Genomic DNA, 56,499 nt, shown 5'->3' with positions numbered 1-56,499 from the left:
CTGGTTGGCGCCCATGACAACATGGCGCCGACCCGATGCCACGACGTCGAACACCTTGCGGAACGGCATCCACCCCTCGATCGGCCCGGTCTTCCCGATCGGCGGGGTGTCGGCGAGGATCAGCGCCTCGCCGTCGGTGATCAGCAGGTCGGGTTCGGTGGTGAGACGCGCGAGCCGGGCGCCGAGCAGGGGAGTGGGCGCCATCGGCGAGGCCATGATCTCGCCGGCGCCGGCGAAGATGTCGGCGCAGGAGATCACACAGTACTCGGCTCGGGTGGGTTCATCCGTACCGGACGATTCACCGGGCGTGGTCGCGGTTTCGGCGGTGCTCACTGTCCGGTCTCCTTCTGCTCGTCCTGCCAGGCGGTCACTTCTCGCTGGTAGGTCTGTTCGTCGACCTGGAGGAATCGGCGCGAGAACGCGTCCCAGGTCTCGGGCTCCTTCGCCGACGCCACATAGAACTGCTGGAACTTCTCGTCGCGCCCGTAGTCACCGGCGAACGTGAAGTGCGCACCGTTGGGCGCGTGGACGACCCGGTCCACGGCCATGCGGTTGAGCAGAAGGCGCTGGTGCGGAACGGTTTTGACGAGCACCTCGGTGGAGACGATCTGATCGGCCTCGAGATAGCGTCGTTCGGCAGCCGCGCAGTAGAGGTCGTCGAAGTACGGGTCGACCCCGGTGTAGGCGGCATTGCCGTGGGCATCGGCCAGATCCAGGTGCACGAATGCGGCGTCGAGCTTCAGTGCCGGCATGGCCACCAGCGTCTGCGTCCGGCCGTCGGCGTCGGGATAGGGCGAGGTGACGGTCTTCAGCTCACCCTCCCAGAAGTTGAGGACGTCCGAGCCGAGGCCGGCACGAATGGGCAGGAACGGCACGCGTGCGGCGGCCGCTTCGAGGCCGCATTTCACCATGCCCTCGTCCATCTCGCGTACCTCGATCTCGCCGTTGGTGCGCGCCTTGGCGAACCACGGATCGTAGAACGGAGCCGAGTCGAGGGAAACGAAGCCGTAGTACGCGCGGCGCACCTTCCCTGCCGCGCAGAGCAATCCGAGGTCGGGGCCACCGTAGGTCACCACGGTGAGGTCCTTGACGTCGGAGCGGGCGAGCGCACGGACCAACGCCATCGGCTTGCGGCGCGAACCCCATCCGCCGATGCCGATGGTCATGCCGTCGCGTAGCTCGGCGATGACGTCGTCGAAAGTGCTTGTCTTGTCGGTGGGCATGTCAGGCACGTCCTCCATCCGAGGCGGAATTCGCGGCAAGTGGCTTGCCGGTCGACACGAACGCGTCGCGGTGCTCATCGGCGACGCCGGCCAGGTTCAACTCGAAGGTGTACCCCTGCTCGAGGCGGTAACTCGCCTTGACATCGACGGGGTCGATGTTGTTGATCGCCTCCTTCGCCGCGCGGATCACGCGAGTGTCTTTGGCGGCGATGGCCTCTGCGACCTCGAGTGCCGCGTCGAGCAGGTCCTCGCGGGGCACGACCCGGTAGACCGAACCGAAGTGCTCGAGTTGCTGGGCGGTGACGTTCTTGGCGGTGAAGTAGAGGGTGCGCATCATGTGCTGTGGCACGAGCCGCGCGAGATGGGTTGCGGCGCCGAGTGCTCCGCGGTCCACCTCGGGTAGTCCGAAGACGGCGTCGTCGGAGGCCACGATGACGTCGGCGTTCCCGACGAGGCCGATGCCGCCGCCCACGCAGAACCCGTTGACGGCGACGACGACGGGCACGGCGCAGTCGTAGACGGCGCTGAAGGCGGCGGCGCATCCGCGGTTGGCGCCGATCAGGGCGTCGAAGCCGTCGGTCGCCTGCATCTCCTTGATGTCGACGCCCGCGTTGAAGCCCCGACCCTCTGCGCGGAGCACCACCACGTGGGTGGAGGGGTCCCGGCCGGCGGCGGTGATGGCGTCGCCGAGTTCGAACCATGCGGCCGATGGCAGCGCGTTGACCGGCGGATAGTCGACGGTGACGGTCACGATCCCGGTATCGGAACGTGTCGTGGTGATCGGCACGCGGGCTCCTCTCATGGGGCGGTCCGGACAGTCCGAGGGGACTGCGGAAGCGCACCAAGCAAGTGCTTGGTTGTTTGGTAGGGTAGCACCCATGCAGACGCAGTCACAGGTCGAGCTGGGCCTGGTCGGGAAGGTCATCCTGGTCACGGGCGGGGCGCGCGGGGTGGGTGCCGGGATCACCCGCGTCCTGGGTTCGCTCGGCGCCCGTCCGGTGATCTGTGGTCGCAACGCCGACAATCTCGCCGACGACCTCCGCGATCTCGACTTCGTGTCCTGCGATGTCCGCGACGCGGATGCGGTCGTGGCGATGATGGACGACATCATCGGGCGGGCCGGACGCATCGACGGTGTCGTGAACAATGCCGGCGGCTCCCCGTTCGCGTTGGCCGCCGACGCGTCGGCCCGGTTCGCGAGCAAGATCGTCGACCTCAATCTGCTGGCCCCGCTGGCCGTGGCCCGCGCGGCCAACGCGGTGATGCAGACGCAGTCCGATGGTGGTGCCATCGTGAACATCTCGAGCGTGAGCGGCCACCGGCCGTCACCCGGCACCTCGGCCTACGGTGCGGCGAAGGCCGGACTCGACAACCTGATGAGCTCGCTCGCCGTCGAGTGGGCGCCGCGGGTTCGGGTGAACTCGGTCGTGGCCGGCCCGGTCGTCACCGAACAGTCCCACCTGCACTACGGGGACGACGCCGGTGTGGCAGCCGTCGGCGAGACCATCCCGATGGGGCGGATGGCCACGCCCGCCGATGTCGGCAACGCAGTCGCCTTTCTCTTGTCACCGCTTGCCGGTTACATCACCGGGTCGACGCTGACCGTCCACGGCGGTGGCGAGAAGCCGGCATTCCTCGACGCCGCCACGGCCGGTAACGCAGTCTGAGACCCGGTGTGCGGTTCGGGGCCGCAGACACTTCGGAAAGGAAGAACATCAGTGACCAGCAAGTTGAATGAGGGTCGTGTCGTCATCGTGACCGGTGCCGGCCAGGGCATCGGACGCGCCCACGCCCTCGCGTTCGCCGCCGACGGCGCGAAGGTCGTCGTCAACGACTACGCCGAGGACCCCGCGAGTGAGGTCGTCGACGAAATCGTCGCCGCCGGCGGGCAGGCAGTCGCGTCGGTGGGCGACGTCGCGGACTGGGATTCGGGTGCGGCCATGGTCGAGACCGCACTCTCCGCGTTCGGACGCCTCGACGTCCTGGTCAACAACGCGGGTTTCGTGCGCGACCGGATGCTGGTCTCGCTGTCGGAGGACGAGTGGGATGCGGTCGTCCGCGTACATCTCAAAGGGCACTTCGTCGGTCTGCGGCACGCGGCCGCGCACTGGCGCGCCCAGGCGAAGGCCGGCGACGTTCCGCAGGCGCGCATCATCAACACGAGTTCCGGTGCGGGACTGTACGGTTCGGTGGGCCAGGGCAACTACGTCGCGGCAAAGGCCGGCATCGCGGCCCTGACGATCCAGGCGGCCGCGGAACTGGGGTCGTATGGTGTGACCGTGAACGCGATCGCTCCGGCCGCCCGTACCCAGATGACCATGGGTGCCGGCGAGGCGATGGCCGCTCAGATGGCGGCGCCCGCCGACGGTTCCTTCGACACGATGGATCCGGCGAACGTCTCGCCCCTCGTGGTCTGGCTGGGTTCGCCCGCGGCGGGCTCGGTGACCGGCCGGGTGTTCGAAGTCGAGGGCGGCAAGATCTCGGTCACCGATGGATGGCAGCGAAGCATCGAGCGGGACAAGGGTTCTCGGTGGGAGGCCGGCGAGCTCGGCCCGGTGATCGAGGAGATCCTGGCCAAGGCGCCGGTACCGATGCCGGTGTACGGCGCGCGATGACCTCGTCCCGAGATCCCTCGGCCGAGCGGATCGCCGCGGCGCGCGCTTATGTGGACGCCTTGGTGAGTCACGATCCGTCCGCGGTCGCCCTGCACCCGGACTGCACCCGCGTGGAGTTCGGTGTGCGGACCGGGCGCGACGGCGACCACATCGCCCGCAGCCTCGCGCGTGGCCCGCAATTCCGCCTCATCCACCGGATCTCGGACTTCACCGCCACGGTGGACGGGCACAGCGTCACCACGCGCTACGTCGTCCACGTCCGACCCAAGACCCTTCGGCTGGGTGCCACCGTGTCCGAGACCTTCGTGGTCGACGAGGACAACCGGATCCGCGCGATCGTCGCCCACTTCGGCCTCCCGCGGCCCCAACGGGCCTGACCGTCCGGCACGCCACCAACAGACGAACCCACCACCCCGAACGGGCGGTGGGTTCGTCGACTGTAGGTGGACCGTCAGGCGCTGGGCGCGCGCACGACCATCGGCACGCCGGGGAAGTACGCCGCCATCTCCGAACGGGACTTGCGTAGCGCTGCGGTGCCGTACCCCGACTTGCGGAACTGCGGGTGGATCCAGATGCGCAGGTCGATCTCGCCGTCCTTCAGTTCGCCGAACACGAAGCCGACCTTCGACTCACCTTCGACGGCGACCAGCCAGACGGCTTCCTCGGCGTCGACCCGGGCGGTGGCGGCATCGATCTCGGCCGCGACATCGCCGGCGGGAGCGCCCGAACCGTCGCCGGCGGTGCCGATCTCGTTGGTGCGCGCCGAGAACAGTTCGGCGTCGGCGGACGGGTCGAACGGACGGAGATCAAGGGTGTCCCCACTGCTGGCCGGACGTTCGGCGAGCGTGAAGGTGAGGGCGCTGTTGAGGTCGTCGAGTTCGGCCTGGTTCTTGCGGCGGTCGTCCTTGGTGAGCTGGTCGAGCTTCATGTCGAGGATGGCCTCGGCGCCGAGCTTGGATTTGCCGAGCAGGTCGACGATCGCGGTGACGGCCTCGTCGTGATTCTCGGCGTCGACGATGGCATCGAGGACCTCGTGGCGGCGTTCGAGGGCGGTCAGCAGGGCGTCGGCGATGTCACGCCGGGTGGTGGCGAGGTCGAGATCAGTCATGGTTCGATCCTAGGTCACCACCCCTCGCCGGTGGCGGACTTCAGGTTCGCGGAAGGCGCATCCGCGAGGGAATGTTAGAACACGTTCTCGTGCCTCATGGTGCGGTTTTGGTGGAGATTCTTCCCTAGAGCTGTAACACGTCCTAGTCTGGTGGTCATGACGAGCGAGGGTACGACGACAGCACCGGCCGACTTCGATCACCTGCGCGGGGGCACGCACATGGGCGACCTGATGGTCGCGGCGCTGCGGCGGCACGCCGACCGCACGGTGCTGTCTCTCGGCGACACCGAGATGACCGGCGGTGAGATGGCGGCGTCGATCAGCCGCTACATCCAGGCGTTCGAGGGGTTGGGTGCCGGTACGGGAACCGCGGTCGGCCTACTCGCGCTGAATCGGCCCGAGGTGCTGTTCGTGATCGGCGCCGGCCAGACGCAGGGATGGCGCCGCACCGCACTGCATCCCCTGGGCTCACTCGACGACCACGCGTACGTGCTCTCCGACGCCGGCGTGTCGACTCTCATCATCGACCCGGTGCCCATGTTCGTCGAGCGGGCCGCGGCACTGCTCGAACGGGTTCCCGGTCTCAAGCAGGTGCTGACGCTCGGGCCGGTGCCGGAGCAACTCGCCGCCCACGCGCGGGACGTGATCGCCGAAGCCGACAACTTCGAGCCGAAGCCCCTTGTCGCCGCGCATCTCTCACCCGACCACGTCGTCTCGATCACCTACACCGGCGGCACCACCGGCAAGCCGAAGGGCGTCATCGGGACGGCTCGCGCGATGTCGACGATGACGCAGATCCAGCTCGCCGAATGGGAATGGCCAGAACACCCGCGGTTCCTGCTCTGCACGCCCCTCTCGCACGCCGGCGCCGCCTTCTTCGTCCCGACCCTCATGAAGGGCGGGTCGATGGTGGTCCTGTCCAAATTCGACCCGGCCGAGGTGCTCCGCACGATCGAGGAGCAGAAGATCACCGCGACCATGCTGGTGCCCTCGATGCTGTACGCGCTGATGGATCACCCGGACTCCAAGACGCGCGATCTGTCCTCGCTGGAGACCGTGTATTACGGTGCGTCGCCGATCAATCCGGTGCGTCTCGCCGAGGCCATAGAACGCTTCGGTCCGATCTTCGCGCAGTACTACGGCCAGTCCGAGGCGCCGATGGCCATCAGTTACCTGGCCAAGGGCGATCATCCGGGTCCCGGTGAGGACCAGCGTCGGCTGAGCAGCTGCGGACGGCCGTCGGCCTTCCTGCGTACCGCCCTGCTGGGGCCCGACGACAAGCCCGTCCCGCAGGGCGAACCCGGCGAGATCTGCGTCGCGGGACCACTTCTCGCCGGCGGTTACCTGGGCCTCCCCGAACAGACCGCGGACACCTTCCGCGACGGCTGGCTGCGCACCGGCGACGTGGCCCGCGAGGACGAGGGCGGATTCTGGTTCATCGTCGACCGCACCAAGGACATGATCGTCACCGGTGGCTTCAATGTGTTCCCGCGCGAGGTCGAGGACGTCGTCGCCGAACACCCGGCAGTGGGTCAGGTCGGCGTGATCGGTGTCCCGGACGACAAGTGGGGCGAGGCGGTCACCGCGATCGTGGTGCTGCGCAACGATGCCGACGCCGACGACGCGGCGAAGGGCCGGATCACCACCGAGATCCAGCAGTCCGTGAAGGACCGCAAGGGCGCGGTGCAGTCACCCAAGCGGGTGATCTTCGCCGATGCCCTGCCACTGACCGCGCTCGGCAAGCCGGACAAGAAGGCGCTGCGGTCCCAGTACTGGGCCGACTCCGACCGCGGCGTCGGCTAGATCCCCTCTGCTCCCTAATCCGAAAGAACGACATAACCATTGCCCCCTGAGGTGCGAGGAGCGTTGGCGCTTCGCTCGCACCTCAGGGAGCACAGGGGGAGCGCATCGCTCGCTCCTCAACCGACCCGCCCGCCCGGGCGGGTCACAGGTCGCAGCAGTCGCAACAATCGCAGCAGTCGCAGTCGTCGCAGACCGCGTCCTTGTACTTGTCGGTGAAGTGATTCCAGTGGTCGACGCAGCAGGCCTTGCCGAAGCACGAGACGCCGATGAACGGCAGAATCCGTTCGTGGAACGATCGATTCGGTTTGAAGGGTGGCGGGTACGGCCACTCGGTCGGATAGCCGAACGGCCGGTGCGGCGGCCACTGGGTGCGCGAGTCGGCGACCACCGAAGGGGCCTCCGCGTGCGGGTGCATGCGCTTGTGGATCGCGTGGCGCAGTCCGTCGAGCAACACCACTCGTAGGAGTCGGTCGTCGACGAGTTCGAGGTCGGCGTAGCGAGTCCGGATCGCGGAGGCGAGTCGCCGGCACTGCTCGAGCGCGGTCTCCGGCGACGTTCCGGTGGACCGGAGTGGGTTGTACCGTCCCTGCTCGGCGTCGGAGTCATAGTCGTCGACCGCGTCCAAGAGGTGCGCTATCCGGCCGAAATCGGCACCGATGTCGGAGAGCGCTGCCTCGTTGCGGGGTGCGTCGGCGAGTATCGCCGACGCGGAGAAGACCTGTGCCGCAGCCACTGCCGACGCCCGGGTGAGGTCGTCGAGGACGACGCTCGTCGACTCGATCTCGGCTTGACGAGAGAGCGTCGTCATCATCCCGTCGACATCGAGACGTCGGGCGACCTCGGTGTCGGCCGCGGCATTCCGGCGCAGGTGGCTCCCGGCATAGTCGGCGAGCTTCGCGCGTACCGGCCGACGGGGCGCCAGCGCGTGTCGCTGCTCGTTGCCGACGTCGGCCGCCTTCGCGGCGGCGAGGGTGAGGGAGGCGGTCGCGGCGAGGCGGACACCCGGTTCGTCGGCGGACACGACTGTCGCCGTGCGCATTCCGCGTAGGGGACACCGACCGGCCTCGGTGGAGGCGCACTCCGACGTCGACTGGGCTGCGGTGAGGATCGACACCATCACCGCATCGGTGTTGACCGTCAACCTGCTCGACTGGCCGTGGTTGTCGCGCAGCGACAGACAGACCCCGCACAGGTGGGAGCGCCACTGGTCCATCAGGTCGTCGTCGAGTGCGTGCCGACATGGAGTGAGAACCCCGAACATTCGAGAATCAGACCACAGGCAGGGGGGCCTCGCGAGAGGATTCATTCGTTCGGTGCAGGCGGCCCGCTGTGCTCGCCTCAGTCGCCGCCGACAACGCGGGCGCGGGCCGTGAGCGTGGTTCGGAGCCATTCCGGCTCGCAGACCACGAAGTCGTGGTCGAACATCGACGCCCACAACGCGCGCGTGGCGTGGCGACGGTCGGCGAACCGGAGTCCGAGCCGGCATCGTCCTTCTGGTGAGCGGTCGAGATATGTTGCGGCGGCGATCGACTCGATCTGCTCGGCATCGTCGGCCGAGCAGTCGATCACCACGTCGACGGGTTCGAAGGAGCGTCGGAACGCGTCACGATGCCGCTCCCAGATCTCGCCGAGGTCGACGTCATCGGACCGGCGCGCGGGTTCGTCGAGGACGTCCACGTCGCCCATCCGGGAGACGCGGTACATGCGTTCCGCCGAGCCGGCGCCGTCGTGCGACGTGCTGCCGCGCGACGAGGTGGCGACGAGGTACCAGGTCTCGCCCGCCACGATGAGTCCGATCGGGTCGAGGACGTGCTCGCGCGGGGTGGGCGCAGCCCGGCTCCGGTAGCTCAGACGGATCCGTCGGCCCTCGAACACGGCGAGTTGTACGGCCTGGAGGCCGTCGAGGATCTCCGGGGTTCTGACGAAACCCTCCGGACGGACCAGGATCCGCTGCGCGGCGCGCACGGCATGACTCCGATGCGCCTCGGGCAGGGCGGCGGTCACCTTGCGCATGGCGCTGGTGAACGCGGGGGAGTCGACCCGTCCGGTACCGGCGAGCAACGACGTGGCCTCGTCGACGGTCAGTCCGGTGAGATCGGTGCGATACCCCGGTAACAACGCGAAGCCGCCGTGCCGGCCGCGCTCGGCGTAGACCGGCACGCCGGACAGCGACAGCGCGTCGATGTCGCGGAGCACGGTTCGTTCGGAGACCCCGAGCTCGGCGGCCAACTCGGCGGCGGTCACCCGCTCGTGCTTCTTCAGCACCATCAGCAGGGCGATGAGACGTTCGGCGCGCACGAATGCGATTCTCTCCCGAATACATGACAGGAGATGTCGTGTATTGCGGATTCGCTGGTGTCAGACCGACCAACGACAAGGAGAGGACGTCATCATGACCGCAACCACACCAGAGGCCGTGCCCGCCCCGGCCGCACCCGCCGACCCCCGTCCCGCATTCCGAGTGGCAACTGCTTGGATGACGGCACTGCTGACCGGGATCACCGACGATCAACTGGAAGCGCCCACTCCCTGCGAGGACTTCGACGTCCGGACACTCTCGGCGCACGTCGTGGCGACCGCCGAGCGTGCCCGGGCCCTCGCCGACGGACTCGACGTCCGAACGATGTGGACGATCGCCGAGGAGCACGACGCTGCCACCTACTCTGCGCTGGTCGAGGCCGCCCTGGAGGGATGGGCCGATGATGCGTCGCTGACCCGCATGGTCCAGGTGCCGTGGGGTGAGGTACCCGGCGCAGGCGCGCTCTGGGGCTATGTCAGCGAGACCCTCGTGCACGGCTGGGACCTCGCCGTCGCGACGGGCCAACCCGCGGAGGCCGATCCCGAGACGGCCGAGGCGACGCTCGCGGTCGCGCAGCAGTTCATCCCGGCCGAGATCCGCACCGACCCGAACGTGCCGTTCGGCGTCGTCGTCGAACCCCGCCCCGGCGCCGGACCCACTGAGCGACTGGCCAACTGGACCGGCCGGGACCCCGAGGGCTGGTCCCCGGCTTCGTGAGGCGGGTGCCGACCCCCTGCTCCCTGAGGAGCGCCCGGAGCTTGCGGAGGGCGCGTCACGAAGGGTCTGGCGACCGAGGGTGCGAGCGTGACGGCCCCCTGCTCCCTGAGGTGCGAGCGAAGCGAGCCACGAAGGGTCTGGTGAGATGCCCTGCCGCCCTTCGTGGCTCGTCGCTATCGCTCCTCACACCTCAGGGAGCGGAGGATCTTGCGCTCCTCACACCTCAGGGAGCGGAAGATCTTGCGCTCCTCGCACCTCAGGGAGCGGAGGATGTTGCACCTCGGGAGAGCAGAAGGTGTTGAGCGGTCAGCGGGCCGGCTCGCAGATGACCACCGGGATCGTTCGTTCCGTCCAGGCGGCGTAGGTGTCGTAGTCCGCGTAGGTGTCGACGAGATCAGGCCAGAGTTCGGCGCGCTCGGCATCGGTGGCGGTGCGCGCCACGAGGTCGTGCTTCTCCTTGCCGATCTGGATGGTGACCTGCGGGTTGTCCCGGAGATTGAGGTACCAGGCGGGGTTCTTCGCCGAGCCGCCCTGGGAGGCGACGACGACGAAGGCGTCCCCGCGTCGTAGGTAGATCAGCGGCGCGGTGCGCGGCTGCCCCGACTTGCGGCCGATGGTGGTCAGCAAGCACACCGGCGCGGGCTTGCGCAGACCCGCACCGACCCGCCAAGTGCCCCCGACGCGACCACCGGTGGCCTTGTACAGCGCGGTGTTCGCCTTCGACCCCAGTTTGATGATCTTGCTGACGATCGGCGAATCGAGTTGCGCGGGCTTGTTGTTCGGGTCGAGTGCAGGCATCAGATGCGCTCGATGATGGTGCCGGTGGCCATGGCGCCGCCGGCGCACATCGTGACCAGCGCGGTCTGACCGTCCCGACGCTCCAGTTCGTGCAGGGCGGTGGTGATCAGGCGAGACCCGGTGCTGCCCACGGGGTGTCCCAGGGCGATGGCACCGCCGTTCACGTTGACCTTGTCCAGGTCGGCGCCGTGAACCTGGGCCCAGCTGAGCACCACGGACGCGAACGCCTCGTTGATCTCGACGATGTCGATGTCGGACAACGACATACCCGACTTCGCCAGGACTCGCTCGGTCGCCTGGACGGGGCCGTCGAGATGGAAGTGCGGCTCCGAGCCGACGAGCGCCTGCGCCTTGATGCGGGCACGGGGCGTCAGGCCGAGTTCGCGTGCGCGGGACTCGTCCATGATGAGCACGGCGGCCGCGCCGTCGGAGATCTGCGACGACGTGCCAGCGGTGTGGATACCGCCCTCGAGAACGGGTTTGAGCGCGGACAGGGATTCGAGCGTGGTGTCGCGCAGGCCCTGGTCACGGCTGACGTCGAGGATGTTCCCGGTCAGTTCGCCCTCTTTGGTGCGCTCGGGCGCCTTGAGGCTCAAGACCTCGCGGTCGAACCGACCCTCGTCCCATGCCTTGCGGGCGTTGCGTTGACTGCGCTCGCCGAGCGCGTCGATGTCGGCGCGCGTGATACCGCGGCGTTTGGCGATCCGTTCGGCGGCCTCGAACTGGTTCGGCATGTCGACCTCCCACGAATCCGCATGGTAGGGACCGGCATTGGTGCCGACGTTCGCACCGAGCGGAACGACCGACATCGTCTCCACCCCGCAGGCGACGCCGATGTCGATCGCGTCGGAGGCGATGAGCCCGGCGATCAGATGGTTGGCCTGCTGCGCCGAACCGCACTGTGCGTCGATGGTGGTGGCTCCGGTCGCCTCCGGCAGACCCGCGGACAGCCAGGCCTTACGCGTGATGTTGCCGGCCTGGGCGCCTGCCTGGGTCACGCAGCCGCCGATCGCCTGCTCGACGAGGGCGGGGTCGAGGCCCGCCTTCTCGAGGAGGCCGCGTTGGGTGATGCCGAGCAACTCCTCGGCGTGCAGGCCCGAGAGCCAACCGTTGCGCTTGCCGATCGGCGTGCGCGCCGCTTCCACGATGACGGGAACGCCCATCGCCACTCCTTCGTTCGTACCGGTGAACCCGGATGTCCACGGATGAGGCCACGACGGTCCGTCGAGGCCGCTGTGATCACGCTAGAACACGTTCTATGTTTGCGTCTACGCTGGGGTGGATGATGCGGGCAGGGCGGCCCACTCGGCGGGTGTTCGACGCAATGCGTCGACGCTGCACGACGACGAACGCAGACGAATCTGTGAGAGAAGATCGCAGGTCGGGATACCGGGTCGGGAACAAAACTAGAACAAGTTCTCGTCTGAGGGTGTCGTATGCGTCACAGTGTGCTTCAATGTGATTGAAACAGGTTCTAAATCTCACAGCGAGGTGGTGTGACGTGACCCAGGCCCAGAGCGCCCCGATCGGCAGCGAGCCGACCCCGGCGGATTCTGCGCGCACGAGCCCTTCCGACGTAGTCGCGAAGTGCCCGTTCATGGAGCAGGAGGGGTGGGATTTCACCAACCCCGATCTGCTCGAGCAGGGCATCCCCGTGAAGGAGTTCGCGCAACTGCGCAAGACCGCGCCGGTCTGGTGGAATGCCCAGGCGCCCGGCAAGGGCGGTGGTTTCCACGACGGCGGGTACTGGGTGATCTCCAAGCACGCCCATGTCCGCGAGATCTCCAAGAACAACGAGGACTGGGAAACCAACGCCAACGGCGTCATCATGCGTTTCGAAGACGACATGACCGCCGATCAGATCGAGATCACCAAGGCATTGCTGATCAACCACGATCCGCCGGAGCACACCCGCCTGCGCAAGCTGGTCTCCAAGTTGTTCACGCCGCGCGCCGTGCATTCACTCGAGGAGAAGCTCGACGACGCCGCGCGCGAGATCGTGACGCGGGCCGCGGAGAAGGGCAGTGGCGACTTCGTCAAGGACGTCGCCGTCGACCTGCCGCTGCTGGCCATCGCCGACCTCCTCGGCGTGCCGGAGGTGGATCGGGAGAAGCTGTTCGACTGGTCGAACTCGATGATGAACGCCGACGACCCGGATTACACGACGGATCCGCAGCAGGCCAACGCCGAGATCCTCGGCTACGGCTACACGATGGCCGAGGAGAAGCGTAAGAATCCCGGCGAGGACATCGTCACCACGCTGGTGAACGCCGACATCGACGGGCAGTCGCTCGACGAGACCGAGTTCGGGTTCTTCTTCATCCTGCTGACCGTCGCCGGCAACGAGACCACCCGCAACGCCATCAGCCACGGGATGAATGCCTTCCTGGACAACCCCGATCAGTGGGAACTGTTCAAGAAGGAGCGCCCGGCGACCGCGGTCGACGAGATCGTGCGGTGGGCGACCCCGGTCAACTGCTTCCAGCGGACGGCCAAGCGCGACACGCAGATCGGCGGCGTCGACATCGCCAAGGGTGAGCGCGTCGGCATGTTCTACGGTTCGGCGAACTACGACGAGGACGTTTTCGACGATCCGTTCTCGTTCAACATCATGCGCGATCCCAACCCGCACGTCGGGTTCGGCGGCAACGGTGCGCACTTCTGCGTCGGTGCGAACCTCGCGCGGATGGAGATCAACCTGATGTTCAACGCGCTCGCCGACATGGTGCCCGACATCACCAAACTCGACGCACCGCGCCGTCTGCGCCACGGCTGGATCAACGGCGTCAAGGAACTCCGCGTCGACTACGGCACCAAGTGACCGCAGCAGAGCAGACACCGGCCTACCTCGGCATCGACCGGGAGAACCATCCCGCAGTCGTGGCGGGGCGTCGTTCGCGTGAGTTCGTGGAATCCAGGGACAAACAGGCCTGGATCGACAACTTCGCGGCAGACGCCACGGTCGAGGACCCGGTCGGCCCGTCGATGTTCGACCCGGACGGCGTCGGATTCCGCGGGCACGAGCAGATCTCGGAGTTCTGGGACAAATCGATCGGGACGACCGAGAGCATCGAGTTCCGCTTCGACGAGGAGATCATCTGCGGGAACGAGGTAGCCTACATCGGCAGCATCGTCACCCACATCGCCGGCCATGTCTCCGAGGCGCGCGGGGTGTTCACCTATCGCGCCGACGCCGACGGCAAGCTGTCGGCACTGCGCGCCTTCTGGGAAGTCGAGAAGACGATCAACTCGGTGCGCAAGGCCGGATAGTCGCAACACGAGCCGCCACGGGCGGGACAGGGTGCTCACCCTGTCCCGCCCGCGGTCGTTTGTGGGCCGGGTTCTCCCATCCGTCGTTACAGCGCGTCGGCCGGGCCCGAAGATGGGGTGACAGGTTCACCGACGCCCCCACGGCGTCGTCGACGGAGGGGGAGCGACTCGGAGTCCGGCGCGGTCGATCAGTTCGACGCGGTGTACCGCGAACACGTTGCGGGGGTCTGGCGCTACGTGCGGACCCGTGTGCCCGGGGCCGCCGACGCCGACGACGTGACCGCGGAGGTCTTCGTGAAGGCGATGCGCTCGTGGGACCGGTTCGACGACCGGCGCGACAGCGTCGGCGCCTGGCTGATCGGGATCGCGCGGCATGTCGTCGCGGACTGGTGGGCCCGGCGATCCCGCGAGGTGCCGGTCGCCGAGGTCGACCTCGGCGACGCCGGGGTGTCCGTTTACGACGGCGATCCCGAGACCGCGATGCTGCGGGCCGCCGCGGCCGACGACGTGCGCAGCCGGTTGTGGGTTCTGACGGCGCGCGAGCGGGAAGCCGTGACCCTGCGATTCGCCACCGAACTCACCTCCGACGAGATCGGCGCGGCGATGGGGATCTCGGCGACGGCCGCGCGGATGCTCGTCTATCGCGGGGTGGCGAAGTTGAGGGAGGTGATGCCGAGGTGACGCCTCACGATCCGAGTGAACAGTTCGACCCCGTGGACATCGCTGCGGCCGAACGACTCGATGACGCGATATCGGCAGTTCTCGACGGGCGCGACGTCCCGAATGCTCCGGACCCGGAACTCGAGTTGCTCGCCGGTGGCTTGCGGCCCGACCCGCCCGCGTCGACCTACGTTTCGGTCGACCGGATACTGCATCCTGCGCCTGCCGGTCGTCGGAGAAGACGGTGGTCGGCGGCGCAGGTGGCCGCGGCCGCGCTCGGCGCGATCCTGATCATCCATGGCGTCGGGAACATGATTGCCGGCGAGTGGATCTCGGCGTCGCTCGGCGAGCCGTTCAACCAGCACGCGATGGTCGACGGCGGATTGGCGTTCATCGCCGTCGGCGCGGCGATCGCGGTCGCCTCGACGCGTCGCCGGTGGCTACCCGTCGCCGTCATCGCGGGCGTGCCGCTCGGACTGGTGATGGGCGGACGCGGTCTCCACGAGATCGGCGTCTTCGCCTGGGGTGCGGTCGCCCACGGTGCGGTCGGTGTGGCTGCCCTGGTGCTGCTGGTCACATATGCGCTGGGGCGGCGTTACAGTTTTCGGCCGGATCGGGAAGGACGGGTATGAGAGCACTGCATCGAATCCGGAATTATGTACGCGCGATGCGGCGGGCCCGGCGTCATCGCACCGAACTCGTCGGCCACCTCGCTCGTCGGCCGCTGGTGGCGGGCGGGATCGCCGGGATGGAGAGCGCGATGCTGCTGTCCAACCGGATGGACCCGAAACTCAAAGAACTGGCCGAACTCAAGGCCGCCGGCATGGTCAGTTGCGAGTTCTGCCTCGACATCGGCTCCGCGCTGGCGTCGGGCGCCGGAATCACCGAGCAGCAACTCCGCGATCTGCCGCGCTATGAGGAGTCGACGGCCTACACCGATCTGGAGAAACTCGTCATCGGCTACGCCGAGGCGATGACCCGTACGCCGGCTGTCGGCGACGATCTCGCGGACCTGCGCCGCCGGCTGGCCGAACACCTGTCGGAGACCCAGATCGTCGAACTCGCCATGACCGTGGCCTGGGAGAATCAGCGGGCACGTCTCAACCAGTCGCTGGGTGTGCGACCCACGGGAATGGCCGACGGCCTCGCCTGCGCTGTCCCCGAACGCACTTCGTAGCATTCATGCGCACATATGGCGCATGAATGCCACGAAGTTCCGCTCAGTGCAGGGGCTTGTCGGCGCCGACGAGCCACATCGAGAAGTACTGCGAGCCACCGCCATAGGCGTGGCCCAGTGCCTTCCGGGCGTCCGGGACCTGGTGGTCTCCGGCTTTGCCCATGACCTGGATGGCGGCCTCGGCGAACCGGATCATGCCCGACGCCCCGATCGGGTTCGACGACAACACACCGCCGGACGCGTTGAGCGGGATGCGCCCGCCGATCTCGGTGTCGCCGGATTCGGTGAGCTTCCACCCCTCGCCCTCGGCCACGAATCCCAGGTTCTCCAGCCACATCGGCTCGAACCAGGAGAAGGGCACGTAGATCTCGGCGGCGTCGATCTCCTCCAGCGGGTTGCTGATGCCGCCGGCCTTCCACAACGCGGCCGCGGCATCGCGACCGGCCTGCGGGCTGACGACGTTGCGGTGCGCGTAGGACAGCGGCTCGGTGCGCATCGCGGTGGCATGGATCCACGCCACCGGATCGCCTGCGGCGATCGCGGCATCGGCGACATCCTCGCTGCCGATGACGACCGCGCAGGCCCCGTCCGACGACGGGCAGGTCTCGTCGTAACGGATCGGGTCCCAGAGCATCTGCGAGCTCATGACCTTCTCGACCGTCTGATCCGGTTGGTGCAGGTGCGCAAGCGGATTCAGCGCGCCGTTACGGCGATCCTTGGCGGCGACCATCGCCCCGATGTGCTCGGGCGCGCCGGACTGCCGGATGTAGGCGCGCACGTGCGGGGCGAAGAAGCCACCCGCGCCGGCGCCCACCGGCTTGGTGAACGGCACCGGGATCGACAGCGCCCACATCGCGTTGGACTCGGACTGCTTCTCCCAGGCGACGGCCAGGACCCGCTTGTGCACGCCCGCGAAGACCAGCGACGCGGCCACATTGGCCGTCGAACCGCCGACCGAACCCGCGGTGTGTACGCGGATGAGGCGTTTGCCGACAGCGCCGATGGCCTCGGCCATCGCGAGCTCCGGCATCATCGACCCCTCGAAGAGGTCCGGGGCCTTGCCGATGACGATCGCGTCGATGTCGTCGAGCGAGACCTTGGAGTCGATCAGCGCGGCGTCGATGGCCTCGCGGACCATGCCCGCCATCGTGACGTCGGACCGCTTCGCGACGTACCGTGTCTGCCCGGTGCCCAGCACCGCGGCACGATTGTTGTGTCCCATCAGTTCTCAGGCCCCCTCGTTGTTCTGGGCACTCAGGGTGACCACCATGTTCTGTTGCAGCAGCGGGCCGCTCGAGGCGTGGGCGACCGCGGTGCCGGCGTTGCCGCCGAGGATCTCGTTGGCCGCGTACCCGATCCGCTGGAGACCTGCGGAGAACAGCGAGTTGCCGGCCAGCGAACCGCCGGACGGATTGATGCGCACCGAGTCGGGGAGTCCGAGCGCGTTGCGGACGATGATCTCCTGGTGCGTGTACGACGCGTTGATCTCGGCGACGTCGACCGCGCGGCTGCGGTCGCCGAAGGCGGTGTCGCCGGCCAGCTTCGTCGACGGTGAGACGGTGAGATCGCGTGCCCCGAAGTTGGGTGTGTCGATGCGGTGATCCCACCCGGTGACGAAGGCAGGGTTGGCCACCAGCTCGCGGGCCTTGCGCTCGCTGGCGATGACGACCGCTGCGGCGGCATCGGTGTACGGCGCGATGTCGTGCTGTCGCAGCGGGTTCGCGACGTACTCACGACCGAGCAGCTCGTCGACGGAACCGCCGAAGGTCCGCGCACCGACCGCGGCCATGTCGGCCTCGGTCCACACGCCCGCGTCGAGGCCGGCGCGAGCCTGCAGGGCGCCGAGCGACCGGGCATCCGGATGCAGCGGGGCGACGGTGTACGGATCGGTCTGCAGGGTGAGCGTCTGGTCGGCGTTGCCCGCGGTGGCCTTGCCGAATCCGTAGGCGAAGGCGAGATCGACCTCGCCCGTCGCGATCTTCACCCACGCCTCGTACAGCGCCCAGGCGCCGTCCATCTCGACGTGGGACTCGTTGATCGGCGGCATCGCACCGATCGAGTCGATCGCGGAGATGAACGAGAATGCCCGTCCGGCAAGGTAATCGGAGGAACCGCTGCACCAGAACTCGATGTCGGTGCGGGCGATGCCGAGTTCGGCGTAGAGCTTGTCGAAGCAGGGGATCAGCATCTCGACGCCGTTGGTGGTGCCGTGGGAGCCGGCGATGTTCGGGCTGTGCGCGAAGCCGATGATCGCGATCGGTGGCAGTGTCATCAGAGGTGGTCCTTATAGGTCTCGTACTCGGCGTCGGGCTCTCCGGTGGGCGCGAAGTGGCTGATGTTGCCGATCGAGTACTCCCATTCGTCCTCGGGGAGCCAGACGGCCTTGACGCGCATGCCCATCCGGACCTCAGAGGCCTCGCAGTCCAGGATCAGGTGCAGGAACGGGATGTTCGCCCCGTCGAGGAGCACGTAGGCCGCCACGTAGGGCGGCTTGATCCGCTGTCCCTGGAAGGGCACGTTGACGATGCAGAACGTGGTGACGATGCCGGTGTGGGCCAGCTCGACGCGCTCGGATGCGGGTGAACCGTCGGCGGGGCTGACGCCGCGGGGCGGGAAGTACACGCGCCCGGCATCGACTCCCGAACCGATGCGGGTGCCGATCAGCTTGCCCGCCTTCAGTCCTTCGAGGTACACGGACTCTTCCTCGTTGGCCGAGTGCGTGATCGCGGTGCTGACCGGGGTGGGGATGACGAGCAGCCCCGCCTCCGCGCCCTGGGGGGCGTCGGCGGTGTTGGCCGGAGCGGTGGCGGGTTTCTCGCCGGGGGCGAAGTACGCGATGTCGTCGATCCGGCCGATGCGCGCGGCGCCGAAGACGGCGTGGACCCGCAGGCCGGTCGACAGGTCGTCGGGCGAGTCGGTCGAAACCGCGTGCAGCAGTGTGGTGTCCGCGCCGTCGAGACGGATCAGCGCCCACGCGAACGGCGTGTCCAACGGTTGGCCCGGCACCGGCTCGGGGTTCCACGTCCACGTGGTCACCGTGCCGACGGTCGACACCTCGACGAACTCGGCGGACTGGGTGCCGGTGACGGGGTCGAACTCGACCGGGGGAACCGACACCTTGCCGTCGCTGCCCTTGGACCCGATGATCCGGCCATCGCGCAACGCGAGCGCGAACTGGCTCAGGACCGGGCCCAGCGACCGTGTGTAGTCGAAGGAGTTGGTCAGGGGAGCGGTCAGGATGGGGGACTTCGGCTCGGGCACCTCGGCGACGGGATTCGGGGCGGCCGGAGACGTTACGCTCATGCTCACATCTTGAGTAGAACACGTTCTAGTATTGGGCACAAGATGCATGTCAGGCCGTGGGAAGCGCGGCCCGGCGAGAAGGGGAGTGGTTGTGAAGCTCGGTCTGCAACTGGGGTACTGGGGTACCGATCCGATTCGCGAAGCGCCGGAGTTGATCGCCACCGCGGAGGAATGCGGGTTCGACGCGGTCTTCACCGCCGAGTCGTGGGGCTCCGACGCGTACACGCCGCTCGCCTGGTGGGGCGCGGCGACCTCGCGCATCCGTCTGGGCACGGCGGTGGCCCAGCTGTCGGCGCGGCCGCCGACCTCCCTCGCCATGCACGCGCTGACCCTCGACCATCTCTCCGGCGGCCGGCACATCGTCGGACTCGGGGTGTCGGGTCCGCAGGTGGTGGAGGGCTGGTACGGCGAACCGTTCGCAAAACCGTTGGCACGCACCCGCGAATACGTGCGCGTCGTGCGGGACGTGCTGGCCCGAGAGGACAAGGTGACCAGCGCGGGTCCGCACTATCCGCTGCCGTACCCGGGCGACGCACCCGGGGCGACCGGACTCGGAAAACCACTCAAGCCGATCACTCATCCGCTTCGCGCCGACGTCCCGATCTGGCTGGGTGCCGAGGGCCCGAAGAACGTCGCGCAGACCGCAGAGATCGCCGACGGCTGGCTGGCCATCTTCTTCAGTCTCGGTCTCGCCGACCAGTACAACGCGTGGCTCGATGAGGGTTTCGCGCGGCCGGGTGCGCGTCGTTCCCGGGAGGACTTCGAGGTGGCCGCGACGGTACAGGTGGTGATCACCGACGACGTGCCCGCGGCCATCGATCGCTACCGGCCGTCGACGGCGCTCTACGTCGGCGGAATGGGCGCCAAGGAGAAGAACTTCCATGCCGAGCTGTACAAGCGGATGGGTTACGCCGACGCCGTCGACGAGATCGTGAGCCTGTTCCTCAGCGGCAAGAAGGCCGAGGCGATCGCCGCAGTGCCCGACGAGATGGTCCGCGAGACGATGCTCGTCGGCACGGCCGACGAGGTGCGCTCTCAGATCAAGGAGTGGGAGGCGGCCGGCGTCACCATGCTCATGGTCACCGCCCGCGACACCGAGACGATCCGGGAACTCGCGACGTTGGTGTGACTACGCACCCGGTGTCGGCGTGTGCCCGACGGGACACGGTATCGGTGATCCGCCGCGTGCGACAGTCGTCGACGACTTCCTAACTGCAGAACCTGCGGCCGTGCATGCCGATCGAACATAGAATTTCTCGCGTGCAGCCAAGTGATCACGGCCCCGTTGCGGAGACGCCGACCACGGACGGGATGGCCTCCCGGCGGGTCGGCAGACCGACCGGTCCGGCCGGATGCCGTCGGGCATGCAACGTATCGGCGACTTCCGCTTCTTCTACGAGGGCGAGAAGTGGGAATGGTCCGATGAGGTCGCCGCCCTGCACGGTTATGCGCCGGGGGAGGTCGAACCGACCACCGAACTCATGCGCCGCCACAAGCACCCCGACGATCGAGCCCACTTCGACGCCGTGCTGGCCGAGATGCTCACCAATCACGCGCCGTTCTCGAGTCGGCACCGCATCGTCGACACGTCCGGGCGGGTCCGACCGGTCGCGGTCATCGCGCATTCCATCACCGACGCCACGCGGCGCGCCATCGGCACCGAGGGCTTCTACCTCGACCTGACCGACGCCGAGATGGCCGTGTGGCAACGGCGGGTCGACGACCAGGTACGAGCCTTCCGCGACAGCAGCGGCGTGATCGAGCAGGCCAAGGGCATGCTCATGCTGGTCTACGGAGTCAACGCCGACCGGGCGTTCGAAGTGCTCCGGTGGCGCTCACAGCAGGAGAACGTGAAGATCCGCGACGTCGCCGCAGCCCTCGTCGACGAGATCCAGGCGGGCATGACCATCGAAGAGCATCATCGTCGGCGTCTCGACGAGATCGTGCTGCGCCCACGTAGGTCGTCGGAGGATACGTCGGACGCCGTCCGCTGACCGGGGGCGTCGCGGAAGTCGCTGCGCGGCGCGACCGCCCGGTGCCGCTACTCCCCGGTGAACTCCGGCGTGCGCTTCTCCGCGAACGCGCGGGGTCCGACCTTCGCATCCTTCGACTCGAAGACCGAGATGCCGATCTTCGCATCGATCTCGAAGGCGTCGAGTTCGTGTAGGCCCTCGGTGTCGCGGATGGTCTTGAGGATGCCCTGCACCGCGAGCGGACCGTTGGCCGCGATTTTCCCGGCGAGTTCGAGTGCCTTGTCGAGAGCGGTCCCGTCGTCGACGACATGGCCGATCAGTCCGTATTCGAGCGCCTCGCGCGCGGTGATGTGGCGGCCGGTCAGCAGGATGTCGCACGCCACGGTGTACGGGATCTGCCGGACGAGGCGAACCGCGCTGCCACCCATCGGGTACAGGCCCCAACGGGCCTCGGAGACACCGAACTTCGCGCTCTCGCCGGCGACCCGGATGTCGGTGCCCTGCAGGATCTCGGTACCGCCGGCGATGGCGGGTCCCTCCACTGCGGCGATGAGCGGCTTGGTGAGACGGCGTCCCTTCAGCAGGGCCGGCAACGAGGCCGGATTCCACGCACCGGAGTCGACGGTGTCGCCGGGAGCGTTCTTGTTCATGCTCTTCAGGTCGGCGCCCGCGCAGAAGTACCCGCCGGCGCCGGTGAGGATGGCCACCCGGATGTCGGGATCGGCATCGACCTGGTCCCACGCCTCGGTCATGATCCGCATCATCTCCGTCGACAGCGCATTGCGCGCCTCCGGTCGGTTCATCGTCACGATCAGGATGTGCCCGCGCTTCTCGACGAGGCACTCGGGTGCCTTTTCGGTGACGGACTCGGCGGGGGTTGCTGTGGTCATCGCTGCACTCCGGTGTCGCTGTGCTCGGGTGGTGATCAGGTGATGGTGGCGGGCGCGTATTGCCGCTTGCCCAGAACGATAACACGTTCTAATTTTGAACCATGGCCTACACAATCGCCGACCTCATCGAGCATGCCGTCGACCTTGTTCCCGAGCGCGTCGCGCTCGAGTCGGGCGACCGCTTGCGCTCCTACGCCGACCTGGAGGCGCGTGCCAACGCCCTCGCCCACAAACTCCGGGAACTGGGCGTACAACCGGGCGACCGAGTGGGTCTGTACAGCAGGAACACCATCGAGTCGGTCGAGGCGATGGTCGCCATCTTCAAGGCTCGCGCGGTGATGGTCAACGTCAACTACCGCTACGTCGAAGCCGAGTTGGAACACATCTTCACCGACTCCGGGATGAAGGTGCTGATCCACGAGCGGAGCTTCGCCGGTCGCGTGTGCAACACGTTGCCGAAAGCGCCCGATCTCGAGTACCGCGTCGTCATCGAGGACGGGTCGGACGAGGACCTGTGCTGCGCGGGCCACAGCGATGCGATCCGTTTCGAGGAGGCGATCGCGGCGTCGTCGACCGAACGCGACTTCGAGGAACGCAGCGACGACGACCTGTACATGCTCTACACCGGCGGTACCACCGGGAAGCCGAAGGGCGTGGTGTGGCGGCAGGAAGACGTGTGGCGCGTCCTCGGTGGTGGAATCGACTGGTACACCAGCGAACCCGTACCCGACGAGTGGCATCTTGCCAAGACCGGTGCCGAGGGCGGACAGCTCGTCCGGTACCCGATTCCGCCGTTCATTCACGGCGGCTCGCAGTGGGCGATCTTCCAGTCCCTCTTCGCCGGCGGAAAAGCGGTGGTGTACCCCGAGTTCAGCGGATCGTCGGCGTGGGACATCGTCGAACGACACAAGGTCAACGTCGTGTTCATCACCGGAGATGCGATGGGGCGCCCCATGATCGAGGCGCTGGAGAGCGGTGGGGACCGTGACCTGTCGAGCGTGCTGTCGATCGCGTCGTCGGCCTGCCTGTTCTCACCGAGCGTCAAGGAACAGTTCCTCGACCGGTTCCCGAATTCGGTCATCATCGACGCGATCGGATCGTCGGAGACCGGCTTCGGCGGGATGGGCGTCGTCGCGAAGGACACGCCGCACACCGGCGGTCCGCGGGTGAAGGCGGACAAGGAGACCCACGTCTTGCGGGAGGACGGTACGCCGGTCGAGCCGGGCAGCGGCGAGGTCGGTGTGCTGGCGCGATCCGGCCACGTACCGCTGCGCTACCACAACGACCCGGAGAAGTCGGCGAAGACGTTTAAGGTCTTCGACGGCGTGCGCTACTCGCTGCCCGGCGACAACGCCGTCCTCGAGGCCGATGGCACGATCACCATGCTCGGCCGTGGGTCGGTGTCGATCAACACCGGCGGCGAGAAGGTCTTCCCCGAGGAGGTGGAGGGGGCGCTCAAGGCCCACCCGGACGTGTTCGACACCGTCGTGGTGGGTGTGGCCGATGACCGGTGGGGTCAGCGCGTCGCGGCAGTCATCGCGACTCGGGACGGTGCGCGCCCGTCGCTCACGAGTCTCAACGACGTTGTCCGAAAAGAGTTGGCGGGCTACAAGTGTCCGCGCAGCGTGTGGTTCGTGGACGAGATCAAGCGTTCTCCCGCAGGCAAACCCGACTATCGATGGGGAGCGTCGGTCACCACCGAACGTCCCGCCGACGAGGCGCAGTAGAGCGCCGAAAGGGAGCTGAAACATGCGTACTGAACTGGTCGAGAAGTTCGGCATCGAGTATCCGATCTTCGGATTCACCCCCAGCCAGGACGTGGCGGCGGCGATCAGTCGGGCCGGTGGCCTCGGTGTCCTGGGTTGTGTCCGCTTCAACGAGGCCGAGGAGCTCGACGAAGTCCTGGAGTGGATGCACGAGAACACCGACGGCAAACCGTTCGGCGTCGATGTGGTGATGCCCGCCAAGATCCCGACCGAGGGCTCGAAGATGGACCTCGACTCGATGATCCCGCCGGAGCACCGCGCGTTCGTCGAACGCACGCTCGACGATCTGGGTGTGCCCCCGCTCCCGGGTGGAGACCGGGTCGACGCCGGGGTGCTCGGCTGGTTGCACTCGGTCGCGCGCTCGCATGTCGACGTCGCGATGGAGCATCGTCGTAAGTACGGACAGATCAAGCTGATCGCCAACGCACTCGGCTCGCCGCCGGCCGACGTCATCCAGACCGCGCACGACAACGGCGTCCTGGTCGCCGCGCTCGCGGGCGCGAAAGAGCATGCGCTGCATCACGTCGAGGCGGGCGTCGACATCGTCATCGCCCAGGGCTACGAGGGCGGCGGGCACACCGGTGAGGTCACCTCGATGATCCTGTGGCCGGATCTCGTCGACGCGGTCGGTGACACCGCGCCGGTCCTCGCGGCCGGTGGCGTGGGCAGTGGCCGCCAGATCGCCGCGGCGATCGCGCTCGGTGCGCAGGGCGTGTGGATGGGCACGTACTGGCTGACGGCGGCGGAGTACAAGCTCGGCGTGCCGGAGGGTTCCGACAAGCCGTCGACTGTCCAGCAGGCACTGCTGAAGGCGACGTCGCGGGACACCGTGCGCCGCCGCATCTACTCGGGAAAGCCTGCGCGACTGCTGAAGACGGCCTGGACCGATGCCTGGGACGCCGAGTCCGCGCCCGAACCGTTGCCGATGCCGCTGCAGAACCTGCTCGTCGCCGAGGCGCACGCACGGATCTCACAGGCCGACAATCCCGATGTCGTCGCGATGCCGGCCGGTCAGATCGTCGGACGCTGCAACGCGATCACGCCCGTCGCCGACCTCATCGCCGACCTCGTCAGCGAGTACGAGGAGGCCGTCGGCCGGATGAACAAGACGCTGGGCGGCTGACCGGCCTGCCCAGCAGTCGACGCGACCGGCCGACGACGCGGCCACTCATGTCAGCGGACGTCGGCACGCAAGAACTTGGGATGATCCAGACGCCAGGTGATCGCCGCGGCGACCACCGCGACCACGGCCAGGGTCAGTAGCGAGTTCCGTTCGTCGAAGGCGTTGAACAGCAGGCCGCCGAATCCTGCACCGGCGAGGAATCCCGCGTAGGTGCTCAGGTGAGCGACCCATCCCCATCGCTTGGCGCCGGACACGTGCAACCCGGCGCCCTGGCCAATTTTCACCAGGGTGCCGGTCACGTAGGACAGAGGCATGACGACCTCGCCCTTGCGGCTGATCGAGGTGTTGAGTGCGCCGAGACCGAAGGCCAGGCAGAGCACCGGGCCGGCGCCGAATTCTCGGTTGCCGTTGTCGAGGTTGATGTCGATGAGCCACGCGGCGATCGTCGAGCCCGCGGTCAGCATCGTCGCCCCGTGCCGGGCTTTGCGCCAAACGTACATCCTGGCCAGGGTGGCCACGAACACGCCGAGAACGAACACCACCACGGTCAGCAGAGCGGTGAAGCCGAGCTGGTGGGCCCCCTTGACGTGTTCGAGCACCAGTCGCTCGCTGTTGCCCGTCATGAAGGTCACGTACCACCCGGAGGAGTACAGCCACGCCGCCGCGCCGGTGGCCCCGGCCAACGCGGCGAGGACGGCGGCGAGAATCATTTCTCGCCCGTCGTGGAAGGGGCCCAGCAGCTCCGTTCGGGTTGACTGTCTGCGGGAGTCGGATTCGGGTGCGGTGCGTTCGGCTACGGTCATCGGTCGGCTCCAGTCCTGTCGATAGGGCTGTGGTCGTGATCGGCTTTCGAACGGGGGAGTGCGTCCCGGCGGCATCGGCGGTCTGTCCCGTCGGGGAAGCCCGAATTGAGCGGTTCCCTATCTCCCAGAGCACCGGAAGTCGGCCGTCGGCGCCACGTGAGTCCGACCACATGCGGGACCAGCCGGGCAATCGGTCACCAATCGACCTGTCTTCGGAACCAACGCGTCGGCACGACCGTTGCGTCGAGGCCGCCAGTCGTCTTGATCCCGCGGCAGCGGCCACCCCGCGCTGGTTGAGCCGGCTGGCTGGTGCCCGCGCGGTCGGCCACCCCGCGCTGGTTGAGCCGGCAGGCTGGTGCCCGCGCGGTCGGCCACCCCGCGCTGGTTGAGCCGGCACCGAGCGGAGCGAGGAGCCGAGTCGAAGCCACTGGGCGACAGGGTAAGGGATCTCGAAACGGCCTCGCCGCTTCGCTCAGGCTAGGGCGAGGTGTACTCGCCCCACAGGTCGTCGACGATGTCGGCGACGTCGGGCGGGAGGCAACTCGCGTCGGGGCACGGCCCTGGCGGCATGGGGGTCGGTGCGATCAGGGTGCCGACTTCGGCGGGAAGTGTCAGCCGCGTGGTTCGCGCGGTCGACGGCTTTCCGGCCGGGCCCAGCGTGCCCCACTGTTCGACGCCGTCAAATCCAGGCACGGTGGTGCATCCCCAGTACAGGTCGTAGGCGCCGTCGGGCAGGACGGTGGACCCACTCGGGCCCTCGTCGGTGAACACCTCGAGCGCCACGGTGCGCGTGCCGCCCGGCGCGATCAGTGCGCGCGGGTCGACCGGGTTGACGTATCCGAAGGGTGGTCGCGAGTCGCTGTCGGCCACAGACCCGGCCGGGAGTCCGAACATCTTGCACCCGATCACCGCCGTGGACCGGTTCGTGACGGTCACGGTGACCGAGTTGCCCGACACCGAGGGTGTGATCGTCACGTCGTTCGGTGCGGCGTTCGCGATCGCGGGGGAGAGGATTGCCGCGGTTGCGCATCCGAGTGCGATGCCCAGGGTGCGGAGCAGGTACCTACCGGTCATCGTTTCGAGCCTCTCGTCGGACGTGGTGGTGTCAGTCTCCCATCCGGAGTGCACATGCACCTCCAATGGACACATTCCCCGCCGCCCGGCAGGCGCGAGGCGGCCGTCGCGACGCGCACATCACGTGTCGGCGAAAAACAGCACGGCGATCGCGAAACCGCCCAAAACCACCAGCGTGCCAATGGCGATGCCGGTGCACACCTGCCTGGTGATGCCGTGGGCGTACGTTCCGACGGCGCTGAACAAGAACAGTAGAACGCCGAGTACGAGCCCTAGTCCCCACAAGAGCGCATATGCAAGAAGTGATGTCGCCGACGCGGCAATCGTGGCGAAGGGTGTTACCGGACCGAAGAACCGAGTATCCACGTGTCAGGCCTCCAGCAGCATCAACACGGTGCCACTGACACACGTGGCTACCGCGATCACGGCCGCCCATCCCCGCGCCGAGTTGCTGAAGAAGTAGAGAACGAACGACGTCGTGAGGGCAGCAACTGCGACGAGTACACGAGAGATGGTCGCTGACCACAGACCAGGCACAGCGGGTGCCACAAACATGGCGATCATGACGAGGACTGCTATCGCTGTCTGGGCCGCAAAAATGGTTTGGCCTGTGCGAGCGTCTGGATCAGCTGGCTTCTCGGTGGAAGACGACACGAGACTCAGCTCGCTTCGTATTGCTCTAGAGGATGAATAGCAAATTCAAAATGTCTCATCGAACTCCTTTGAGTACAGGGGGATTCTCCGGGTCACCCAGATCAGTCATTCCGGTGATATCGCCAAGGTCGATTGGATACGAGTGATTTCCGGGTGACACATACGTTTCGGTCGGAAAGCGATCCAAATCGTCTTTGTAGTCGCCGTAATCGTGGTGGAGGGGGAGATTCGCCATTGGACCTGTCTCGTGGTGGTCGCCTGCGTCGTCTTGGTGTAAGACTTGAGTCCGGCCATCGGGAAGGTATTGGTAGGTCTCCATGGAAGGGAAATCCGTGGCTTCGCCCGACACTCGAGCGCCGCCCTGGCCGGGCGTCACAATGGTCTGGCCATTGACGGACCAGCCAACTTTTTCTGGCCCAGGAGGTGCGAGCGGATCCCAACCGTCATATGCAATTGCAACCGTTCCATCGGGTAGCTGGCTTGCCTGCACCGACGGAGTTCCGGTTTTGACATTGCCTTTGTCATCGCAGGAAGGGTTCTGACGTGCCACGATCACGCCGTTCTCGTAATCGATGAAATAGGACACGCGGGTGTCTTCTGGGGAGAAGTTCGGATCGAAGCCTCGGTCGTCTCCGAGATTCCTGTTGAACTTCATCCACCCAGGGCCTGCGATGACCTTGTCGATCGGAATGAACAAACCCGTGGCCACTACTCCCTGCCCAGGTACAGGATTGATCTTGATAATGCTGACAACCGGCGGAACGCCCTTGTTTTTCGGGTTGTAGCTGTGCGGATCCAACGCGGCCGCCATTCGCCAGTCGTTCTCGCTGACCGGGACGCGTCCGTAGACTTCCCGGAACGCGTCCACTTGATTCGCCGCGCGCGTCATCGACCCGCTGGACGTGGCGATCGAAACCGGGGTGATGCCGCCAAGTGCAGCCAAAGCGGAGTTGACGGCTGCGCTCGTGTCGCTCACCGCCTGGTCCGCAGCTATACCGAGATTGCGCAAGGCGGTTTGATGTTGAAAGGCGACGTTCGCGTCGTACTCGGCGCCCGGCGGAGCCTTCGCTTTCTCGAAGGTCACCTCGTACTCGCGGCTTCCCCTATTCAGCACATAACCCTGGGACTCTGATGACGTTGTCCCGTTCTCGAGGGCGGTGACTGCTCCTTCGATGGAAAACGCGCCGCGGTTCATCGCATCGGCGAGATCGCCGTATTCGTCCGCGACGCCGCGGAGCCAGCGTGTGATGGCCTCCGCTCGGTCATCGGCTGGTCCTCTGGCCTTACCCGTCCACTCCGCACCCGTCAGGTTGAGGACTGGGTTTCCAGCCTTGGGTGCCTCGGCGTCGAGACGAGCCTTCATAGCGAAGAGTCCATTGGCGATGAACCGGAGTTGATCAGGCGTCCATGCCGTGACCTCGTTGTAGCTCGGCGGCATGCTACCGCGGTCCCCTCTCCGTGACGCCCAGGAGAATTTCGAGCGGAACTGGGTGGTCCGTCAGTGGGCCGGTCCTCGAAGGGAAGGCGATCGCGCTCGAAATGCGGTTTGCTCCGGATTGATCAGTGTCGACGGTGGTGTCGCGGGCGTTGATCACCAACTCAGCAAAAGCAGAGATTGCCTTCGAAGCATTCGACATCGACGTCTTGATCTGCGAATCACCGGAGCTCGCGATATCGCTCATGTCGTCGGTCGCGCCTCGGAAGGAGCCGGCGAGGCCGCCGAACGTCTGGGTCGCGTAGGTGGTCCCCAGTCCTGCACTGAGGTGCAACCCCCCGATGTTCGAAGCGCACTGTTGGATCTCCATAGCGGCTGTGACCAGCGCTGCCGGATCTACGGTCAGATCTGCCATCGTCTCCCCCCGAGAGTGTGCGTAGAAGCTAGCACGATCAGCGCATACCAGAACTGTGCGCTGTCAACGTAGTGCGTGACGATCGCGAACGCGGAGCGCCATCCACAGGGGCGCAGAAGATCCGTATGACGTGATGCCCGGAAACCGGGCACAACGTCATACGGATCGTGGGAGGGAGCCTACGTCGCGGCGCGATAGACCCGACCGTCCCGACGCCAGGTGGGCGGGGTGGCATCGGAAGCCAGGAGGCGTTTGACGGTCTTGAAGGTCGCGGTCTCGGGGAGTTCGTCGACGAGCCGCACCCGATGCGGCCACTGTTTCGGGCCGAGATCTTCTTGCGCGGAGAGGAACTGGCTCAAGTCGTCGGCCGTGAGCACGTCGGCGACGAGGACCGCCTCGATCTCGTCACCGATCTCGACCGGCACGCCGTGCACCGCGACCTGCCGTATCGCCGGGTGACGCAGCAGGATTCGCTCGATGGGGCCGGTGCCGATGTTCTCGCCGTCGACGCGCAACCAGTCGCCGAGACGTCCGGCGAAGTGCAGGTAACCGGCGTCGTCGACCCAGGCGAGGTCGCCGGTGTGGTAGATCCCGCCGCGCATGCGGTCCGCGGTGGCGTCGGGATCGTTGTGGTAGCCGGCGAAAAGGCCGGGCCCTGAGAGGTTCACGATCTCACCGACCACGCCGGCCGGAACGGGCTCGGCGGTGTCGACGTCGACGACCGCGGTCGGTTCGCGCAGCGGGCCCAGGGCATCATCGGGTGTGTCGGGGGTGCGCGTGATGGCCACCCCGCCCTCGGTGGATCCGAATCCGTCGACGACGCGGCAGCCGAATCGTTCGGAGAACCGGAGCCGATCGCGGGCAGATGCCTCGTTGCCGTACATGATCCGCAGTGGACTCGCCGCGTCGTCGGGGCGCGGATCGGTCGCGAGGATGTAGTGCATCGGTTTGCCGACGTAGTTGGCATACGTCACGCCGTACCGGTGGACGTCGTCGACGAACCCACGCGCGGAGAAGCTGCGCCGCAACGCGATCGACGCCCCGCCCGCCACCGCGACGCACCACCCGGCGATCATCGCGTTCGAATGGAACATCGGCATCGAGAGATACGCGACATCGTTCGGCCCGATATCGAAGCGATCGGCCAGCATCGGACCGCTGGTCGCGAAGGTCCGGTGCGTACACCGCACGGCCTTCGGGTCGCCGGTCGTCCCCGACGTGAAGATCAGCATCAGCAGGTCGTCCGGCGCCGCGTCGGCAAGGGGTGCCGGCTTACCCGCGATCACCGCGGCCGCCCATTCGGGCGAATCGACATCGACAACGCGGGTTCCGCCCAGGTCGAGGCCGTCCAGCAGATGCCGGGTGTCGTCGCCGCACAGCACGATCTGGCATTCGGCACGGGCGATGTCGGCGGCGAGCGCGTCGCCACGCCGGGTGGTGTTCAGGCCCACCAGCACGAATCCGTGACGTGCCGCCGCGGCGAAGAGCGCGCTGAACACCGGCGTATTCGCCAGCAGCACGCCCACGTGACGCGGGCGGTCATCCGACAACCGGCCGCGCAACACCCCGGCCAGCAGCGCCGCATCGACGAGATGATCGGTCCAGGTGCGAAATTCGCCTTCGAACCAGACCCCGCGGTCGTCGATCTCGATCAGCGGAGCGAGCAGATCGGCGACCGTCGAGGCGTGCGTCGCCGCGACCGGTCGGTTCACGCCGGCGTGGCGGCCAGTTCGGCTCCGATGGCCCGCACCGAGGCGGTCGCGGAGCCGAATGCGAACTCGTTGTGCTTGGCGCGCAAGAAGTAACGATGGACCGGGTGACTGGTGTCGAGGCCGACACCACCGTGCACATGCACGGCCGTGTGCGCCACCCGGTGCCCGGCCTCGGCGGCCCAGAACTTGGCGGTGGCGACCGCATTCTGCAGTTCCGGGGTGTGGCCGGTCGAATGGTCGAGCAACCAGGCCGCCTGCGTCGTCGTGAGTGCCAACCCCTGGGCATCGATGTACCCGTCGGCGAGACGTTGGGCGACCGCCTGGAACGACCCGATGGCGCGGCCGAATTGTTCGCGCTCGCGGGCGTACTCGGCGGTGAGCTCGAGGCCGCGTTCGACGATGCCGGTCTGTTCGGCGCAGCAGGCCAGGGTCGCACGCGCGATGAGCGTCGCGGCCGTGTCGGCGCCTCCGTCGAGAACGGCGTCGTCGGACACCGGCGTGCCGTCGAATTCGACCTGCGCCGACGGGATCAGCCCGGTGGCGGGGGTCGGGGTGACGACGACGCCCGGGGCATCGGCGGCCACGACCACCGCGACGACACCGTTGGGTCCGGACGCGGTGACCACGAACATGTCCGCGGCCTCGGCGTAGGGGACGTCGACCTTCACGCCGGTCAGGCCGCCGTCGGACGAGAAGGTGGTTGCGGGCGAGCTGAAGTCGGTGGCCAGGTCCTCCTCGACGGCGACCGTGAGCACCGAGTCGCCGGTGGCCCCGGACCCCAGGATCCGCTCCCGGAGTGCCGACGAGCCGTGCGTGGCGATCACCGGAAGGGCGGCGATCGCGTGCGGACCGAACGGTACGCGGGCCAGCACGCGGCCGAGTTCGGTTGCGACGAGCGCATTCTCGACGACCCCGAGGTCGCCGCCGGCATCCCCGGCGGTCTCGGAGGACAACTCGAGGCCCAGGAGTCCGGCGCCGCCGAGGTCGCGCCACAGGTCCGCGTCGAGCGCGGCACGAGCCGTCTCCAGTTCGGCGACCCGCTCGGGGGTGCTGATCGAGGTCGCGATGTCGCGGGCCAGCCCGCGGACGTCGGCGCCGGACTCGGGAAGCGAGAAGTCCATGGTGGGTCTCCAGGTTCGGGGTGCGGTTGGTGGTTTCGATACGCCGCGTGCTCGCTGCGCTCGCTCGGGGCTACTCAACCAGCGGGGGCGTGCTCGCTGGCTGCTCAACCAGCGGTCGGGGCTATCTGCGCTGGTGCGGCAGGCCGAGGGCGAGCATCGCAATGATGTCGCGCTGGATCTCGTTGGTGCCGCCGCCGAACGTGAGGATCAGCGACGTGCGCTGGAACCGCTCCAGGCGACCGTTCAGGTGCGCGCCGGTGCTTCCGGTTCGCAGCGTCGCGGCCGGTCCGACGACCTCCATGAGGAGTCGGTAGGCCTCGGTGGCGAACTCCGTGCCGTAGACCTTCGTCGCGGAGGCGTCGGCCGGGCTCGGCGATCCGCCGGAACTCGCGACCGAGGCGATCTTCCAGTTGATCAGCTTGAGGAACTCGACCTTGGCGTGGACGCGGGCCAGGTTCTGCTGCACCCATGGGGCGTCGATCACCCGATGACCGTCGCCGGTCTTGGTCTGCTGAGCCCACGCGATCGTCTCGCGCAGGGCGGTCTGGATCGGCGCCGCGCTGCAGAGCGCGACCCGCTCGTGGTTGAGCTGGTTGGTGACCAGCGGCCACCCGCCGCCCTCCTCGCCGACGATCGACGACGTGGGGACCCGGACGTCCTGGTAGTAGGTCGCGCTGGTGTCCACCCCCGACATGGTGTGCACCGGCGTGTAACTGAAGCCCTCGGCGGTGGTGGGCACGATGAGCATCGAGATGCCCTTGTGCTTCTTGCCGCCCGGTTCCAGCGTCGACGGATCGGTGCGGCAGGCCAACCAGATGTAGTCGGCGTAGGCGACCAGACTGGTCCACATCTTCTGGCCGTTGATGACGTAGTCGTCGCCGTCGCGGACCGCGGTGGTCCGCAGTGCGGCGAGGTCGGTGCCGGCGCCCGGCTCGGAGTACCCGATGGAGAAGTGCAGTTTGCCCGCCGCGATCCGGGGGAGGAAGTACGCCTTCTGCTCGTCCGACCCGTAGTTCATGATCGTCGGCGCCACGGAGTTGATGGTGAGGAACGGGACGGGTGCACCCGCGATCGCCGCCTCGTCGGTGAAGATCAGCTGGTCCATCATCGACCTGTTCTGGCCACCGAACTCGGTGGGCCAGCCCAGGGCGAGCCAGCCGTCGGCGCCCATCTGCGCGACGACGTCACGGTACGCGTCGCCCTCGCCGAGTTCACCGTCGCCGCCCGACAGGGCGGCACGACGTTCCTCGGTCATGAGGCCGGAGAAGTAGTCGCGGAGTTCCCTTCGGAGCTCGGCTTGTTGGTCGGTATAGGCGATGCGCATCGACACTCCAAGGGGTGGATCGGCTAGCGTCCGGTCCCGGCTTATGGTCAAGTTGACAGACGAAGTGCTCGTGCACTTCTGAAACACGTTCTAACCTGTTCTCACAGCCCAGTCAACAGGTGACTTATCGACGAGGAGACGGTTCCGATGCGTATCAAGGCAGATTTCGACCTCTGCGAGTCCAACGCCATCTGCGTGGGGATGGCTCCGGACTTCTTCGATCTGGATGACAACGACTACCTGGTGATTCTCCAAGAAGACATCCCCGCGGACCGTGTCGAGGAACTGCGTCAGGTCGCCGCCAACTGTCCGAAGTCGGCGCTGACCGTCGTCGAGGACTGACCCGAGCGAAAACGCCGATATGTTCCATCCATCCGCGAATCATGCTAGAACAGGTTCTAGTTTTAGCTCAGGAGGAAATCGGGTGGGTTACACGTTGGACGGTCGCGTCGCGGTCGTCACCGGTGCAGGTGCTGGTCTCGGTCGTGCGGAGGCCATCGGACTGGCGGCCGAGGGGGCCACGGTCGTCGTGAACGACCTCCCCGCGGCGCTTGATCAGAGCGACGTGATCGACACGATCACCGCCGCCGGCGGCCGCGCGGTCGCGGTGCCCGGCGACATCGGCGACTCGGCCACCGCCGCCGCCATCATGACGACGGCGACCGACCAGCTCGGCTCGCTCGACATCGTCCTGAACAACGCCGGCGTGGTGCGCGACAAGATGCTGTTCAACATGACCGACGACGAGTGGGACCTGGTGATCCGCGTACACCTGCGCGGACACTTCCTGCTCACCCGCAATGCGGCGGCGCACTGGCGCGCGGCCTCCAAGGAGGCGGGCGGCCCGGTGTTCGGCCGGATCATCAACACCGCCTCGGAGGCCGGGCTGCTGGGTCCCGAAGGGCAGGCCAACTACGGCGCCGCGAAGGCGGGTATCACCGCACTCACGCTGTCGGCCTCGCGTGCCCTCAAGCGATACGGCGTGCGCGCCAACGCGATCTGCCCGCGGGCGCGGACCGCGATGACCGCCGCCGTCTTCGGCGACGCACCCACCGACGGAGTGGACCCTCTCGATCCCGAGCATGTCGTGCGGCTGGTCACCTACCTCGCCGGCTCCGACTCCGACGCCGTCACCGGTCAGGTGTTCGTCGTCTACGGTCCCAAGGTCACCCTGATGGCCGCGCCGACCGTCGACGAGGTCTTCGTCGCCGAGGGTGATGCGTGGTCCGCCGATGACCTCGCGAAGACCCTGACGGGACACTTCGCCGACCGCGATCCGGGACGCACATTCTCGGCAAGCGCTCTGGTCAACTGACCAATTCAGCTCGATTGTGCGTGATAGGTTTCGCGATGGTGCGAGGGTGAAGGGGGTTGGGCGATGCTGAGCAAACTGGCCACACCCCTCAGTGGAATCGGTGATTTCGTGGCGCTCGGCGTCGAGTCGGCGCGCGAGCTGTTCCACCGTCCGTTTCAGTGGCGGGAGACCGTCGAACAGTCCTGGGCGATCGCCCGCGTGTCGATGGTGCCCACCCTCCTGGTCGCCATCCCGTTCACGGTTCTCGTCAGCTTCACCCTGAACATCCTGTTGCGCGAGATCGGCGCGCAGGACCTGTCCGGCGCGGGTGCCGCTCTCGGCACCGTCACCCAGATCGGCCCGATCGTCACCGTGCTGATCGTCGCCGGTGCCGGCGCCACCGCGATCTGCGCCGACCTCGGCGCCCGGACCATCCGCGAAGAGATCGACGCGATGAAGGTGCTCGGCATCAACCCGATCCACCGGCTGGTGGTCCCGCGCATCGTGGCCTCCACCGGGGTGGCCTTGCTGCTGAACAGCCTCGTCTGCACGATCGGCATCGGCGGCGGATTCATCTTCTCCGTCTACCTCCAGGATGTGAATCCCGGTGCGTTCGTTGCCAACCTGACCCTGCTCACCGGGTTCGGCGAGCTGATGATCTCGATGGTCAAGGCCGCTCTGTTCGGTCTGTTCGCCGGGATGGTCGGCTGCTACCAGGGACTCAACGTCAAAGGCGGCGCGAAGGGCGTCGGCGATGCCGTCAACGAGACCGTCGTGTACTCGTTCATGGCGCTGTTCGTCGTCAACGTCGTCGTGACGGCGGTCGGTCTCAAGGCAACGGCGGGCTGAGCGATGGTACTTCCGTTCACCACCCGGTTCCGGACCGCGCGCGTCGCGGCCAAGCGAGCCGGCGAGGACTGGGATCAGATCGGCGACCAGGCGCTGTTCTACTGGGACAGCGTCGTGTCGATCCCGCGTGCGATCAAGCACTACAAGAAGGAGACGCTGCGGCTCATCGCCGAGATCTCCATGGGCACCGGCGCGCTGGCGATGATCGGCGGCACCGTCGTGGTCGTCGGGTTCCTGACCCTCTTCACCGGCGGCACCATCGCCGTCCAGGGTTACAGCTCGCTGGCCAACATCGGCGTCGAGGCCCTCACCGGCTTCTTCTCGGCGTTCATCAATGTGCGCATCGCCGTCCCGGTGATCTCCGGTATCGCCCTCGCCGCGACCATCGGTGCGGGCGCGACGGCGCAGCTCGGTGCCATGCGCGTCTCGGAGGAGATCGACGCGCTCGAGACGATGGCGATCTCGTCCATCCCGTACCTGGTGTCCACGCGCATCATCGCCGGGCTGATCGCGATCATCCCGCTCTACGCGCTGGCGTCACTGGCGTCGTTCCTCGCGAGCCGCTCGGCGACGGTGTTCCTCTACGGACAGTCGCCCGGCGTGTACGACCACTACTTCGACACGTTCCTCATCCCGTCGGACATCCTGTGGTCGTTCGTGCAGGCGATCTGTATGGCGGTCGCCGTCATGCTGATCCACACGTACTACGGCTACAACGCCTCGGGCGGGCCGGTCGGCGTCGGTGTCGCTGTCGGGAACGCGGTCCGCGCATCGCTCGTTGTTGTGGTCGTGATCACACTTCTGACCTCCCTCGCCATCTATGGCGCCGACGGCAAGTTCAACCTGGCGGGCTGAGCGATGAGCAGGAGACAAGAGCGTTCACGGGCGACCCGCCGGACGGCGGCGGTGGTCATGGTCGCGGTGCTGCTGGCCCTGATCATCGGGGCCAGCGCGTCGTTCCTCGGTGCTTTCCAGGGAACCCAGCAGGTCACCCTCGTGGCTCCCCGGGCCGGCCTGGTGATGAACCCCGACGCCAAGGTCAAGCTGCGCGGCGTCGAGGTGGGGCGCGTCGCGGAGATCACCGAGCGCGGGGGCGACGCGATCCTCACCCTCGACATCGCCGACGGTGATATGGCGAAGATCCCCGCCAATGTGGCCGCCGACATCAAGTCGAACACCATCTTCGGCGCCAAGGCCGTCAACTTCGTGGTGCCCGGCGAGCCGGAGGGCACGCTGACCGCGGGTGCCGAGATCCCCGCCGACCGCGTCGTCGTCGAACTGAACACCGTGTACCAGCAGCTCGTCTCGGTGCTCGCACAGCTGCAGCCGGAGAAGCTCAACGCGACGCTCGGTGCGATCGACACCGCGCTGCAGGGGCAGGGTGAGGAGATCGGCGTCGCCCTCGAGCAGCTGACCGCACTGCTCGGCAAGACCAATCCCCATCTGCCCGCGCTGAACCGGCTGTTCCGGGAAGGTGCGACCGTCACCAACGTGTACGCGGACTCGATGCCGGATCTGCTGCGCACCGTCGACAACTTCACCGTCGTCGGGAACACGTTGGTGGACAACACGTCCAACCTCGACGCCCTGCTCATCAATGCCACCGGGATGGCGAACACCATCAACGGGGTCATCGCGCCGTCGAAGAACACGCTCATCGGTGCGCTGTCCGACCTCGATCCCATTGCCGCGCTGCTCGGTTACAACGCGCCCGGGATCAAGTGCTTCCTGACCGCGAGTGCGGTCGCGTCGGAGGTCGCGGCACCGTTCCTCGGTGAGCGCAACGGCATGCTGATGCTCGACGCGAGCATCCTCCCCGGCAAGGATCCGTATCAATATCCGTACGACCTGCCCCGTGTCGGGGTAGAGGGCCCGCCGACGTGCCAGGGCGGGCTGGGTGATCCGGCGACCAAGGTGCACGCGCCGTTCTACGTCGGAAACAATGCGCCGCAGCCCTATCAACCCAGAACCAAGCCGAAGGCGAACTCACAGAAGCTGTTCCAGATCCTGTTCGGAGAGCCCCCCCGTGGATAATCGCGCCCGCGCGTTCCGCGCGACCCTGATCAAGCTGGGCGCCTTCACGGTGGTGATGGTCCTGGTGTTCGTGGCGCTGGTGGTCGTCTTCAGCCGATACCGCTCCGGGGCGTCGAACGAGTACAGCGCCGTCTTCACGAGCGCCTCGGCGATGCAGTCGGGCAGCAAGGTCAAGATCGCCGGCGTCGAGGTCGGGTCCGTCGGTGGCGTCGAACTGAACCGTGACAACGACGCCGTCATCACCTTCAGCGTCGACCAGCAGTATCCGCTGCCGGAATCGGTCCGCGCGCTGATCCGATACGAGAACCTCACCGGCGACCGGTATCTCGAGCTGCAGCAGGGGACCGGCGACACCTCCACCTTCCTCGCCGACGGCGCCCAGATCCCGGTCGCCCAGACCGAGCCCGCGCTCGATCTCGACAAGCTCGTCGGTGGCTTCAAACCGCTGTTCCGGACTCTGGACGCCGACGAGGCCAATGCGCTGACCAGCTCGCTGATCGCGGTGTTCCAGGGACAGGGCGGCGCGTTGAACACGCTGCTGGAGAACACCTCGTCGTTCACCAACACGCTCGCCGACCGCGACGAACTGATCGGCGACGTCATCGACAACCTCAACACGACCCTCGCCACGCTCGACGGCGACCGCGAGGGCCTCGACACCAGCGTCGACCTCCTGCAACAACTGGTGACCGGGCTCGCCGAGCAGAAGGGCACCATCGGCAACGCGCTGACCCAGACCTCCCGTGTCACCAACGGTCTCGCCGACCTGCTGGGGACGACCCGCCCGACCCTGCAGTCGATGGTGACCAACACCGGTCGGGTCTCGGAGGAGCTGCTGGCCGCGGAACCCTTTGTCCGCAACCTGATCTCACGACTCCCCGAGGACTACAAGACGTTGTCGAACCTGGGCTCCTACGGCGCGTGGCTTCAACTCTACTTCTGCCGCATCCGGCTGATGCTGCCGGCGCCCGGTGGCCAGACGATCCTGTACACGTCGAACAACGTGATGGGCAATACCACGACGGCCGGCGGAAGGTGTGACGGCTCATGAGTCTTCCGTTCGGGGGCCTGTTCTCGAGCCGCAGATCCGAATCCGACGAGGCCGACGTCGCCCGCGAGGTGAAGCGCGGGCAGCGCAGCCGCGCCCAGGTCGGCGTCATCGGCATCGTCGTGATCGGTCTGGTGGTGATCACCGCCATGCAGATGGACAAGTTGCCCTATCTCTCGCCGATCAGCACCTACAGTGCCTATTTCGACGACGCCGGCGGACTCGCCAAGGGCGACATCGTGTCCGTGTCCGGGGTCCAGGTGGGCACGGTCGAGTCGATCGAATTGGCCGGTACCGACGCCGGGACCAAGGTCAAGGTCGGGTTCCGCATGGACGACACCGTCGAGATGGGGTCGGACTCCCAGGCCGCGATCCGGACCGAGACCGTCCTGGGCCGACGCAATCTCACGGTCATCCCGCACGGAGGCGACCGGATCAAGCCCGGTGGCTCGATCCCGGTCGGCAACACGATCTCGCCGTATTCGCTGCAGGACGCACTCGAAGGAGCGACCGACACCGTCGCCGACACCGACACCGACCAGCTCAACGAGGCGCTCAACACGCTGACGATCACGTTCTCCGAGACACCGGATCAGGTCCAGGGGGCGGTCAACGGTGTTGCGCGGCTGTCGAAAGCGGTCGCCGACCGCGACAAGGAACTGCGGGCGCTGCTCGCCAAGGCCAACCAGGTGAGCAAGATCGTCGGCGACCGCAACGAACAGATCAACCGGTTGCTCATCGACGCCAACGCGCTCGTCGGGGAGATCGAGATGCGGCGCTACGCGCTCAACCAGCTGATCAAGGGGATCGGTGACGTCACCGCTCAGCTGCGGGGCTTCATCGCCGAGAACAACGCGCAGCTGACGCCCGTGCTGCAGAAGTTCGACCGCGTCGCGACGATCCTCACCGACAACGAGAAAGAGCTGAAGGAGACGATCGACCGTCTCGGACCGTTCGCGAACACCCTCGGCGAAGCAGTGGCGTCGGGCCCGAAGTTCGATTCCCTCGTCGGCGTGAACACCTTCGGCGACTACACCGCGGTGTTCCTCAACGCCCTGCGCGGTCGGTACCCGCAGCTGTGGCAGTCGCTGATGTACACGGGCAACCCGCTGCTTCCACAGGGCTGGAGCCTGGGACCTCCAGCGGGTAGCGATACGCCGCGCGGACCACTGCCCAGCCCGACCTATCCCACGCCCGCGCCGACCACGAGGGGGAGGTGACATGACCGTCGGAAGTATGTCCATCGGACGCAAGGTGCTCTTCGGGGTACTCGCCGTGATTCTCGCGGTCGCCCTGGTCCTCGTGGGCTGGAAGGTGTTCACCAAGTCGACGACGAATACGTTCACCGCCTACTTCGCCGGGGTCGCCAGTCTGTACAAGGGGGACCCGGTCCGGGTGCTCGGTGTGAACGTGGGTAGCGTCTCCGCGATCACCCCGCGCGAGAACGACGTGAAAGTCGAACTGCGCGTGGACAAGAGCGTCGACATCCCGCAGGACGCGAAGGCCGTCATCGTCGCGCAGAGCCTGGTCTCCGGTCGGTTCGTACAGCTGACGCCGGTCTACTCCGGTGGGCCGGAGATGTCCGACGGCGCCGACATCCCGATGGACCGCACCGCGGTGCCGATGGAGTGGGACGACATCAAGGCCCAGCTCACCCGACTCACCGAGGCCATCGGTCCGCAAGGGGCCGATCCGGGCTCGGCGGCCAAGGCGGTGAACGTCTTCGACGAGAATCTCGAGGGCAACGGCGAGGCGATCAACGCGTCGATCCGGGAGGTGTCCGACGTGATCGGCACCCTCGCAGCCGGCAGCGGCGACCTGTTCGCCACCATCCAGAGCCTGCAGAAACTCACCGATGCATTGTCGGGAAGCCACGAGCAACTCGTGCAGTTCAACGGCCGGATCGCCTCGGTCAGTTCCGTGCTCGCGAACAACACGACCGAGCTCGATGAGGCGCTCAAAGGTCTCGACGCGGCGATGACCGATGTGCAGACCTTCATCGACACCAATCAGACGGCGCTGTCGTCATCGGTGGAGCGTCTGGCCGCGAGTACGAAGATCGTGGCGGACAAGGACGAACAGGTGCGTGGCGTGTTGCATTCGGCGCCCAACCAGCTCGCGAACTTCTACAACATCTACAACCCGCTTTCGGGATCCCTGTCGGGTGTCTTCGGTTTGGGGATGGGAACAAATCTCATCACTCTGTTGTGCGGAACCATGGAATCCACCAAGCGGCCGGGATCGACGATGGCGGATGTCGACAAGTGTGTGGAGATCCTGGCTCCGGTCCTGTCGTCGATCTCGATGAACTACCCACCGTTCCTGACCAATCCGGTGCAGGGTCGCAACGCCACGCCGAGCCAGCTCGAGTACCAGAACGCGAGCGTCCGGGCTCGTGCGAATGCCGGGGTCACCCGGCTCGACAACGAGACCCGTCGTGACAACCGGGGCAGCCCGCTCGAGGATCTGCTGGTGCCGTTCGGGGGTGAGCGATGAGATCGGTACGACCCCGTGGTTCGCTCATCGTGGGCGCGGCGAGCCTCGCGCTCGTCCTCGCCGGATGTTCCTTCGACGGCCCCAACTCGCTCCCGGTCCCTGGAGCCGAAGGTACCGGCGGTGAATCCTACGAGATCACCGCGGTCATCCCGTCGGCGGCCGGACTGGTCAACAACGCGCCGGTGCTCATCGACGACGCGACGGTCGGCAGCATCGGCGACATCGAGGTCCAGGACTGGAACGCGCTCGTCACGATGCGGCTCAACGACGGGGTGATCGTCCCGCGCGGTTCGCATGTCATGGTCGGGCTGACCAGTGTGCTGGGTTCGACGCACCTCGAGATCGTGCAACCGGCCGAGCCCGAGGGCGGCCGGCTCGAACCCGGCGACCAGATCCCCCTGACCAAGTGTCCCGAGCAGTCCAACATCGTGACCGACCCGTCGGTGCCCGCGGTGCCCGACATCAATGCGGCACAACAGGTGTCGGCGTGTACCTACCCCAGTACCGAGCAGGTGCTGAGTTCGCTGTCGGTGGTCCTCAACGGCGGTGGGTTGTCGCAGATCGGCGACATCGTGCACGAGATGAGCGACGTCTTCGGCGGACGCGAGGAGCAGATCAAGGAGCTCATCCCGCGGTTGAACACCCTCGTCGCCGATCTGGATGCGCAGAAGGGCAACATCATCCGCGCGACCGAGGGACTCGACCGGTTGTCGCGCACCATGAACGAGCAGAAGGGCACCATCGAGCGGGCGCTCGCCGACGCCCCGCAGATCCTGCAGTTGCTCGTCGACCAGCGTCAGCAGTTCCTCGACACTCTCGGTTCGGTCGCGACGCTGTCGAAGACCGCCAACGACATCCTCGACGCCAACTCCGAGGACATCGTGACGATCGTGGAGGGGATCGAACCGGCCCTCGATCAGCTCCAGGCCGCGGGTCCCGCGATGACTCAATCGCTGAACATCCTGCTGACCTTCCCGTTCTACGAGCCGACGATCCGACAGATCGTCAAGGGTGACTACGTGAACTCCGATCTGGTGCTCGACCTCACCGTCGAACGACTGAGCAAGAGCATGTTCGCCAGCCTCGGCGTCACCGGCCCCGAGGGCGTCTTCGGACGGCCCGCAGGCGCCGCCGCGCGCGGACTGAACCCGTTCATCGCGCCCCTGCAACCGGGCGGCGAACGCGTGCCCGACTCGGCCGAACCGATTCCGGCGAACATGGTCCCGCGGGTCTCGCCGACCACGCCGGCGGCAGTCCCGGCCGCGGGAGGTGGCCGCTGATGAAGATCACGAGATTCGTCCGGATGCAGCTGATGATCTTCGCCATCGTGACCGTGGTCGCGATGGTGGTGATGGCGCTGTTCTACATCCGCATCCCGTCGATGTTCGGGGTCGGCAGTTACCAGGTGCAGCTGCTGCTGCCCACCAGCGGTGGGCTGTACCAGAACGCGAACGTCAGCTACCGCGGCGTGTACGTCGGCAAGGTCGACTCCGTGCAGCTGACCGACACCGGCGTCGAAGCGGTGCTGACGATCGAGAACAGCGCGGAGATCCCGGCTTCGTCGACCGCGTCGGTGCGCAGCGTCTCCGCGATCGGTGAGCAGTTCGTCGAGTTCACGCCGGATCCCGAGGCGGGCGAGTCCGGCGAATACCTGCAGGACGGCGCGACGGTGTCGACCGACGAGGTCCCGGTGGAGATCTCGGCGATGCTCGACCAGGCCGACCGCCTGCTGGCCGAGATCGGTGACACCCGTTTGCGGTCGCTGATGGACGAGGCGTTCATCGCGTTCAACGGCACCGGGGAGGCGTTGCAGCGCCTGCTGGACTCGATGGTGCTGTTCGTCGACGAGGCGAACAAGAACACCGACACGACAATCCAACTCGTCGAACAGGGCGCACCACTGCTGGCAACCCAGTCACGTACGGCCGACGACATCCGTTCCTGGACAAGAAACGTCACCGCGTTCACCGATCAGTTGCGGGCGAACCGGCCCGAGATCGGCGACATCCTGCGCAAGGGGCCGTCGACCGCGTCGAAGAGTCAGGAACTCTTCGAATCCCTCGGTGCCTCATACCCGTTGCTCGTGTCGAACCTCGGTACGATCGCCAAGACCCAGGTGGTGTACCTGCCGAACTGGAAGCAGGTGCTCGTTCTCTATCCGCGACTGGTCAGTTCGTTGATCACGGCCGTGAACACCGGCACCAACCGGTTCGGTCCGAACGTGAACTTCTCGCTCGGTTTCCAGGACCGGCCGCCGTGCAACATCGGTTTCCTCCCCAAGGAGGACTGGCGTTGGCCGTCGGTGCAGACCGCCCGGGAGCTCCCGCCGGGAATGCTGTGCCGGGTGCCGCAGAACTCCAACATCGCCGTCCGCGGTGCGCGTAACTATCCGTGCGCGGAGTTTCCGGGCCGTCGCGCACCCACCCCCGCAGAGTGTGCCACAGGCTACGTACCGAAACCGGGCTCGGTCGACCCGTTCCAGAGTGGGCTGCCGTTCGGCCTGAAATGGCAGCCGGCGTCCTCCGGTACCGTGACACCCGGCACACCGAAGGACTTCGACGCGGAGCCCGCGGTGTATGCGACGACCTACGACCCGGACTCGGGTGACTTCATCGGGCCCGACGGGAAGACCTACAACGCCGGGGCCGGCAGTGATGAGCAGGAACAGAGCAGTACATGGCAGACGATGATCAGCGGGACGGTCACCCCGTGACGCCGGACGGTCCCGGCACGACGTCCCCGAGTCGGAGCGGCGCGGATCGTGCGGGTTCGGTCGATCGCCGGAATGCGAAGCGGCCCGTGCGGTCGGCGCCGATCCGGCGTGGACGTCCGGCGGGCAAGAAGCCGTCGAAGCCGGCCGCACCGGTGCCGCCGGTCGACGAGCCCGGCACCGCGGCGGAAGACGTCGACAGCGCCTCACCGACATCCGCGGAACCGACGCAGGACGCGACGTCGACGGCGTCCCCGGCGGCTGACACCGCGCCGGATTCCGAGTCCGTCGCCGCGGAGATCGCGCCCGACCCGTCCGAGGTCGAGAAGACGGTGAGTTATCGGGAGCGCCGGCGTGCCCGGACGGCCGCGGCGTCGGCGTCCACGGGCACGCCGAAACGCAAGCGCGGCATCAGGTATCGCGGGTCGGGGCGTCGCTCACCGCGCGCCGTCGTGGGCGTTGTCGTGGCGCTTGTGGTCATCGTCGTGTGCGCCATCGCATCGGTGGTGTTCGCGCTCGGCATCGCGCGTCAGGACCGGACCGACGACCTGCGGGCCGAGTATTCCGCGTTCGCTTCGCAGGTTCTCGTGAACCTGACCAGCATGAATCCCGACACCGTCGACCAGACGCTGACGTCGGTCCAGGAGGACACGAGCGGCAAGGTCAAGCAAGAGGTCGAGAACAACATCCAGCAGGTGGCGGCCCTTGTCCGGGACGGCAAGCTAGAGACCCGCTCGCTCATCCTTTCGTCCGCGGTGACCAAGGCCGAACCTGACGAAGGCTCGGTCATCATGGTGTTCGGCTGGCATCAGCGATCGCTCGACGGCGAGGTGCCGTCACAGGAGAAGGTGTTCCGCTGGCGGGTGGACATGACGCGGATCAACGGCGACCTCAAGATGACCGACTTCGAGTGGGTGGCGTGATGTCGGCCCGCTCCGAGTCCGCGCCCCGATCCGAGCCCGCGCCGAAGTCGACCGGATCTCGATTCGCCCTGCGCAAGGGGCGCCTGGGTCTGATCGCACTCGGCGTGGTGCTGGTCGCCGCGATCGCCGTGACCGCATTTCTCGGCTTTCGCTTCACCCAGGGCCGCGGGGTCGAGGACGCTCGCGCATCGTCGCTGGCGGCGGCCCGGGACTACGCGACGACGATGTTCGGGTACAACGCCGAGAACGTCACCGAGCACATCGACCAGTCGATGAGTGTGCTCACCGGGCCGGCGAAGCCGGAGTACACGAAGCTGATCACCGACAACAATCTCGCCGCCGAGGTGCGCAAGCAGTCTGTGGTGTCCGAGGTGACGATCCAGGACGCGGGTGTGGTGACCAACACCCAGGACACCTCGCAGGTCCTGATCTTCATGAACCAGTCGGTGACCCGCGGCAACAAGGAGCTCGTGAGCATCAATCCGTCGCGGCTGACCTTCGACATGAAACGCGACGGCGACCGCTGGATGATCAACTCAATCGAGGTGATCACCGACGACACGTTCCGATCGAAGATCGAGGTCGTCGAGTCATTGCCGCCCGACGCGAAGCCGCTGCCCGGCCCGAGCTCGGCACCCTCCGGTGCGCCGTCCCCGGCTCCCGGCCCGTCCGTGGCGCCGGTGCCGACTCCCTGACCGCCTTAATCCGTTGCGGCCCGCCCGAATCGGGCGTACGTTCGCGGGTACACAAGGAAGGAGGTGGTCTGATAGTGATTTCTCATCGGACATGTGAGGTGACCATCCGTTAGCAGTTGACCGTGTGGCATTCGTGTCGCACCGAGGCGGGATTCCCGCCGGTCGGCGCAAGCGAATACCAGGTGGTCACCCGGCCCCCGTATCCCGACCCGGTCCGGTCGGCACAGGCCCTTCGAGGGCGGTGCGGGGGCCGTTCCATGTCTGCTGACGGGTTCATTCCGGGAATACCCCTACAGGGTAGACGTACCCCTGGCGTTCATACCCTAGGGGGGTATATCCTCGACCTCATGAACACGCACCACGACCATCCGCCGACAACGCCGGCACCGGCCGACCACGCGCACCGCCCCCAGGTCGATCCCGGGCACGACGGCCACGAGAAGCACGCCGATCACACCGGCCACGGCGGACATGACAGCCACGCGGGCCACGGCGACCACGTCGCGCAGTTCCGGCGACTGTTCTGGATCATGCTCGTGCTGGCGGTCCCGACCGTGGCCTTCAACGACATGTTCGCCGACATCCTCGGCTACGGTCTGCCCGACGCGGAGTGGGTCCGGTGGGTGTCGCCGCTGCTCGGCACAGTTCTCTATGTGTGGGGCGGGCGCCCGTTCCTCGTCGGCGCGGCCGCCGAGCTCCGAGCCCGTCGCCCGGGGATGATGCTTCTGATCTCCCTCGCGCTCACCGTCGCCTTCGTCGCCTCCTGGGGTTCGACGCTGCACCTGTTCGACCACCACCTGAATTTCTGGTGGGAGCTGGCATTGCTCGTCGTGATCATGCTGCTCGGCCACTGGATCGAGATGCGCTCGCTGGCCCGGACGACATCGGCTCTCGACTCACTCGCCGCGCTCCTCCCGGACGAGGCCGAGAAGGTCGTGGGCGGCGACATCATCTCGGTATCTCCCGAGGAACTGGTCGTCGGCGACGTGGTCGTCGTCCGGCCCGGCGGGTCCGTGCCCGCCGACGGCGCCATCGTCGACGGTTCGGCGAGCATGGACGAGTCGATGGTCACCGGGGAGTCGGCACCCGTTCGGCGGGAGGTCGGTGACGTCGTGGTCGCCGGCACCGTCGCGACTGATTCCGGACTGCGGGTCCGCGTGACCGCGACCGGCGACGACACCGCGCTGGCCGGGATCGGACGCCTCGTCGCCGATGCGCAGGCATCGTCGTCACGGGCCCAGCGACTCGCCGATACCGCGGCCGGGTGGCTGTTCTGGTTCGCACTCGGCGCCGCGGTGCTCACCGCGATCGCCTGGACCGCGGTCGGATCGCCCGACGAGGCCGTCGTTCGCGTGATCACGGTGCTGGTCATCGCATGCCCCCACGCGTTGGGGCTCGCGATCCCGCTCGTCGTCTCCATCGCGACAGAACGGGCCGCGCGTGCCGGGGTCCTGATCAAGGACAGGCTCGCCCTCGAGTCGATGCGCAACGTCGACGCCGTGCTCTTCGACAAGACCGGCACCCTGACGAAGGGAGAACCGACCGTCCTCGAGCTCGAACCGGCCCCCGGGCAGGACCGGCGTCGAGTGCTGACCCTCGCGGCCGCCGCGGAGACGGGCAGTGAGCATCCGCTTGCCTCGGCGATCGTGCGGGCCGCTCGAGATGAGGGAATCGATCTGCCCGTCGCACAGGCCTTCTCCTCGTCGCCTGCGGTGGGGGTGTCTGCATCCGTCGACGGCCACGGGGTCCGGGTGGGTGGACCCAACCTGCTCGCCGAGCACGGCCTCGACGAACTGCCCGTCGCGTCGTCGTGGCGGGAGCAGGGGGCGATCATCCTGCACGTGCTCGTCGACGATCGTGTCGTGGGGGCGTTCCGGCTCGCCGACGAGGTCCGTCCGGAGTCGCGTGTGGCCGTGGACGAACTCCACGCTCTCGACGTGCAGGTCGTGATGATCACCGGCGACGCGCAGGCGGTCGCCGACGATGTCGCCGGCCGGTTGGGCATCGACCGGGTGTACGCCGGGGTCCGGCCCGAGGACAAGGCCGCCATCGTCGCGGACCTGCAGCACGAAGGTCGTCGTGTCGCGATGGTCGGCGACGGCGTCAACGACGCCCCCGCACTCGCGCATGCCGACGTCGGGATCGCGATCGGTGCCGGCACCGACGTGGCCATCGGCTCGGCCGGCGTCATCCTCGCCTCCTCTGATCCGCGATCGGTCCTGTCGGTCATCGAGCTGTCGCGTGCCGGCTATCGGAAGATGGCGCAGAACCTTTGGTGGGCAGCGGGTTACAACCTCATCTCGGTGCCGTTGGCGGCCGGGATCCTGGCGCCGATCGGGTTCGTCCTGCCGATGAGCGTCGGCGCGATCCTGATGTCCGCCTCGACGGTGGTCGTGGCGCTGAACGCACAGCTGCTGCGTCGACTCGATCTGCGTCCCGGTTCCATCCGAAACCGATCCGGGCGCAGGTAGGTCAGCGCTACGAGATTCGCGTAGCGCAGTACTCGCGAAACCGCGGCGTGAAACCGCTGGACTGGGAGCACAGCACAGTCCACGGCGCCCGCCGGGGCGTCGAGAGGGAGAAGAAGAGATGGTGACCATGCATGTCGCCGCGGCGGTCGGGACGCAGGATCGCGATCGCATCGAACCGGTGGTGGGCGAGATCTACTGGACCCCGGGCGACCCGGACTTCGGGACGGCGTCGGCACCCCGATTCGCGTTCGCCGACCCGCACACCGCCGGCCTGTTCCACGCCGAGGACCTGTCGCGGGAGGCCGGTGACCGTATCGCCGTCCACAACCGCGGTGTTTACGACGTGGCTGCCGTGGTCCTGCTCGCGGATGGCCGGTCGTATGTCGAACTCTTGAATCCCGGTTCGGAAATCGCTCTGCCGGAGGCGGATTCGCTCACCTACCTCCAGGCCCCCCGCACCGCGGACGGCCGGCCGGTTCTGTACGGCGCGGTGTGGGTGCGCGACGGGCGGGTGATGCCGGTGACGGTTCCGATCCCCACCCGCCGCGAGTTCCTCGACCAGCGATATCTCACCCCGTGGAGCGCGGAGTGGAGCGGCGGTGTCTCCGGTCGGCACATGCTCGATGCCGCGGCGGCCGGTGTCTCGTACCAGTACCGGACGGGCGGTTCGACGCTCGTCGTACGCAACTCGGGCAGCGACTGGATCGGGGTGGTCCATCGGTCCGGCACGGAGTTCACCTTCGTCGAATGCCCACCGGGTGAGCGTGCCGTCTTCGAACTCTCCCCGCAGTCCGCCCGCGCCGAGGTGTTCTCGGTCGTCGGTCGCCGGGGTGGCGGCACGGCCGGGCACGCCCCGTACATGTCGAGGTCGGGAACCGTGCATCCCGGTTGGGCGGGTCGGCCGGGGGAGGTCACCGCCTACGGTTCGGTCGTCATCATGCTCGGCGCGCCGGTGTACAGCGCGCTGCCGAAACGCAATCTGTACCTTGCGTTCTCGGATCGGCGGCCGAGCCGCCGGGAGCGAAGCGAGCGGGGCGAATGTGCGAGCCGCCGGGAGCGAAGCGAGCGGGGCGAATGTGCGAGCCGCCGGGAGCAGGGCGCGCGTCCCTGCCGCGGGTTCCGTCGATGAGGTGGGTCAGCCGACGTGGCGGCGCAGCTTGGCGGAGAGCCGCGGGGTGAGGTCCCCGTCGGCGTCGACGCGCTCCTCGACGTAGGCGAGGTCGCCGTCGGCGACGAGTCCGTACAGGCGTTTGGCGCCACCGGTGCGTTGACCTGATTCGGCCTTGATGACGACGTCGGTGGCGAGTTCCCAGGTGGTCTGGTTCAGGGGAGTGCCGTAGAAGAGTTCGATCGAGCCCTCGGCGTGGGCGAGGAGCAATTCGATGGTGTCGTCCTCACCGATCCGCCAGAACCCGGACTCGCGGAGGTCGGGCCGCTGGTAGGCAGCGTCGTCGTCGATCACCCACGAGCGGGACTCCCAGGTGAGGAAGTTCTGGCCATCGTGGGACACGACGATCTGCTGAGCGAAGTGATAGTCGGTGTCCGACTGGGGATCGTGGCCTTCGCCCTCGCCACGCCATACGCCGACGAGCGGCAGGAGTGCGAGGAGACCGGGATGCAGGTCCGCGCCGAGGCGGAGGTTCGCGGTGTCGGCCGGGAGCGGCAGATCATCCCATGTGGGGACGTTGCGTTCACGGCTGCCGGACTCCACCGCCCGGGCCTCGGCCTGACTGATCGCCTCGTCGCCCGACCGGCGGGCGTCGGCGGCGAACCCGTCACCGGATGACTCCGCGCCGGCGGGGCCGTCCGCGGCCGGATCTCCGGGTGAGGACGTCACGACTCGTCGGTCACCAGACGGTACAGGGTGTAGACACCGAACCAGGTGATCAGCACGGCGGCCAGGATCAGCAGGATTTCGAAGAAGAGGACCACGAGGGAAATTCTAACCCCGGCGTGGTCAGGGCGCCGTCGAGGGGTGGGCCCTTCGTGACGGTCGCAGGCTCCCTCCTCAGGGGGCGGCGGTGGCGGTCGCAGGCTCCCTCCTCAGGGGGCGGTGACGGTCGCGGGCTCCCTCCTCAGGGCGGTGAGAACGAGACAGCCCGGTCACCGCGGGTGCGGTGACCGGGCTGCCGGGTCGAGCGTGGCGTCACTTCGAGACGGTGATGTCCTTCTCGTGGATGCCGGGGCCCTCGGGGCTGATCGTCACGTCGCCGTTGCCCACCGCGGACAGGGCGCGCAGCGTCCAGGTGCCGGGGGCGGCGAAGAAACGGAAGTCGCCGGTGGGCGATGCCACGACCTCGGCGGTGAACTCACCGGTCGAGTCGAGCAGACGCACGAAGGCGCCGGCGACGGGCGAACCCGAGCCGTCGGTGACCTGTCCGGTCAGGACGGTCTCCTTCTCCACGTCGACGCCAGCGGGCAGCTTCTGTCCCTGCTTGGGTGCAGCACACATATCTCTTACTTTCCTTCTCCGAGTTCGATCGGGACGCCGATCAGCGAGCCGTACTCGGTCCAGCTGCCGTCGTAGTTCTTGACGTTCTGCTGGCCGAGCAGTTCCTTCAGCACGAACCAGGTGTGGCTCGACCGCTCGCCGATGCGGCAGTACGCGATGGTGTCCTTCGAGCCGTCGAGTCCCGCCTCGCCGTAGAGCTCCTTGAGCTCCTCGTCGGACTTGAAGGTGCCGTCCTCGTTGGCGGCCTTGCTCCACGGCACGTTGATCGCGCTCGGGATGTGACCGGGACGCTGGCTCTGCTCCTGCGGGAGGTGGGCCGGCGCGAGGATCTTGCCGGAGAACTCGTCCGGGCTGCGCACGTCGACGAGGTTCTTGGTGCCGATGGCGTCGACGACCTCATCGCGGAACGCGCGGATGCTGACATCCGGCTCGCCGGCCTTGTAGGTCGTGGCGGGACGGCTGACGGCGTCGCTGGACAGCGGGCGACCGTCGAGCTCCCACTTCTTGCGGCCGCCGTCGAGGAGCTTGACGTCGTTGTGGCCGTACAGCTTGAAGTACCAGTAGGCGTAGGCGGCGAACCAGTTGTTGTTGCCGCCGTAGAGGATCACGGTGTCGTCGTTCGCGATCCCGCGCTCAGAGAGCAGCTTGCCGAACTGTTCGGCATCGACGAAGTCGCGGCGGACCGGATCCTGCAGGTCGGTCTTCCAGTCGAGCTTGACGGCGCCGGCGATGTGCCCGCCGTCGTAGGCCGAGGTGTCCTCGTCGACCTCGACGAAGACGGTCTTGTCGGCATTGAGGTTCTGCTCAGCCCATTCGGTGCTGACCAGGACGTCGGAACGTGCCATGGCGGTGTCCTTTCGGAGTGGATCGGTGATGGTCGTCGAACAGATGGAGATGGTGGAGACGGTGAGGCGCGAGAAGGATGCCCGCGTCTCGGGGAGATGAGCACGGGTGACGGCGCATGGGAACGAGGTCGCAGACCTCGGTGGAGACGCCCCCGTTCTCATCGACGGTGTGGGCGGACCGGCTGCTCACGCAGCACGGGTTGGTCACACCGTCAACGGCGAGTGCGACAACAGCAGTCGGCGACACGACAGAAGTCGATCGCCCGGCGTCGTGTGAGCAAGTACTCACGGCGCTGCTGCATGCCCACGAGGGTACAACAGAGCCGATCGAGCCCCCAACGGCCGGGGTGCTTTGCCGCCGAGGGCGGGAGAACACGGTCTGAACTGCTCAGAAGCGGTCGAGACGCACCGATGCCGGACCGGAGTCGCCGACCAGTTGGACGTCCCCGCCGAAACTCTCCGCGCGATCGGGTTCGACATCCCAGGCCATCGGCAGGCGCGGGAGCGTCAGGCTGAACCGATCGAGCACCGCGGCGCGGACTTCCGCCGGGACCTCGGCGTCGACGTGGCGTTCGGGGCCGGTGTAGAAGCCGGTTGCCCGGATGTCCAGTGCGCCGTCGACGACGGAGAGGTCGACGGAGACACTCACGCGCACCTTGGGGCCGTCATAGGACGACGCCGACGGCGGGTCGGCGGGATCGAGCCCGTCGCCCGGCGGCAGTGCGACCGTGCCGGTGAGCACGACGCCGGTCTCGCGACTGACGATGCCGTCCTGGGGCCCGCCTGCGCCCGCCGTGTCGTCCGGTCCCGGGGTGCTGACGGTCAGGTCGACGATGCGCAGATATCGGGCCAGGGTGACGGCATCGAGGCGGGTGTACGCCGAGATCGAGCCGGTGTGGAGAACATCACTCGCCGAGAATCCGCTGCCGTCGGCCACGTCGAACGGGCCGAGAGAGGCACCCAGCTCACCGCGGCAGACGCCGCGGGCGGGCGGACATCCGGGTAGTTCGACGCCGCGGGCGGCGATCGTGGCCCCGTCGAAGTGGCCGGCGGACGACTGCGAGGTGAACGGGAAACCCGCGATGGTGACCTCGGGATCGAATGTCACGCGGGGGGATTGGGCGAGGGCGCGGGAGAACTGATGCTCCCCGCGAACGGCGGCCCCGACGTCGACGCCGAGCGCGACCCCCGCGGCGGCCAGGGCGGCGACCACACCGATGACAAGCACTTTCCGGATGCGCGGCATGCTCGGCCGATCACCCTCCCCGTCGTGGTCATCCGGCGGTCGTGGTCGCCTTGTTAACAGGTGAGCGCGCCGGTGGCGCTATTCTGTCACCTATCTCGCACACGTTGGTAAGGCGGCGTAAACAATCGCCGAGCCACGCGCGGGTGGCGTTCACGTCGTGGTGAGCGATCTGGATGGTCCGGGACGGGGACGAACGAGATCGGAGTGCTGGGTGGATCTCTTGTTGTTGACGGCCGACCCGAATCCGGAGTCGGTCTTGCCGTCGTTGTCGCTGCTCGCGCACACGGTGCGGACCGCTCCGACCGAGGTGTCGTCACTCATGGAGGCGGGGAACGCCGATGTTGCGCTGGTCGATGCCCGCGCCGACCTGGCGGCGGCCCGCGGGCTGTGCCGCCTGTTGGGCAGCACCGGCTCCTCGGTGCCGGTCGCGGCGGTGCTGACCGAGGGCGGGCTGGTCGCGGTCAACGCGGACTGGGGCATCGACGAATTCCTGCTGCCGGGTACCGGTCCGGCCGAGCTCGATGCCCGGTTGCGCCTGCTCGTGGTCCGTACCCGCGGAGTTGCCGCGGAGGAGTCCTCGGGCAAGGTCACGCTGGGTGAACTCGTCATCGACGAGGGGACCTACACCGCACGCCTGCGCGGACGTCCGCTCGACCTGACCTACAAGGAGTTCGAGCTCCTGAAGTACTTGGCGCAGAATGCGGGTCGCGTGTTCACGCGCGCCCAGCTGCTCCAGGAGGTGTGGGGGTACGACTTCTTCGGCGGCACCCGCACCGTCGACGTCCACGTCCGTCGACTCCGCGCCAAACTCGGCAGCGAGCACGAGTCGCTGATCGGGACCGTCCGCAACGTCGGATACAAGGCCGTCCGTCCGACGCGCGGCCGGGCGTCCGCGGCCGACGCCGACCTGTCCGAGGACGCCTCCGGTCCCGGTGCGGTCGACACCGATGACTTCGACGACGCGCTCGACGGTCCCGATCCGTTCGACGAGGAGTTCAGTGCCAGTGCCGGGAACTGAGGACCCGCAGGTGCGTCGAGGCGCACTGCCCGACGACGTCGCTGATTTCGCTCACCGGCTGGTGCGCGAGGCGAACGACTCCGATGGTGTCGCCCCGCTCTCGGAGGGGGCGGTCGCCGCGATCGACGCCCCCGAGGGTTCGCCGATCGTGCACGTCTGGTCGAAGGCCGGGTACGCCGTCATCGTCCCCGGTCGCGACGGCGAGCCGGCGATGATCGAGGCGGTCGTCGACCCGGCGCACCGCCGGGAGGGACACGGCCGGGCGCTGCTCGACGCGTCGTTCGCGGCGGCGTCCGCGCCCGAAACGGGGTCCGGGGTCCGGGTGTGGGCACACGGTGACCTGCCTGGCGCGGTGGCGCTCGCTGCGGCGATGGGCCTGACGAAACGTCGCGAACTACTGCAACTGCGCCGGCCGGTCGGGCCCGGCCACGAACTCCCCGAACTCGTCGTCGACCCGACGGTCGACCTGCGGACCTATGCCGGACCGGCCGATGACGCCGAGATCCTGCGGGTGAACAACGCGGCCTTCGACTGGCACCCCGAGCAGGGTGGCTGGTCGCCGGAGCAGATCCGTGAACGGGTTGCCGCCGACTGGTTCGATCCGGCGGGTTTGTTCCTCGCCTTCGACCGTGCCGGCGACGGATCGGGCGGGGGAGATGGCAAGCTCCTCGGGTTCCACTGGACGAAGCGGCACGACGCGGACCTCGGCGAGGTGTACATCGTCGGCGTCGATCCTGCGGCGCAGGGTCGCGGACTGGGTCGGTTGTTGACGCTCGCCGGCCTGCATCATCTTGCGCGCGAGGGCGTCTCGGAGATCAACCTCTACGTGGAGGGTGACAACGTCGCCGCGCTGCACACCTACGAGCGCCTCGGGTTCACCCGATACGCCGTCGACGTCGCCTACGGCTGAGGCTGCCCGAGTGCGGCGCCGATGGCGTCGACGACGTCGCCGATGTGGGGCTCGCGGACCACGGACAGGTGATTGCACTCGAGACGGAGGACATCGACGTCCCCGGTCACGATGTGCCGCCGCCACACCGACGGGTCGTCACGATTCTCGCTGCCCTGCACCACGAGCGCGCGACCGGTGTACGGGCGGGGGCGGTGCAGCCGCGCCACCCGGACACCGAGTTCCTCGAGTGCCTGCGCGTCGGCGGTCGGCGAGGTTCTCACCACACCTGCGAGTGGAACACGAATTCGTCGGCGCCACAGTTCTTTTCGGGGTAGCGGTTCATATGTGGTGGTCGTCGTGAGAGACGGGTCGGCGCGCTTGGCGCGATGCAGCACCCGCGGTGGGACGAACGTGTCCACCACGACGACCAGATCGACACGGTGCCCGTCGGCCTCGATGCGTCGCGCGGTCTCCAGGGCGATGAACCCGCCCAGCGAATGGCCCACGAGGATGTAAGGCCCCTCCGGCTGGATGCGACGTAGGTCGCGGAGGTGACGCCGGACGGCGGCGTCGACCGTCCAGTCGGGGATGCCGCGGGTGTCCAGGCCATGTGGCGCGAACGCGAAAACCGAACCGATGGCGTCGAGTTCGCCGATGCGATCGGCGAATGGCACGAAGGTGAGCGCGGATGCGCCCGCGCCGGTGAAACAGAACACCGGTCGCCCGGCGCCCTCGCGCAGTTCGTCGGCGGGACCCAGTTGCGCGCGGACCTCGGCGATCGCGGCGTCGAGCAGCCGACGTCGACGCTCCGTGTAGCAGCAGACGATCACCGAGAGGGTCGGCTCTGTCCGGACTGCATCGTCGGGGACCGGATCAGCGTGCACGGCCGCGACGGGGACTGGGGTCACCGGGTCGGCCAGTGGCTCGACAGGATGGGAGGACAGCACGTTTTTCGGCCTTCGATAGCTCGGGGTCGGATGGGGTTCGCTGATGAGGCGGGGGACCGGAGGGCGTCAGGGCACCCCGACGATCCGGGCGGCGTGCCCCGCGACGGCATCCATGGCCGCGCGGATACGGGCCGGGTCGAAGACGTCGTCGCGGAATGCGGCGGTCATGGAGATCCCGCCGTCCACGAATCCGGTCGTGACCGTGATACCGGCCGCCGACGGTGGCGTGGCCACGGCGATGACGGTGGCACGCGCCGGGTCGGACCACTGCCAGCCGCGTCGGCGGCCGGGCAGGTGACCGACACTCGAATGGAGCAGCTCTGCATGGACCGGGCCCTCGGCGGGGACGCACGGGGCCGGCGAAGCCGATCCGCCCGTGCGGGCACGGCGCAGGGTCTTGACGCTGGCGAGCGCCAGGTTGGCAGCCGGCCGGCCCATCCGGGCCGACGCGGTCATCTCCCGTTGCAGGGCGGCCGCCGACGTGGTGTCGGACACCGGAAAGCTCAGTCTCGCAGAGAAATTGGCGTAGGTCCGCATCGACGTCGGCAGGTGATGGCGCGCGTCGAAGGGCAGCGTGACCATCGGGTTGAGCGCCACGCCGGCCTCGGTCAGTGCGGCGACCAGGGCGACCGTGTAGACGGCGAACAGGCCGGTTCCCGGCATCGACGCCGCCCGGCCGGACCGGATCGCTTCGACGTCGTCGGCCGGGATGTGGACATTCGCGGCCGCCGGTCGTCGGGGAGGCACCGGTCGCCGCGCAGGCACCGGCTGGACTATTTCGCGGTGTCGCCGGAAACGCAAGAGCGCCAGGGCTCGTCGTGGATCGGCCACGGTGGCCGCCGCCGCGACGAGCAGTGGGGGGACGGCGGGGCCCCGGGGCGGCAACCCCGACGGGTCGACCGCGCCGACGATCACGTCGACGATCAGATTCAGCAGCGTGAGGTCGCCGAGTCCGTGGTCGTAGTCCAGCGCGAGGTGATCACCGGCCAGCACGATCCGAAGCGGCCGGTGTGGCAGCGAGTACAGGGCCTCGAACAGGCGGGCCGGATCGGCACCCGCCGCCGGGGGTGGTGCGGCGATGACCGCGTCGGCCGCCGCGTCCGGATCGAAGACCCAGAGTCGCCGGTGCGGCGAGGGCAGGAGCCCGACCCGGGTGTGTGGACCGATTCGCGCGAGCCGGACGATCCGTTCGGCGGCGACCGCGCGGGACGGTAGAGCCAGGGGGCCGATGACGAGCGCCGCCCGGTTGTGTCCGTGCAACCGGTCGATCGCCGCGCTTCGGATACGCCGGAGCCCGCCGGGTCGGGGTGCCGGGG

General features: G+C 67.6%; 56 protein-coding genes (1 of these 56 only partly in view). 30 read left to right on the top strand and 26 right to left on the bottom strand.

The annotated features are described in order from the left end of the window. The 3 genes in view from FFS52_RS17740 to echA20 are tightly spaced (at most 1 nt apart) and all read right to left on the bottom strand, a layout consistent with a single transcriptional unit that may run on beyond the window. On the bottom strand, positions 1-333 hold the 5' end (the start) of the coding sequence (locus tag FFS52_RS17740) for a CoA-transferase (RefSeq protein WP_065629771.1). It extends 459 nt beyond the left edge of the window; only the first 333 of its 792 coding nucleotides appear in the window; it begins with the start codon at positions 331-333; the stop codon falls past the left edge of the window. Further along, positions 330-1,223 carry a CoA-transferase gene (locus FFS52_RS17735; RefSeq protein WP_137810459.1) on the bottom strand — a complete coding sequence of 298 codons (894 nt, stop codon included), beginning with the start codon at positions 1,221-1,223 and terminating at the stop codon, positions 330-332. The genes FFS52_RS17740 and FFS52_RS17735 overlap by 4 nt, the downstream gene beginning before the upstream one ends. A gap of 1 nt (position 1,224) precedes the next feature. Continuing rightward, complete coding sequence (gene echA20 / locus FFS52_RS17730) at positions 1,225-2,010, bottom strand: (7aS)-7a-methyl-1,5-dioxo-2,3,5,6,7,7a-hexahydro-1H-indene-carboxyl-CoA hydrolase (protein ID WP_137810458.1); 786 nt, start codon at positions 2,008-2,010, stop codon at positions 1,225-1,227. Positions 2,011-2,101: 91 nt separating this feature from the next. On the opposite strand from echA20, the gene FFS52_RS17725 reads away from it, so the two are divergent. The 3 genes from FFS52_RS17725 to FFS52_RS17715 are packed head-to-tail and all read left to right on the top strand — an operon-like array spanning position 2,102 to position 4,215. Next, positions 2,102-2,890: an SDR family oxidoreductase gene (locus FFS52_RS17725; protein ID WP_137810457.1), complete on the top strand. Its 789-nt coding sequence runs from the start codon at positions 2,102-2,104 to the stop codon at positions 2,888-2,890. Between the two features lie 51 nt (positions 2,891-2,941). Continuing rightward, positions 2,942-3,838 carry an SDR family oxidoreductase gene (locus FFS52_RS17720; protein ID WP_068970727.1) on the top strand — a complete coding sequence of 299 codons (897 nt, stop codon included), beginning with the start codon at positions 2,942-2,944 and terminating at the stop codon, positions 3,836-3,838. Next, positions 3,835-4,215: a nuclear transport factor 2 family protein gene (locus FFS52_RS17715; RefSeq protein ID WP_137810456.1), complete on the top strand. Its 381-nt coding sequence runs from the start codon at positions 3,835-3,837 to the stop codon at positions 4,213-4,215. Before FFS52_RS17720 ends, FFS52_RS17715 begins: the two co-directional genes overlap by 4 nt. Positions 4,216-4,289: 74 nt before the next feature. Here the strand turns inward: FFS52_RS17715 and FFS52_RS17710 are convergent, their stop codons facing one another. Further along, positions 4,290-4,946 carry a GNAT family N-acetyltransferase gene (locus FFS52_RS17710; RefSeq protein WP_058253927.1) on the bottom strand — a complete coding sequence of 219 codons (657 nt, stop codon included), beginning with the start codon at positions 4,944-4,946 and terminating at the stop codon, positions 4,290-4,292. 156 nt (positions 4,947-5,102) lie between these two features. Here FFS52_RS17710 and fadD8 point away from each other — a divergent pair, with 156 nt between their 5' ends. After that, entirely contained in the window at positions 5,103-6,749 is a 1,647-nt protein-coding gene (gene fadD8 / locus FFS52_RS17705; protein WP_137810455.1) for a fatty-acid--CoA ligase FadD8, read from the top strand. Positions 6,750-6,891: 142 nt separating this feature from the next. On the opposite strand, the gene FFS52_RS17700 is transcribed toward fadD8, so the two are convergent. Together FFS52_RS17700 and FFS52_RS17695 are read right to left on the bottom strand one after the other, a co-directional pair. Continuing rightward, positions 6,892-8,010, bottom strand: coding sequence for a DUF5685 family protein (locus FFS52_RS17700; RefSeq protein WP_137810454.1), 1,119 nt, complete (start codon positions 8,008-8,010; stop codon positions 6,892-6,894). A gap of 77 nt (positions 8,011-8,087) precedes the next feature. Next, positions 8,088-9,047 (bottom strand): YafY family protein, encoded by a 960-nt coding sequence (locus FFS52_RS17695; protein WP_137810453.1) that lies wholly within the window; start codon positions 9,045-9,047, stop codon positions 8,088-8,090. Between the two features lie 94 nt (positions 9,048-9,141). Between FFS52_RS17695 and FFS52_RS17690 the strand changes: the two genes are divergently transcribed. Further along, positions 9,142-9,765, top strand: coding sequence for a TIGR03086 family metal-binding protein (locus FFS52_RS17690; RefSeq protein ID WP_137810452.1), 624 nt, complete (start codon positions 9,142-9,144; stop codon positions 9,763-9,765). Positions 9,766-10,071: 306 nt separating this feature from the next. Here the strand turns inward: FFS52_RS17690 and FFS52_RS17680 are convergent, their stop codons facing one another. Both FFS52_RS17680 and FFS52_RS17675 read right to left on the bottom strand, forming a co-directional pair. Then, the gene (locus FFS52_RS17680; RefSeq protein WP_137810450.1) at positions 10,072-10,563 is read right to left on the bottom strand and encodes a nitroreductase family deazaflavin-dependent oxidoreductase; all 492 of its coding nucleotides are present in this window, start codon (positions 10,561-10,563) and stop codon (positions 10,072-10,074) included. Further along, positions 10,563-11,726 carry a steroid 3-ketoacyl-CoA thiolase gene (locus FFS52_RS17675; RefSeq protein WP_137810449.1) on the bottom strand — a complete coding sequence of 388 codons (1,164 nt, stop codon included), beginning with the start codon at positions 11,724-11,726 and terminating at the stop codon, positions 10,563-10,565. Before FFS52_RS17675 ends, FFS52_RS17680 begins: the two co-directional genes overlap by 1 nt. A gap of 338 nt (positions 11,727-12,064) precedes the next feature. Here FFS52_RS17675 and FFS52_RS17670 point away from each other — a divergent pair, with 338 nt between their 5' ends. The 5 genes from FFS52_RS17670 to FFS52_RS17650 all read left to right on the top strand — a co-directional run bounded on the left by FFS52_RS17670 (position 12,065) and on the right by FFS52_RS17650 (position 15,670). After that, a complete protein-coding gene (locus FFS52_RS17670) occupies positions 12,065-13,384 on the top strand; it encodes a cytochrome P450 (protein WP_137810448.1) in 1,320 nt (439 codons plus the stop codon). Further along, the gene (locus FFS52_RS17665) at positions 13,381-13,833 is read left to right on the top strand and encodes a nuclear transport factor 2 family protein (protein ID WP_065629762.1); all 453 of its coding nucleotides are present in this window, start codon (positions 13,381-13,383) and stop codon (positions 13,831-13,833) included. Before FFS52_RS17670 ends, FFS52_RS17665 begins: the two co-directional genes overlap by 4 nt. Before the next feature lie 201 nt (positions 13,834-14,034). Further along, the gene (locus FFS52_RS17660; protein WP_058253566.1) at positions 14,035-14,514 is read left to right on the top strand and encodes an RNA polymerase sigma factor; all 480 of its coding nucleotides are present in this window, start codon (positions 14,035-14,037) and stop codon (positions 14,512-14,514) included. A gap of 32 nt (positions 14,515-14,546) precedes the next feature. Then, positions 14,547-15,125, top strand: a complete 579-nt coding sequence (locus FFS52_RS17655) for a hypothetical protein (protein ID WP_249356439.1) — start codon at positions 14,547-14,549, stop codon at positions 15,123-15,125. After that, positions 15,122-15,670: a carboxymuconolactone decarboxylase family protein gene (locus FFS52_RS17650; RefSeq protein WP_137810446.1), complete on the top strand. Its 549-nt coding sequence runs from the start codon at positions 15,122-15,124 to the stop codon at positions 15,668-15,670. The genes FFS52_RS17655 and FFS52_RS17650 overlap by 4 nt, the downstream gene beginning before the upstream one ends. Before the next feature lie 43 nt (positions 15,671-15,713). Here FFS52_RS17650 and FFS52_RS17645 read toward each other — a convergent pair whose 3' ends face one another. Genes FFS52_RS17645 through FFS52_RS17635 form a run of 3 tightly spaced genes read right to left on the bottom strand, consistent with a single transcriptional unit; the run spans position 15,714 to position 18,973 of the window. Next, positions 15,714-16,892: a thiolase domain-containing protein gene (locus tag FFS52_RS17645; RefSeq protein WP_058253563.1), complete on the bottom strand. Its 1,179-nt coding sequence runs from the start codon at positions 16,890-16,892 to the stop codon at positions 15,714-15,716. Between the two features lie 6 nt (positions 16,893-16,898). Further along, a complete protein-coding gene (locus tag FFS52_RS17640; protein ID WP_137810445.1) occupies positions 16,899-17,942 on the bottom strand; it encodes a thiolase domain-containing protein in 1,044 nt (347 codons plus the stop codon). Continuing rightward, complete coding sequence (locus tag FFS52_RS17635; protein WP_058253577.1) at positions 17,942-18,973, bottom strand: OB-fold nucleic acid binding domain-containing protein; 1,032 nt, start codon at positions 18,971-18,973, stop codon at positions 17,942-17,944. The genes FFS52_RS17640 and FFS52_RS17635 overlap by 1 nt, the downstream gene beginning before the upstream one ends. A gap of 91 nt (positions 18,974-19,064) precedes the next feature. Here FFS52_RS17635 and FFS52_RS17630 point away from each other — a divergent pair, with 91 nt between their 5' ends. Together FFS52_RS17630 and FFS52_RS17625 are read left to right on the top strand one after the other, a co-directional pair. Beyond that, the gene (locus FFS52_RS17630) at positions 19,065-20,102 is read left to right on the top strand and encodes an LLM class F420-dependent oxidoreductase (protein WP_137810444.1); all 1,038 of its coding nucleotides are present in this window, start codon (positions 19,065-19,067) and stop codon (positions 20,100-20,102) included. 235 nt (positions 20,103-20,337) lie between these two features. Further along, positions 20,338-20,967, top strand: coding sequence for a PAS and ANTAR domain-containing protein (locus FFS52_RS17625; protein WP_249356436.1), 630 nt, complete (start codon positions 20,338-20,340; stop codon positions 20,965-20,967). Positions 20,968-21,014: 47 nt separating this feature from the next. Here the strand turns inward: FFS52_RS17625 and FFS52_RS17620 are convergent, their stop codons facing one another. Continuing rightward, positions 21,015-21,836 carry a crotonase/enoyl-CoA hydratase family protein gene (locus FFS52_RS17620; protein WP_137810442.1) on the bottom strand — a complete coding sequence of 274 codons (822 nt, stop codon included), beginning with the start codon at positions 21,834-21,836 and terminating at the stop codon, positions 21,015-21,017. A gap of 101 nt (positions 21,837-21,937) precedes the next feature. On the opposite strand from FFS52_RS17620, the gene FFS52_RS17615 reads away from it, so the two are divergent. Continuing rightward, positions 21,938-23,563: an acyl-CoA synthetase gene (locus tag FFS52_RS17615; protein WP_065629757.1), complete on the top strand. Its 1,626-nt coding sequence runs from the start codon at positions 21,938-21,940 to the stop codon at positions 23,561-23,563. A 22-nt stretch (positions 23,564-23,585) separates the two neighbouring features. Continuing rightward, on the top strand, positions 23,586-24,725 hold the full coding sequence (locus tag FFS52_RS17610; RefSeq protein WP_058253558.1) for a nitronate monooxygenase family protein: 1,140 nt from the start codon (positions 23,586-23,588) through the stop codon (positions 24,723-24,725). 50 nt (positions 24,726-24,775) lie between these two features. On the opposite strand, the gene FFS52_RS17605 is transcribed toward FFS52_RS17610, so the two are convergent. The 8 genes from FFS52_RS17605 to FFS52_RS17570 all read right to left on the bottom strand — a co-directional run bounded on the left by FFS52_RS17605 (position 24,776) and on the right by FFS52_RS17570 (position 33,263). Then, positions 24,776-25,528 carry a DUF1275 family protein gene (locus FFS52_RS17605; protein ID WP_137810441.1) on the bottom strand — a complete coding sequence of 251 codons (753 nt, stop codon included), beginning with the start codon at positions 25,526-25,528 and terminating at the stop codon, positions 24,776-24,778. 477 nt (positions 25,529-26,005) lie between these two features. After that, positions 26,006-26,602 carry a hypothetical protein gene (locus FFS52_RS17600; RefSeq protein ID WP_137810440.1) on the bottom strand — a complete coding sequence of 199 codons (597 nt, stop codon included), beginning with the start codon at positions 26,600-26,602 and terminating at the stop codon, positions 26,006-26,008. A 120-nt stretch (positions 26,603-26,722) separates the two neighbouring features. Next, on the bottom strand, positions 26,723-26,968 hold the full coding sequence (locus tag FFS52_RS17595; protein WP_137810439.1) for a hypothetical protein: 246 nt from the start codon (positions 26,966-26,968) through the stop codon (positions 26,723-26,725). A gap of 343 nt (positions 26,969-27,311) precedes the next feature. Continuing rightward, on the bottom strand, positions 27,312-28,694 hold the full coding sequence (locus FFS52_RS17590; RefSeq protein ID WP_137810438.1) for a hypothetical protein: 1,383 nt from the start codon (positions 28,692-28,694) through the stop codon (positions 27,312-27,314). A gap of 1 nt (position 28,695) precedes the next feature. Then, positions 28,696-29,106, bottom strand: coding sequence for a hypothetical protein (locus tag FFS52_RS17585; protein WP_058253553.1), 411 nt, complete (start codon positions 29,104-29,106; stop codon positions 28,696-28,698). 179 nt (positions 29,107-29,285) lie between these two features. Next, positions 29,286-30,818 (bottom strand): long-chain-fatty-acid--CoA ligase, encoded by a 1,533-nt coding sequence (locus FFS52_RS17580; RefSeq protein WP_137810437.1) that lies wholly within the window; start codon positions 30,816-30,818, stop codon positions 29,286-29,288. Then, positions 30,815-31,939, bottom strand: a complete 1,125-nt coding sequence (locus FFS52_RS17575) for an acyl-CoA dehydrogenase family protein (RefSeq protein ID WP_137810436.1) — start codon at positions 31,937-31,939, stop codon at positions 30,815-30,817. The genes FFS52_RS17580 and FFS52_RS17575 overlap by 4 nt, the downstream gene beginning before the upstream one ends. A 121-nt stretch (positions 31,940-32,060) precedes the next feature. Beyond that, complete coding sequence (locus FFS52_RS17570; RefSeq protein WP_058253575.1) at positions 32,061-33,263, bottom strand: acyl-CoA dehydrogenase family protein; 1,203 nt, start codon at positions 33,261-33,263, stop codon at positions 32,061-32,063. 147 nt (positions 33,264-33,410) lie between these two features. Here FFS52_RS17570 and FFS52_RS17565 point away from each other — a divergent pair, with 147 nt between their 5' ends. From FFS52_RS17565 to FFS52_RS17500, 14 genes are all read left to right on the top strand, one after another. Beyond that, entirely contained in the window at positions 33,411-33,605 is a 195-nt protein-coding gene (locus tag FFS52_RS17565; protein WP_065629750.1) for a ferredoxin, read from the top strand. Between the two features lie 82 nt (positions 33,606-33,687). Beyond that, the gene (locus FFS52_RS17560; RefSeq protein WP_137810435.1) at positions 33,688-34,578 is read left to right on the top strand and encodes a 3-oxoacyl-ACP reductase; all 891 of its coding nucleotides are present in this window, start codon (positions 33,688-33,690) and stop codon (positions 34,576-34,578) included. Positions 34,579-34,641: 63 nt separating this feature from the next. Beyond that, a complete protein-coding gene (locus FFS52_RS17555) occupies positions 34,642-35,406 on the top strand; it encodes an ABC transporter permease (RefSeq protein ID WP_065629749.1) in 765 nt (254 codons plus the stop codon). Between the two features lie 3 nt (positions 35,407-35,409). Next, positions 35,410-36,261: an ABC transporter permease gene (locus FFS52_RS17550; RefSeq protein ID WP_137810434.1), complete on the top strand. Its 852-nt coding sequence runs from the start codon at positions 35,410-35,412 to the stop codon at positions 36,259-36,261. Positions 36,262-36,318: 57 nt separating this feature from the next. Next, positions 36,319-37,440, top strand: coding sequence for an MCE family protein (locus FFS52_RS17545; protein WP_065629792.1), 1,122 nt, complete (start codon positions 36,319-36,321; stop codon positions 37,438-37,440). Beyond that, positions 37,433-38,491, top strand: a complete 1,059-nt coding sequence (locus FFS52_RS17540; RefSeq protein WP_065629748.1) for an MCE family protein — start codon at positions 37,433-37,435, stop codon at positions 38,489-38,491. Before FFS52_RS17545 ends, FFS52_RS17540 begins: the two co-directional genes overlap by 8 nt. Continuing rightward, on the top strand, positions 38,488-39,708 hold the full coding sequence (locus tag FFS52_RS17535) for an MCE family protein (RefSeq protein WP_137810433.1): 1,221 nt from the start codon (positions 38,488-38,490) through the stop codon (positions 39,706-39,708). Before FFS52_RS17540 ends, FFS52_RS17535 begins: the two co-directional genes overlap by 4 nt. Position 39,709: 1 nt before the next feature. Then, positions 39,710-40,984: an MlaD family protein gene (locus tag FFS52_RS17530; protein ID WP_137810432.1), complete on the top strand. Its 1,275-nt coding sequence runs from the start codon at positions 39,710-39,712 to the stop codon at positions 40,982-40,984. Continuing rightward, positions 40,981-42,264: an MCE family protein gene (locus FFS52_RS17525; RefSeq protein WP_058253546.1), complete on the top strand. Its 1,284-nt coding sequence runs from the start codon at positions 40,981-40,983 to the stop codon at positions 42,262-42,264. Before FFS52_RS17530 ends, FFS52_RS17525 begins: the two co-directional genes overlap by 4 nt. After that, positions 42,264-43,697, top strand: a complete 1,434-nt coding sequence (locus tag FFS52_RS17520; RefSeq protein ID WP_058253545.1) for an MlaD family protein — start codon at positions 42,264-42,266, stop codon at positions 43,695-43,697. Before FFS52_RS17525 ends, FFS52_RS17520 begins: the two co-directional genes overlap by 1 nt. Beyond that, a complete protein-coding gene (locus tag FFS52_RS17515) occupies positions 43,694-44,617 on the top strand; it encodes a hypothetical protein (RefSeq protein ID WP_137810463.1) in 924 nt (307 codons plus the stop codon). Before FFS52_RS17520 ends, FFS52_RS17515 begins: the two co-directional genes overlap by 4 nt. Continuing rightward, positions 44,617-45,312: a hypothetical protein gene (locus tag FFS52_RS17510; RefSeq protein ID WP_249356433.1), complete on the top strand. Its 696-nt coding sequence runs from the start codon at positions 44,617-44,619 to the stop codon at positions 45,310-45,312. The genes FFS52_RS17515 and FFS52_RS17510 overlap by 1 nt, the downstream gene beginning before the upstream one ends. A gap of 347 nt (positions 45,313-45,659) precedes the next feature. Further along, positions 45,660-47,783, top strand: a complete 2,124-nt coding sequence (locus FFS52_RS17505; RefSeq protein ID WP_137810431.1) for a heavy metal translocating P-type ATPase — start codon at positions 45,660-45,662, stop codon at positions 47,781-47,783. A 118-nt stretch (positions 47,784-47,901) separates the two neighbouring features. Continuing rightward, entirely contained in the window at positions 47,902-48,912 is a 1,011-nt protein-coding gene (locus FFS52_RS17500; protein ID WP_249356430.1) for a hypothetical protein, read from the top strand. Positions 48,913-48,918: 6 nt separating this feature from the next. On the opposite strand, the gene FFS52_RS17490 is transcribed toward FFS52_RS17500, so the two are convergent. From FFS52_RS17490 to FFS52_RS17475, 4 genes are all read right to left on the bottom strand, one after another. Beyond that, a complete protein-coding gene (locus tag FFS52_RS17490; protein ID WP_065629744.1) occupies positions 48,919-49,620 on the bottom strand; it encodes an FABP family protein in 702 nt (233 codons plus the stop codon). A gap of 309 nt (positions 49,621-49,929) precedes the next feature. Further along, positions 49,930-50,235 carry a DUF1416 domain-containing protein gene (locus FFS52_RS17485; protein ID WP_010840619.1) on the bottom strand — a complete coding sequence of 102 codons (306 nt, stop codon included), beginning with the start codon at positions 50,233-50,235 and terminating at the stop codon, positions 49,930-49,932. Positions 50,236-50,240: 5 nt separating this feature from the next. Next, on the bottom strand, positions 50,241-51,080 hold the full coding sequence (locus FFS52_RS17480) for a sulfurtransferase (protein ID WP_058253541.1): 840 nt from the start codon (positions 51,078-51,080) through the stop codon (positions 50,241-50,243). Positions 51,081-51,468: 388 nt separating this feature from the next. Then, on the bottom strand, positions 51,469-52,326 hold the full coding sequence (locus FFS52_RS17475; RefSeq protein WP_137810430.1) for a DUF2993 domain-containing protein: 858 nt from the start codon (positions 52,324-52,326) through the stop codon (positions 51,469-51,471). Positions 52,327-52,537: 211 nt separating this feature from the next. On the opposite strand from FFS52_RS17475, the gene FFS52_RS17470 reads away from it, so the two are divergent. Together FFS52_RS17470 and mshD are read left to right on the top strand one after the other, a co-directional pair. Further along, positions 52,538-53,344: a response regulator transcription factor gene (locus tag FFS52_RS17470; RefSeq protein ID WP_137810429.1), complete on the top strand. Its 807-nt coding sequence runs from the start codon at positions 52,538-52,540 to the stop codon at positions 53,342-53,344. After that, positions 53,325-54,254, top strand: coding sequence for a mycothiol synthase (mshD, locus tag FFS52_RS17465; protein WP_242697049.1), 930 nt, complete (start codon positions 53,325-53,327; stop codon positions 54,252-54,254). The genes FFS52_RS17470 and mshD overlap by 20 nt, the downstream gene beginning before the upstream one ends. On the opposite strand, the gene FFS52_RS17460 is transcribed toward mshD, so the two are convergent. Together FFS52_RS17460 and FFS52_RS17455 are read right to left on the bottom strand one after the other, a co-directional pair. After that, a complete protein-coding gene (locus FFS52_RS17460) occupies positions 54,245-55,144 on the bottom strand; it encodes an alpha/beta fold hydrolase (protein WP_249356429.1) in 900 nt (299 codons plus the stop codon). The two genes, mshD and FFS52_RS17460, sit on opposite strands and share 10 nt — an antisense overlap. A 105-nt stretch (positions 55,145-55,249) precedes the next feature. Then, on the bottom strand, positions 55,250-56,499 hold a 1,250-nt coding region (locus FFS52_RS17455), incomplete at its 5' end, for a hypothetical protein (protein ID WP_249358710.1).

Origin of the sequence: Gordonia sp. ALPHA1B1 (genome assembly GCF_005502615.1) — a bacterium.
GTDB lineage: Bacteria > Actinomycetota > Actinomycetes > Mycobacteriales > Mycobacteriaceae > Gordonia > Gordonia hongkongensis.
The sequence above is the reverse complement of the archived record's forward strand: the minus strand, read 5'-3'. Positions and strand labels throughout refer to the sequence as shown.

What these genes read in the sequence shown, in the direction of transcription:
- FFS52_RS17650 (WP_137810446.1), top strand. Translation starts at nt 15,122, where the DNA reads ATGAGAGCACTGCATCGAATCCGGAATTATGTACGCGCGATGCGGCGG.
- FFS52_RS17635 (WP_058253577.1), bottom strand. Translation starts at nt 18,973, where the DNA reads ATGAGCGTAACGTCTCCGGCCGCCCCGAATCCCGTCGCCGAGGTGCCC.
- FFS52_RS17510 (WP_249356433.1), top strand. Translation starts at nt 44,617, where the DNA reads ATGTCGGCCCGCTCCGAGTCCGCGCCCCGATCCGAGCCCGCGCCGAAG.
- FFS52_RS17735 (WP_137810459.1), bottom strand. Translation starts at nt 1,223, where the DNA reads ATGCCCACCGACAAGACAAGCACTTTCGACGACGTCATCGCCGAGCTA.
- FFS52_RS17710 (WP_058253927.1), bottom strand. Translation starts at nt 4,946, where the DNA reads ATGACTGATCTCGACCTCGCCACCACCCGGCGTGACATCGCCGACGCC.
- FFS52_RS17605 (WP_137810441.1), bottom strand. Translation starts at nt 25,528, where the DNA reads ATGACCGTAGCCGAACGCACCGCACCCGAATCCGACTCCCGCAGACAG.
- FFS52_RS17725 (WP_137810457.1), top strand. Translation starts at nt 2,102, where the DNA reads ATGCAGACGCAGTCACAGGTCGAGCTGGGCCTGGTCGGGAAGGTCATC.
- FFS52_RS17545 (WP_065629792.1), top strand. Translation starts at nt 36,319, where the DNA reads ATGGTCGCGGTGCTGCTGGCCCTGATCATCGGGGCCAGCGCGTCGTTC.
- FFS52_RS17485 (WP_010840619.1), bottom strand. Translation starts at nt 50,235, where the DNA reads ATGTGTGCTGCACCCAAGCAGGGACAGAAGCTGCCCGCTGGCGTCGAC.
- FFS52_RS17600 (WP_137810440.1), bottom strand. Translation starts at nt 26,602, where the DNA reads ATGACCGGTAGGTACCTGCTCCGCACCCTGGGCATCGCACTCGGATGC.
- FFS52_RS17555 (WP_065629749.1), top strand. Translation starts at nt 34,642, where the DNA reads ATGCTGAGCAAACTGGCCACACCCCTCAGTGGAATCGGTGATTTCGTG.
- FFS52_RS17505 (WP_137810431.1), top strand. Translation starts at nt 45,660, where the DNA reads ATGAACACGCACCACGACCATCCGCCGACAACGCCGGCACCGGCCGAC.
- FFS52_RS17570 (WP_058253575.1), bottom strand. Translation starts at nt 33,263, where the DNA reads ATGCGCATCGCCTATACCGACCAACAAGCCGAGCTCCGAAGGGAACTC.
- FFS52_RS17575 (WP_137810436.1), bottom strand. Translation starts at nt 31,939, where the DNA reads ATGGACTTCTCGCTTCCCGAGTCCGGCGCCGACGTCCGCGGGCTGGCC.
- FFS52_RS17645 (WP_058253563.1), bottom strand. Translation starts at nt 16,892, where the DNA reads ATGGGACACAACAATCGTGCCGCGGTGCTGGGCACCGGGCAGACACGG.
- FFS52_RS17690 (WP_137810452.1), top strand. Translation starts at nt 9,142, where the DNA reads ATGACCGCAACCACACCAGAGGCCGTGCCCGCCCCGGCCGCACCCGCC.
- FFS52_RS17715 (WP_137810456.1), top strand. Translation starts at nt 3,835, where the DNA reads ATGACCTCGTCCCGAGATCCCTCGGCCGAGCGGATCGCCGCGGCGCGC.
- FFS52_RS17615 (WP_065629757.1), top strand. Translation starts at nt 21,938, where the DNA reads ATGGCCTACACAATCGCCGACCTCATCGAGCATGCCGTCGACCTTGTT.
- FFS52_RS17500 (WP_249356430.1), top strand. Translation starts at nt 47,902, where the DNA reads ATGGTGACCATGCATGTCGCCGCGGCGGTCGGGACGCAGGATCGCGAT.
- FFS52_RS17610 (WP_058253558.1), top strand. Translation starts at nt 23,586, where the DNA reads ATGCGTACTGAACTGGTCGAGAAGTTCGGCATCGAGTATCCGATCTTC.
- FFS52_RS17550 (WP_137810434.1), top strand. Translation starts at nt 35,410, where the DNA reads ATGGTACTTCCGTTCACCACCCGGTTCCGGACCGCGCGCGTCGCGGCC.
- FFS52_RS17675 (WP_137810449.1), bottom strand. Translation starts at nt 11,726, where the DNA reads ATGGGCGTTCCCGTCATCGTGGAAGCGGCGCGCACGCCGATCGGCAAG.
- FFS52_RS17625 (WP_249356436.1), top strand. Translation starts at nt 20,338, where the DNA reads ATGCAACGTATCGGCGACTTCCGCTTCTTCTACGAGGGCGAGAAGTGG.
- FFS52_RS17480 (WP_058253541.1), bottom strand. Translation starts at nt 51,080, where the DNA reads ATGGCACGTTCCGACGTCCTGGTCAGCACCGAATGGGCTGAGCAGAAC.
- FFS52_RS17585 (WP_058253553.1), bottom strand. Translation starts at nt 29,106, where the DNA reads ATGGCAGATCTGACCGTAGATCCGGCAGCGCTGGTCACAGCCGCTATG.
- FFS52_RS17520 (WP_058253545.1), top strand. Translation starts at nt 42,264, where the DNA reads ATGAAGATCACGAGATTCGTCCGGATGCAGCTGATGATCTTCGCCATC.
- FFS52_RS17620 (WP_137810442.1), bottom strand. Translation starts at nt 21,836, where the DNA reads ATGACCACAGCAACCCCCGCCGAGTCCGTCACCGAAAAGGCACCCGAG.
- FFS52_RS17590 (WP_137810438.1), bottom strand. Translation starts at nt 28,694, where the DNA reads ATGCCGCCGAGCTACAACGAGGTCACGGCATGGACGCCTGATCAACTC.
- FFS52_RS17680 (WP_137810450.1), bottom strand. Translation starts at nt 10,563, where the DNA reads ATGCCTGCACTCGACCCGAACAACAAGCCCGCGCAACTCGATTCGCCG.
- FFS52_RS17475 (WP_137810430.1), bottom strand. Translation starts at nt 52,326, where the DNA reads ATGCCGCGCATCCGGAAAGTGCTTGTCATCGGTGTGGTCGCCGCCCTG.
- FFS52_RS17640 (WP_137810445.1), bottom strand. Translation starts at nt 17,942, where the DNA reads ATGACACTGCCACCGATCGCGATCATCGGCTTCGCGCACAGCCCGAAC.
- FFS52_RS17565 (WP_065629750.1), top strand. Translation starts at nt 33,411, where the DNA reads ATGCGTATCAAGGCAGATTTCGACCTCTGCGAGTCCAACGCCATCTGC.
- FFS52_RS17535 (WP_137810433.1), top strand. Translation starts at nt 38,488, where the DNA reads ATGAGTCTTCCGTTCGGGGGCCTGTTCTCGAGCCGCAGATCCGAATCC.
- FFS52_RS17700 (WP_137810454.1), bottom strand. Translation starts at nt 8,010, where the DNA reads ATGTTCGGGGTTCTCACTCCATGTCGGCACGCACTCGACGACGACCTG.
- FFS52_RS17530 (WP_137810432.1), top strand. Translation starts at nt 39,710, where the DNA reads ATGACCGTCGGAAGTATGTCCATCGGACGCAAGGTGCTCTTCGGGGTA.
- fadD8 (WP_137810455.1), top strand. Translation starts at nt 5,103, where the DNA reads ATGACGAGCGAGGGTACGACGACAGCACCGGCCGACTTCGATCACCTG.
- FFS52_RS17525 (WP_058253546.1), top strand. Translation starts at nt 40,981, where the DNA reads ATGAGATCGGTACGACCCCGTGGTTCGCTCATCGTGGGCGCGGCGAGC.